The organism is Streptomyces sp. NPDC052064 (assembly GCF_055585925.1).
This window is the reverse complement of the sequence record NZ_JBVJJE010000001.1, coordinates 619,486-672,241: the sequence shown is the minus strand read 5'-3', so window position 1 is coordinate 672,241 and position 52,756 is coordinate 619,486. Positions and strand designations below refer to the sequence as shown.

The window sequence follows — 52,756 nt, the reverse complement described above, 5'->3', positions numbered from 1 at the left end:
TTTGTGCGGCTCGTCGTACGTCGCCGAAGTAGGTGAGCGGTCGGCCGGGCGTCCAGCGGTTGCTTCGGTAGCGGGGCATGACCGCCAGCAGGAGGGCGAACAGCGCGACGACCAAGGACACCGCCCCGGCCCACCACAGCAGAGCGGCGGGCATGGGGAGCTGAGCGGGACTCCACCCGCGGTCGGTCAGCAGCGCGGCCAGCACGCCCGCCGAGATGCCGAGCGCGCCGACCAGAACGGTGGCCTTCGCGTCGGCGCGGGCGATCTCGCCGCGGAGGTCGGCGAGCAGCTGGGCGCCCGCGCGCATCTCCGGATCGTCCGGTGGGTTCATGTGCCGGACTCCGGCTCGTCCTCGGGCGGGGTGGACGGGTCCGTGGTCCGCAGGATGGCCTTCATCCGCTCGGCGATGAGCTTGTGGGGCTCATCGAGCTGGTAGCCCTCCAGTTGCTTGTTCTCCAAGGCTTGGTTGATCAGGCTCACTTGGGTGTCCAGCAGCCGGTTCTGGCCTGCCTGGAGGTGGTCCAGGACGAGCTTTGTCTCGTCGGGGTGGTACGCCAGGTGCAGGGCGAGCGCGGCGGTGCCGCCCCTGGCCAAGGTGAGTTCGTAGAACCTGATCTGTTCGGCCCTGCGCTCGGCCTCGTACGACTCGCGAAGCAGGGCCGCCGCGTGCTCCGGTTTCGCGGCCTCCAGTTCGTGCCGAGCGGTGCGCAGGCGGGCCTGGTGGGAACGCTCGGTGGCGTCGTGGCGCAGGCGTACGGAGCAGGTGACGTGCAGGCCCTGGGCCTGGCCGAGCCAGGTCGCGTCCCGCACCGCCTGCTGTACGGCCTGCTCCGCCTCGGGCCCGGCCTCGATGGGATGGCGGCGGCCGGCGGCACGCATCAGCGGCAGCAGCTCACGTGTGAGCAGGCCGGGCACGTCCCGCTCCTGGCTGCGGACGAACAGCGCCGGATGGGCGACCCGCCAGCCCACGTCGGCGGTGACCTCGAACTCGAAGCTGTCCACCAGGCTGGGCAGGGGCACATTCAGCTGGAAGGCGTGCGGGTCCGTATCCACCTCGTACACAGCGATGTAGCGCCGCACGGATGTCGGACGGTCGGGCGGCCGGAAGGTCTCGTACGCCCCCTTTCGTGTCACGCAGACCAGGGCGTGGTCGATGCGCCCGGTGAAACGCCGGCCCCCGAGGTGGAAGCGCGGGAGCTGCCAGACGGTGCGGACGGGGTCCGCGTCGGTATGAGGGGCTGCGGGGGGCTGGGGCTGCTGCTGGAACCAGTCCAGTTGCTCTTGCTCGGGATGTTCCATGGTTGGCCTCCGAAAGCGGGTCAGTCGAGGGAGAGGCGCTTCAGCAGCCGATCCGCGGCCGGCGAGGAGGCTCCTCTGGAGTCGCGGACCGCGCGCAGCAGATGGCTGACCCGCTGTTGGTTGGTGGGAGTGGTGACGAGGACGCCGAGCAGCGCGGCGAGGGCCGACTCGGACTCCGGATCGTCGTCGGCCCTACGCACCCAGCCGCGAAGGACGCCGAGGGCCTGCGGGTTGTGCGTCCGGTCGGTGAGCAGCGCGTCCCAGAACACGGCCAGGTGCCGGGCGGCCGCCGGGTCCTCGGCCGCCGCGGCCCGCGCGTACCAGTCGAGGACGGGCGGGCGGTCGCTCTCGTCGTCCTTCGCCTGCTTGCAGGCCTGGAGGAAGGCGAGCAGGGCGTGCGGACGGACCGCGCGGTCGGTGCGCAGGAGTTCGGCCAGGGTTGCCAGTACGGGGTCCCGAACGGCGAGGAGCAGGAGTTCGAGGGCGTCGGCGAGCTGGCGGGCCTCCTCCGGCACCTCGTCCTTCTTCTGGCTGCTCTCGACTTCGGGGGACGGAGGCCGGTGCATGGCGTCCACGAGGGCCGCCAGGGTCTCCTTGTGGTGCACCGGCCCCAGAAGGCCGTAGGCGCGGATCGCCGTCCAGCGGCGGCTCTCGGCGTCCCCGGTGCACCAGTCGTGCAGGATCCGGGAGACGGTCGGCACGTTCAGCAACTGGGCCATGGTGAGGGCGTTGGCCGCGGTCAGCCACGCATGCGGCTTACGGCCGTCCGCCCACGGCTCGATGAGGTGGGCCATGGCGGACGACAGATCGGCGGTGGCGAGCAGGGCCGCCGCCGACGACGCGCGGGTCCGCACCAGAGGACGGCGGTCGTCGGCCAGGTTGCGGATCCACTCCGCGAAGGCCGGGCGGGCGGACGGGTGGAGGTTCCATACCTCCTCCAGCAACATCGGAGCCGTCCGTTCGTCCCGGAACCGGGCGCAGAACCTGCCCTCCAGAGGACCCCACTCGGTGACCTCCGCGGTCACGTACCCGTCGGCGTGCGCGAGCCGAAGCCGCTCCTCGCGGGAGCTGCCGAAGACGGGGATGGACGGCGGCAGACCGGGGTCCTGGATCTTATGCAGGCGTACGAAGAGGCCGTCCGCGAGCTCGGCGGTCACCGCGTACGGCGCCTTGTCGAACACGGCGAGCGAGACAAGGAACGCCTTGTCGCGCAGCTCGGGCTTCTCCTCCGTGAGCCAGCGGGACACCCGGCTCGCCACGGCCGTTTCGCCGAAGGCGGCCAGCTTCGGCTCGTCGATCTCGCCGCGATGGTGTGCGACGAGCGGCAGCGCGAACCGCCTGATGTCGTCCGGGCGGTGGTGACGGGCGAGGAACTCCTTCACCGCTGTCAGCCCGAACAGCTCCGGCCAGGCGGACTCACCGGTCCTGTGGGTGACGTGGGCGTGGAGCATGTCCTCGGCCGAGGGCGGCTCCCACCGCACGAAGGGCACGCCACCCAGTGCCGCCGAGGGCTCGACGGTGATCACCAGATGGGCTCGGGTGCGCTCCAGCTGTTCGCGAAGTGCCAGCAGCTGGGCTTCGCGCAGGGGGCGGTTCCGGCTGACGGCCAGGTCGCACAGGACGTATCCGGCCGAGGTGTCCACCTGGTCGGACAGCGCCGAGAACGACGCGGGGGGAACGAGGGAGCGCATCCGGTCGACGCCCAGCCGGCGCAGCAGCATCAGCGCGGCGGAACGGCGGCCCGTCTCGCGTCCGCCGGACAGGATGACCAGGCTGTCGTTCCTCAGCCGTGCGAGCGCCTTGTCGAAGCTGTCGCAGCCCCGGAAGACGTCCGCCAGTTCGTCGATCTCCGACTGGGGGATCGGCCCGGACAGCGTGCGGGGTGTCTCGGCCGGGCCACCGAAGTGGAAGTGCTGGTCGCCGTTGTGCGTGCCGCCCGTCTGGCCGAACTGGTCGCGGGTGACCAGGGTGGAGACGAAGTCCGGGCCGTGCGCGATCAGGTCCCGGCGCGCGGCCCACGCTTCCTGCCTCGGCTGTTCCCCGGCTGCCTCTTCCTGCTTCTTCTGATCGCCGTCCTGCGCGGTCTCGTCGGCTGGTTTCGCCGCGCCGACTGCCGCTTCCTCCTGGCTCATCGGCGCTCGTCCCGGGCACGGCCGGTGAAGTCGAAGTGCTGGTCTCCGTAGTGCGTGCCGCCCGCCTGACCGTACTGGTCGCCGCCGATGCGGATGTCGTCGTGCCGGGGGGCGGGTGCGTCCGGGCCCGTCGCGGCGGCCCCAGTGGAGGCCTCGGGGGAGCCCGGCGTGCCCGGCTCCCCGTGCACCCAAGCCACCGTGGGCCCCTCCTTCGTGCCCACGGTCACCCGGTGGAACTCCTCCGGGCGCACGCCCAGCGGCCCGTGCCGTACCACCCCCTGGTAGACGCTTTCCGACACACACAGCACGTAGTCGGACTCGCGTTGCTTCAGGGCGTCGCGCAGCGGGTCGGAGTTCAGGAGGCGGACCGCGTGGTTGAGGTCCGAGCCGACCCAGCCGTCGAGTTCGTCGACCGCGACGTAGCCGGAGGACAGGACGATGCGCAGGCGCATGCGGGCGCTGGTCGCCAGGAGGCGGTTCTTGTTGTGGAGCAGGGCGGGGGTCTCGGTCAGGAGTGTCTTGATCACGGCCGGTACGGGGACCGCGGTGTCGATGAGCTCCATGACGGAGTCGCCACGGTCGGCGCGCAGGCGGGCCGTCTCGTCGACGGCGGCGTCGAGCAGGGTCGCGTCCACGACGTCGTAGAGGACCCGGCGGAGGAACGCCTGTTCCACGTCGTCGCGTGAGCCGTATTGCTCGATGTCGAAGAGGAGGATCGTGCGGTACACGGGGTCGGTCATGGCTACCTCTCGCGCGTCGGTGTCCGTTGCCGAGCACGATGGCGGGCCGCGGGCGAGCCTCAGAGGACCGATGACATGGAGGGAGTGTGACCGTTTGCACAGACCGGAGGGCGCGGATGTGCGTCAGGCCGAGCTCTCGCCGGCTATGCGGCGCAGGACGTCGGGGCGGAGTACGACGATGCGGCGGCGCCGGGTGGCGACGACCTGCCGGTCCCGCAGCTCCTTGAGGAGCCGGGCCACCGCCTCGCGCGAGGAGCCGACCGAGCCGGCGAACTCCTGCTGACTGAGCCCGATGGTGAGTTCGATGCCCTCGTCGGTCCGGCTGCCGTGGGTGCGGAGCAGTTCCAGGAGCAGTACGGCCAGCCGCTCCCGCACGGTGAGTGCCGCCCACTCCAGCCGCCGACGGTCGGTCGATCGCTGCCGGTCCGTGGACAGGCTCAGCAGCTGCAACGCCACCGGGGGGTGGTCCGAGACGAAGACGGTGAAGCGGGCCTGGTCGATGACGACCGCCTCGACCGGCTCCAGAGCCGTCACGGTCGCCGAGCGGTGGCGGCCGGTCAGTGCCGCGCCCTCACCGATGATGTCGCCGGGACCGCGCAGGGCGAGCAGGGCCTCGTAGCCGTTGACCGCGATCGCGGTGACCTTGGTCCAGCCGTGCAGCAACAGCAGGACGTGGGACGAGGGCTCGTCCTGGTGCAGGATGACGCCGCGGGCCGGGTAGCGCAGGGGGCGGCCGATGGCGAGCAGGGCGGCGCGGTCCTCCTTCTCCAGCCGGGCGAGGAACGGGACGCCGTCGTCGTCCCACGCTCGTGCCTGCCCCCCGGTCATCCCGCCGCCCCCCGCGTTCACCAGTGCCGATGCCTGTCGCGTACAGGCAGTCAACGTACTTGAGATGACCATGGGAGGAACGGGCGACAATCAGCCGCCTGGCCGATGATCGCCATCCGGCCGTGGACGCACCGGTGCCGGAATCGCCGCTTCGGCGCATCATGGAAGGACTCCGGCTCCCGGGGAGGTGCTCCGTGTCGCAGCCGCCCTACCCGTCCTGGCAGCCCTGGCAGGGCCCCAGCGCCCCGTCCATGCTCGCCTCGCACGCCGATCGGGAGCGGGCCGTGGATGTGCTCAGAGCCGGGTACGGCGAGGGGCGGATGGAGCACGAGGAGTTCGAGAAGCGGGTGGCGCGGGCGTACGCGGCGCGGACCGTGGGGGAGCTGGCGATGCTCGTCGCCGATCTGCCTCAGGGGCCTCTGCCGCAGTCGGCCGGGGTCATGCCCGTGCCGCGGACGTTTCTGCCCGTGCCGCGGCCGCAGACGAACGGGAAGGCTGTGGCGGCCGGCGTGTGCGGGCTGCTGTGTCTGCCGACCATGGGGCTGACGGGGATCCCGGCCGTGGTGCTGGGACACGTGGCGCGGGCCGAGATCCGCAGCCGGGGGGAGCTGGGGGACGGGCTCGCGCTGACCGGTCTCGTACTCGGGTGGTTGTCCACGGCCGGCTGGGCACTCGTCCTGGTGTTGCTGACGGTGGTGTCCATCGCGGCCGGGTGACGCCCGGGCAGCGAGAAACGTGCGCAAATCGGACAGCCGTCATCGAATTGAAGATCGATAACGGCCGGGGGGCTTGACATGTCCCGCATGGCGATGTGGGCGGCACCCATTTGTTTTGACCGCAGCGAATGCGATAGGTACGCTCAGACCTTGTGCCTGGGGTGTGCCCTGGCTCTCGTGCGTGCCATGAACCGCACGTCGAGCTGATGGCGGCCACCGTGATCCGCGCTTAATTCTGCCTGGCGGCGGAAGTCCGCGGGATTCGACACACCCGACCGCGTGGGTCGGCGACGTTCCAGGTTAGCTTCACCTATCGGCACACAGAAACCGGAGAAGTAGTGCCTACGATCCAGCAGCTGGTCCGCAAGGGCCGGCAGGACAAGGTCGAGAAGAACAAGACGCCCGCACTCGAGGGTTCCCCTCAGCGTCGTGGCGTCTGCACGCGTGTGTTCACGACCACCCCGAAGAAGCCGAACTCGGCCCTGCGTAAGGTCGCGCGTGTGCGTCTGACCAGCGGGATCGAGGTCACCGCTTACATTCCGGGTGAGGGACACAACCTGCAGGAGCACTCCATCGTGCTCGTGCGCGGCGGCCGTGTGAAGGACCTGCCGGGTGTTCGCTACAAGATCATCCGCGGCTCGCTCGACACCCAGGGTGTCAAGAACCGCAAGCAGGCTCGCAGCCGTTACGGCGCCAAGAAGGAGAAGTAAGAATGCCTCGTAAGGGCCCCGCCCCGAAGCGCCCGGTCATCATCGACCCGGTCTACGGTTCTCCTCTGGTGACCTCCCTGATCAACAAGGTGCTGCTGAACGGCAAGCGCTCCACCGCCGAGCGCATCGTCTACGGCGCCATGGAGGGCCTGCGCGAGAAGACCGGCAACGACCCGGTCATCACGCTGAAGCGCGCTCTCGAGAACATCAAGCCGACCCTCGAGGTCAAGTCCCGCCGTGTCGGTGGCGCCACCTACCAGGTGCCGGTCGAGGTCAAGCCCGGCCGCGCCAACACCCTGGCGCTGCGCTGGCTGGTTGGTTACTCCCGCGCCCGTCGCGAGAAGACCATGACCGAGCGTCTCCTCAACGAGCTTCTCGATGCCTCCAACGGCCTCGGTGCGGCCGTGAAGAAGCGCGAGGACACCCACAAGATGGCCGAGTCCAACAAGGCCTTCGCGCACTACCGCTGGTAGTCGCTACCCACATCGAGACCGAGAGAAGACTGAAGCCTTATGGCTACCACTTCACTTGACCTGGCCAAGGTCCGCAACATCGGGATCATGGCCCACATCGACGCGGGCAAGACGACCACCACCGAGCGGATCCTGTTCTACACCGGCGTTTCGTACAAGATCGGTGAGGTCCACGACGGCGCTGCCACCATGGACTGGATGGAGCAGGAGCAGGAGCGTGGCATCACGATCACCTCTGCTGCCACCACCTGTCACTGGCCGCTCGAGGACAACGACTACACCATCAACATCATCGACACCCCGGGTCACGTCGACTTCACCGTCGAGGTGGAGCGCTCCCTGCGCGTGCTCGACGGTGCCGTGACGGTGTTCGACGGTGTTGCCGGCGTTGAGCCCCAGTCCGAGACGGTGTGGCGTCAGGCGGACCGCTACGGCGTCCCGCGTATCTGCTTCGTCAACAAGCTCGACCGCACCGGTGCCGAGTTCCACCGCTGCGTCGACATGATCAGCGACCGCCTGGGCGCGCAGCCGCTGGTCATGCAGCTGCCGATCGGTGCCGAGGCGGACTTCAAGGGCGTCATCGACCTCGTGACGATGAAGGCCCTGGTCTGGTCGGCCGAGGCGACCAAGGGCGAGATGTACGACACCGTCGACATCCCGGACACCCACGTCGAGGCTGCCGAGGAGTACCGCGGCAAGCTGCTCGAGGCCGTCGCCGAGAACGACGAAGAGCTGATGGAGCTGTACCTGGAGGGCACCGAGCCCACCGTGGAGCAGCTCTACGCCGCGATCCGTCGCATCACCATCGCGTCCGGCAAGGGCGACGGCACCACCGTCACCCCCGTGTTCTGCGGTACCGCGTTCAAGAACAAGGGCGTTCAGCCCCTGCTCGACGCGGTCGTGCGCTACCTGCCCACCCCGCTCGACGTCGAGGCCATCGAGGGCCACGACGTCAAGGACCCGGAGCAGGTCATCGCGCGCAAGCCGTCGGACGAGGAGCCCCTCGCCGCGCTCGCGTTCAAGATCATGAGCGACCCGCACCTCGGCAAGCTCACCTTCGTCCGGGTCTACTCGGGCCGCCTGCACTCCGGCACCCAGGTGCTGAACTCGGTGAAGGGCAAGAAGGAGCGCATCGGCAAGATCTACCGCATGCACGCGAACAAGCGTGAGGAGATCGAGTCGGTGGGCGCCGGCGACATCGTCGCCGTCATGGGCCTGAAGCAGACCACCACCGGTGAGACGCTGTCCGACGACAAGAACCCGGTCATCCTGGAGTCCATGGACTTCCCGGCGCCGGTCATCCAGGTCGCCATCGAGCCCAAGTCGAAGGGCGACCAGGAGAAGCTGGGCGTCGCGATCCAGCGCCTGGCCGAGGAGGACCCGTCCTTCCAGGTCCACACCAACGAGGAGACCGGCCAGACCATCATCGGTGGTATGGGCGAGCTGCACCTCGAGGTGCTGGTCGACCGTATGCGTCGTGAGTTCAAGGTCGAGGCCAACGTCGGCAAGCCGCAGGTCGCGTACCGCGAGACCATTCGCAAGGCCGTCGAGAAGGTCGAGTTCACCCACAAGAAGCAGACGGGTGGTACCGGCCAGTTCGCCCGCGTCATCATCGCGGTCGAGCCGATCGAGGGCGGCGACGCCTCGTACGAGTTCATCAACAAGGTGACCGGTGGCCGTGTGCCGAAGGAGTACATCCCTTCGGTGGACGCCGGTGCGCAGGAGGCCATGCAGTTCGGCATCCTCGCCGGGTACGAGATGACCGGTGTCCGCGTGACGCTGCTCGACGGTGCCTACCACGAGGTCGACTCCTCCGAGCTCGCGTTCAAGATCGCCGGTTCGCAGGCCTTCAAGGAGGCCGCGCGCAAGGCCAGCCCCGTACTGCTCGAGCCGATGATGGCCGTAGAGGTCACCACGCCCGAGGACTACATGGGTGAGGTCATCGGCGACATCAACTCCCGCCGTGGTCAGATCCAGGCCATGGAGGAGCGGGCCGGTGCCCGCGTCGTGAAGGGCCTCGTGCCCCTTTCGGAGATGTTCGGTTACGTCGGCGACCTGCGCAGCAAGACGTCCGGCCGTGCCAGCTACTCCATGCAGTTCGACTCCTACGCCGAGGTTCCCCGGAACGTCGCCGAGGAGATCATCGCGAAGGCCAAGGGCGAGTAACGCACCGCGTCTACACGCCGTAGGCTTGACTCCGGAGCCTTGAGGGGCATTCCGCCGCAATCGTGGTGAGAATGCCCCGGGGCCCGGGCTTTCCAGCAAAGATCACCTGGCGCCGATGAGTAAGGCGTACCAGAACCACTCCACAGGAGGACCCCAGTGGCGAAGGCGAAGTTCGAGCGGACTAAGCCGCACGTCAACATCGGCACCATCGGTCACATCGACCACGGTAAGACGACCCTCACGGCCGCCATTACCAAGGTGCTGCACGACGCGTACCCGGACCTGAACGAGGCCTCGGCCTTCGACCAGATCGACAAGGCTCCTGAGGAGCGCCAGCGCGGTATCACCATCTCCATCGCGCACGTCGAGTACCAGACCGAGACGCGTCACTACGCCCACGTCGACTGCCCCGGTCACGCGGACTACATCAAGAACATGATCACGGGTGCGGCGCAGATGGACGGCGCCATCCTCGTGGTCGCCGCCACCGACGGCCCGATGCCGCAGACCAAGGAGCACGTGCTCCTGGCCCGCCAGGTCGGCGTTCCGTACATCGTCGTCGCCCTGAACAAGGCCGACATGGTGGACGACGAGGAGATCCTGGAGCTCGTCGAGCTCGAGGTCCGTGAGCTCCTCTCCGAGTACGAGTTCCCGGGCGACGACGTTCCCGTCGTCAAGGTCTCCGCTCTGAAGGCCCTCGAGGGCGACAAGGAGTGGGGCAACTCCGTCCTCGAGCTCATGAACGCCGTCGACACCGCGATTCCGGAGCCGGAGCGCGACGTCGACAAGCCGTTCCTCATGCCGATCGAGGACGTCTTCACGATCACCGGTCGCGGTACGGTCGTCACCGGCCGTATCGAGCGTGGTGTCCTGAAGGTCAACGAGACCGTCGACATCATCGGCATCAAGCAGGAGAAGACCACCACCACGGTCACCGGCATCGAGATGTTCCGGAAGCTCCTCGACGAGGGCCAGGCCGGTGAGAACGTCGGTCTGCTCCTCCGTGGCATCAAGCGCGAGGACGTCGAGCGCGGCCAGGTCATCATCAAGCCGGGCTCGGTCACCCCGCACACCGAGTTCGAGGCGCAGGCCTACATCCTGTCCAAGGACGAGGGTGGCCGCCACACGCCGTTCTTCAACAACTACCGCCCGCAGTTCTACTTCCGTACGACGGACGTGACCGGCGTGGTGACCCTCCCCGAGGGCACCGAGATGGTCATGCCGGGTGACAACACCGAGATGAAGGTGGAGCTCATCCAGCCCGTCGCCATGGAGGAGGGCCTGAAGTTCGCCATCCGTGAGGGTGGCCGGACCGTGGGCGCCGGCCAGGTCACCAAGATCAACAAGTGAGTCTTCGGACTGGCTTGACGGTCGACTGACCTGAGTGGCTCGGAGGGGCCCGTACGACTTCGGTCGTGCGGGCCCCTTTGCTGTGCCCGATGCCCGTTCACGACGGCTGGGTAGCCGTCCTGGACGGTCCGAGGGCGAGGAGAACCAGGACCGTCACCCGCACGATGACGCCGCCGAGCAGGGCGGCGAGGAAGCCGTCGACGTGGAGGCCGTACTCCATGTCGGAGCCGAGCCAGGACACGAGCAGCCAGATCAGGGTGTCCTGAGCGATGCCGACCACCCCCAGGAGCAGCAGGAGGATCGGAGGAGCCGTCCTGATGTCGTGCGGGTAGCTGTAGATCAACTGGTTCACGATGAGGAAGACCGCGCCGGCGAGGACCACTTCCCACGGGGGTGAGTCGAGGATCGGGCTGATGCCGGGGAGGAGCACGGTGGCGAGTGTGACCCCGAGAAAGGTGCCGAGTACGCGTCTTCGCTTGTCCATGGGGCGAGATCATGACTTAGGGCATGTCTGGGGACAAGGTCCTGGCGTGTGCAGGTTCCGGCACCAGGATCGTGAGACGCGTTTCGCCCAGTTGGTCAGAAGCCCAGGTACGTGATCTGGACGACGTAGACCCGCTCGCTACGGACGACGACCTGATACGTGAACATGCCGCCGGGGACGATGATGTCGCCGCCCTTCGGGGCGACACCGTCATGGGCCTGTCTGTGGACATGGAAGGCCTCGGCCGCCCTGACCAATTCGTCCGCCTTGCTTTCCACCTCGGCGAGGAAGCTCGTGGGAGCGGTTCGTGCCGCTTCCTCCGCGCCGAAGGCGTACTCCCACTTCCAGCTCACCCGCGGACTGCCTTCATGGCTTCGTCGAGGACAGCGCTCAGTTCGCGCAGGGCCTCTTGGGCGATGGTGGGGTCATCGTGCTCCAAGTTGCCTTTCGCCCGGGCGTAGCGGGTGGACAGATCGGGGCGCCGGGCGATCTCGATGTCCCTGGCCCAGGTCAGCACCCAGCTCTGCACCGCGCTCAGCGACTGCCACTCGACCGCCTTGGCGAAGGCTTCGTCCTTGGTGCCCTGCATCTCTTCCAGGCGGGCCGGATCGACGGCGGCGAGGGCCGCGCGCAGGGCGTCCGGAGTTTGCTGAGGGCGGGGGATCAGCTCATGTCCGTGGTCGGCCTGAGTGCTCATCGTGTCCACCTCCAGGGAGTGCCTCGGCCAGGCTATCCCGCCCGTGTTGCCGGTGAGCGTGGCGACGTGTGCGGCAGTTGCTCTTCTCATGCGGCCTCCAGAAGCTCGGCCCGCTCGGCCCGCTCGGGTCGGCAATCGCGGCAGTGGCCGGGGGCCGGTGCGCGGAAGGCGCGGTCGCAGCCGTCGCAGGTCTGGAGCGGGTGACGGACGGCGGGTGTGGGTGCGGGTGCGGGTGCGCGGAACGGGGGTGGGGGTGGCGGCTGGGCCGTGAGGCGGTGTGCCAGGAGGGCGGCCGGGCGGCGGAGGGCCTCGGGTGGGAGGTCGGTGGTCAGGGCGTGGCGTACGGCGGTGGGGGAGACGTCGCGTTCCAGCCAGGCGGCGACGCCAGGGGTGAGGTGGGCGACGTCGGGGGTGGAGAGGAGGAGGCGGGTGTCCTCACGGTGGAGGCCTGTGAGGAGGTCCGTGGCCTGTTGGAGGAGGGCGGGTGCGGGGTAGGCCGGGTGCGGTACGGCCGGGAGGAGTTTGCTGCCGGGCGGCCTCGTCCGCTTCCTCGGGGCTGGGCGAGGGGCGTCCGTACCGCTGTGACCTGGCTGGTTGCAGGAGATCGTGCGGGTGACGATCCGGCCGCCGGGGACACGTTCTCGTACGCGTCGTAGGTAGCTGTGGGCCTCCAGCTCGCGCAGGGCGGCGGCGATCCGGGTCGTTCCTTCCGGGAAGCGGGCGGCGAGGGACTTGATGTCGACTCGGGCGCCCGCTGGGAGCGACTGGATGTGCACGGCCAGCCCGATTGCGAGGAGCGACAGCTCCGCGTGCTGGGCGAGATGGTTGCCGATCACCGTGAAGCGGGCGGTGTGGCGGGCGTTGTCGTGAACCAGGCCGGCTTGGGGGTGCCGCCGGTTCGGGTGCTTCTTCCCGGTTACGGGGGTGTGGGCGTGCGGGGGCACGTTAGGGTTCTGCGTATCCATCGGGAAGCTCTTTCTTCCTCGGTGGTCAGGCCCTCGCACTGGGATTGCCGTCCCGGCGAGGGCCGTCGCATGTCTGCGGTTGTTGCGCTGAGCGTAGGGCAGGCAATGGCTCCCGAATCCAGCTGAGTTGGCGATGTTCACTCGCCTGAGTGAGGCGGCGGCCTGGGCGGAAGGTGGGCGGGAGGGGTGGGGCTTGGTGGGGTTCTTTCCTCGTCGTGTCCTTGAGGGAGACCGCCTGCGGCACCGGAGCGCGAGGTGTTGGGCCCCGGTGTTTCGGGGGTCAGAGGGTGAGTTCGGCCCAGACGGTCTTGCGTGGTGGCAGGCCCGGGGTGACGCCCCAGCGGTCGGCGAGTGCGTCGACGAGGAGCAGGCCGCGGCCGGACTCGGACTCCGGGGTGGGCAGTTGGGGTGTCGGTAGTCGGTCGTCGCGGGTGTCCGTGACCTCGATGCGGAGGGTGTCGGCCACGACGTAGAGGAGCAGGCGGAAGTCGCGGCCGGGGATGCGGCCGTGGGTCGCCGCGTTGGTCGCCAACTCCGCGACGATCTGCGCCGCCGGGTGCAGTGGCAGTCCCCAGGAGCGGAGCTGCTCGGTGGCCAGGAGGCGCGCGAGACGGGCTCCGCGTGGGGTGGGGGACAGCTGGAGGCTGAAGCTGCGGACGGGGGTGGCGAGTTCGGGGGATTTCTGCGTCACGTCACTCAGCGTGGCGGTCCGTGCTTACTGTGAACAGTGACTCAGCGGGTGCGTACGGTAACTGTCCGGAGCTTGTCCGGTCGTGTCCGGGCTGTCGGAGCCGGGCGTACGGGTAGGGCGCTGGGCACGGTCGTACGACGGAAGGGTGCGGGATGGCGGCGGTCGAGGCGGACGCGGGTCGGCTCAAGGGCGAGGCGGACGAGCCGGGTTGGGAGGTGGATCCGGACGACGAGTGGGGTGTCGCCGTGATCGCGACCGTCGGGCGGCAGCTGAAGCTGCGGCGGGAGGCGGTGGGGATGCGGGCCGCCGAGTTCGGGACGGCCGTCGGGTACGGCGAGGACATGGTCTACAAGATCGAGGGCGGGAAGCGGATTCCTCGGCAGGACTATCTCGTCAGGGCGGATGAGGTGTTGGGGGCGGGTGGGCTGATTGCGGCGACGTGGGAGGACGTGAAGAGGGTTCGGTATCCCAGGAGCGTGCGGGCGCTTGCCGAGCTGGAGGGCAAGGCGGTTGAGCTGGGGGTGTACGTCGGGTTGAGCATCCATGGGCTGTTGCAGACGCCGGAGCATGCGCGCGCCTTGTTCGAGGCGTGGCAGCCGCCGTACTCGGAGGAGGAAGTGGAGCACCTGGTCGCCGCACGCATGGCCCGGAAGTCGATCTTCGAGCGCTCTCCTGCTCCGGCGCTCAGCTTCGTCCTGGAAGAGGCGACGCTGCGTCGGCGGGTTGGAGGCACAATGGTGTGGCGTCAGCAGCTCGAACACCTGCTGGGGGTGGCTCGATTGCGTAACGTCACGCTTCAGGTGATGCCATTGAGTTCGGGAGCCCACCCTGGGCTGGATGGCAGGATCGAGGTGCTGAAGTTCGCCGACGGCACGGCCGTGGGGCGCTCCGATGGCGCGTTCAGCGGCCGGCCGACCTCTGATCCGAAGCACCTGCGGATCCTTGAGCTGCGGTATGGCACCATCCGGGCGCAGGCTCTTACGCCGGGAGAGTCGCTGGCCTTCATCGAGCAAGTGCTGGGAGAAACATGATCCGCAAGGCTTCTGCCGAGGACGTCTCTGAACTGGTGTGGTTCAAGAGCAGTTACAGCGACGGCCCCGATGGCAACTCCTGCGTCGAAATCGCGATAGTGCCCCGCACCGTGCACGTCCGCGACTCCAAGCACACCGCAGGCCCCCGACTCGCCCTCGCGCCGGAGGCCTGGTCGGACTTCGTGGCGTCCGTCTAGGCCGTGTGCCGGGGCTGAGGTCCGCGCAGTGCTGCTTCGTACGCCTCGCGGATGGGTCCAGGGATACGACCGTGGTCATTGACGAGGTAGCCGTTCGCACGGGCCCAGAGGCGTATCGCCTCCTCCTCCGGACCGCGAGGGGGCATACGGCGCTGGGCGGTCGCCTCTGCGTTGTCCGAGGAGACCCCTTCCAGCTGGTCCGCCACATCCTGGAAGAAGGAGAACAGTGAGGTGTATTCGCCATCCGCGGGGGAGGACCCTTCCGACCAAGACCCGATGCTTCCCGTGCGCGTGTTCAGGAACGTCCCGTAGAAGCCGTCTGCTTCCGCGGCGATCGGCACCCATTCCCGGCGCCAGGACGGGTGGTCAGGGTCTTCGGACGGTTCCATCTCCTCCATGGCCGTCTTGTAGAGGTAGACACGCACTATGTCCTTGAGACCGAGGAGGAGTCCCCTGCTGGGGATGACTCCCGGGCACCCGGCATCGATGTCGTTCGTCAGAAGCCACTGCCGCAACTCCCTCGGTAGTTCGAGGCCCATGCGCGTTTCAGCCTCACTGATGGCTGTCGGGCTACCCGGCCCGCCGAGGGCAGCGAAAGCGTCAGGGGCGTGCTGCTCAAGCCACGCGGTCACCCGGCCCCAGGCCTGTCGTACATCGCCTTCCTCGTGCATCGGAGGAAGCGGCGACTGCTGATCATCCATGGACGGACCGTACGCGGGGCCACTGACAACTTGCCGTAACAATGGAGCATGACTTCAGAACCGGCTCACCAGGACCTCGACCTGGAGGCGATCGAGGAACTGTGTGCGGCCACGACCCCGGACGCCGTTTTCGCCACCGAGGCCAGGGAAGCGGTGCCGCGACTCGTGGCGGAGGTCAGGCGCTTGCGCTGGCTCGTCGAGTACGGGGCGTGTCCCACGGCAGGCACTACGGGCACGGAGTTCGTGCTTGCGCTCGACGAGGAGATGCTCGCGTACTTCCGTGAGATGGCGGACGTGCTGGTGGAGCGGGTCGGTATCTCCCGGGCGGAGGCGGTTGCGAGGATCAACGCGTTGTACGGGACGCGGGAGTCGGCCGCCTGGGGCTTGGAGTTGATGGGCCACGAACTGCCGGAGTACTGGGCGTACGGGACCTACTACAGCCCGGATCACCGACACCGCCTTCCGGTCGGAGACCCACTCGCCGACGCGGACATCGACTTCAGCACGCTCCCCGTGCGACCGGCACCTCCGAAGGACTCACCGTTCTGGACGCTGGAGGAGTAGTGGCACGATGTGTGCACGAGTGATCGAGCGAACGGGGAGGCCGGCGCCATGGCCCGCCACATGGAGGCACTGACCGTCGAGAGGGGCGGTTTCCGGATCAAGGTGCCGGAGTCGTGGTGGGAGTTCGACGTACGGCCGGAGTCGCGGGGCGACTCGATCCGGCGGATGGTGAACGAACGGGTGAGGCAGCGCCCGGAGTTGGAGCAGTACCGCGACACGTACGTCGACTTCCTCAAGAAGGCCGCCGCGGACGCGTGGAATTCGGGCGCGATGTACTGCGGCTGCATGGCGGAGAACTTCGGCGGGGACACGCCGATCACGGGGTCGGTGACCGTCTCCCTGGTGGGCGGGCGCAACGAGCGCGGTGAGCCGCTGTCGAACGACCCGGCCGTCATCGCGAGTCAGCTCGCGGTCAAGGAGGCGAAGCGGGAGGGGGATTCCTGGCGGAAGGTGACGACCGTCGACATCCCCGGAGTCGGTCCGGCGGCACGGACGTTCGGCATCGAGGACATCGCCGTACCCGGCGACGCGCTCAACCGCACCATCCGGGCTGTGCTGATGCAGACGTACATTCCCGTGCCGGGCCAGGAGGGCAAGGTGGCCCTGGTCGCCGGCAGCAGTCAGGTCCTCGACCTCGCGGACTCCTTCTTCGACATCTTCGACGCGATCACGTCGACGTTCCGGTTCACGGGCTGACCCTCTGGTGAACCGTTCGCCGAACGGCTGTGCCTTCGCCCAGTCCTGTCTCTTCTCGGCGGACTCGTGGATGAGCCGGCCGGGCACGGACGGCGTCACCGTGCTGGAGCAGACGGACTTCACCTGGGACGGCACCGCTCTCGCCGAACAGCTCACGACCGGTCCCGACCACCCGCACGACGTGGCGGTGACCTGGGACTACGACGGAGCACGCCCCCTCACGCAGACGGAACGGCTCCTCACGGCGTCCCGCGAAGAAATCGACACACGATTCTTCACCATCGTCACGGACCTGGCCGGAGCGCCTACCGAACTGGTCGGCGAGGACGGCCACCTGGCCTGGCAGGCGAGAAGCACGCTGTGGGGCGTCACTGCCTGGACGAGCGAGAGCAGCGCGTACACGCCGTTGCGTTTTCCCGGTCAGTACTACGACCCGGAAAGCGGCCTGCACTACAACTTCCATCGCTACTACGACCCCGAGACGGCCCGCTACACAACCCCTGATCCGCTCGGACTGGGCCCCTCCCCCAATCCCTTCCTCTACTTCCTCGATCCCCTGCTCTCGGCGGACCCGTTCGGGCTCTACGAGGTCGGAAAGCCGGACGCCGCGAGCCAGGCAGGCGATCTGCCGATGATCGCGGACAAGGTCGCCGCGCACGGTGACATCAAGAAGCGCGGCATTCCAGGTGTCGACGATCTGGACGTGCCGGAATATCTGGAAGACATGATGACCGGCTCGCAAGGCCTTCGGATGCGCAGCACCCCGTCCGGCATCCCTCGCTTCGCGTGGTGGGACGACGCCACCGGGACGATGCTGATCCGCGAAGGCGACAATGGGACCTTCATGCAGCCCGACGGTGGCTACGAGTACTTCCTCAAGCAGCTGAAGGAGCGAGCAGTTGACAGGGGCAGCGGAGAACGGTCGGTCTCGGCGGGGCAGAGAGCGGCCACCGCGCGACGTGTTCTGGGGCGCTCCGGAGAGCAAGGCAGTGTGGGGCGAGTTGCCGCAGCCTGTCCTGGAAGCGATCGCTCGGTGCGATGCGGAGCGGCTGGAGGTGGAGAGGTCGCGAGTCGCACCCCACATCCGGGAAAAGATCACGGCCCCCGTGTACTCGGTGGCGGACCGGTTCGCCTCCTGGGAACGTCTGGTACGCCGGATGGAGCCCGGCTGGTCGCGCGACGACTTCTACCCCATCAGCGCGTACGCCAACGACCTCGACTCCAGGGACGCACTGGACGAGGTGATGCGCGCACTGCCCGCGGAGGCGGGTAACGGTGCGCTAGGGCGGCTACTCGCACGGCTGGACGCACGTTTTCATGCCACCACCGTCCCGGACCCGGAGCGATCGCTCCGCCCTTGGGTGCGTCCGACGAACGAGAAGCCGGAAGCGGAACTCGGCGAGTGGTGGAAGCGCAAGCCGGTACGCGTTCCCCGGGCCGACTGATTTTGTCGGCTCGGGGGCGTGGTGGAGACCGGTGCGGAGAATGCCACCGGCACGGAGGCTCACCGACGTGTCCGTGGGCGCCTTCGCGGCCGGTGTTGTGTTGTGAGTGACGGCCGCACACGGGGCTGGTCCTCACAGACGGAAGAGGTGCTGCGCGGCGCAGGCTGGCGTCCCGGCCGTTCGGTATCGGTCGGCACCTGGGAGCAGGCCCTGCGTGAGCGTGGGTCCTTCGTGGCCCACGACACCGCGCGCCGGTTCCTCTCCGAATTCGGCGCTCTGGTGACATACGGCTGGCCCGCCGACTCGATCACCACGTCGTCGGCAATCCGTTTCGACCCCCTCAAGGCCGGTTGGCAGGACGAGCGGTTCGCGTGGGCAAGCCGGGAAGCGGGGGCGCCCCTCTACCCCGTGGGCACGGCCGACGAAGGTGCCAGCTTCCTCGGCATCACCGAGGAGGGAGCACTCCACCTCGTCAGGGACCGCGTGGAATTGCTGGCCACAACCACCGACCAGGCGCTGGACCGCCTGGTCGAGGCGCAGGCGGCCCGGGCTGATCTCTGGACGCCCGGCGCGCCGGCGGCCGAGCACGCCTTCTGGCGCCGGCTTCACACCGTGGAGACCGGCCCGGACGCCGGGCCGCGCTGGTCCGAGGAGACGGACCGGGTGCTGCGGGCCGGCGGCTGGTTCCCGGGCCGGTCGGTTCCCACGCAGACCTGGGAGAGCATCCTTCTGCAGACCGGCGAGTTCGAGATCCACGACGCGGCACGGCGCTTCCTGGCGGAGTTCGGCGCCGTGGGCGTGTCCTACCGCGAGCCGTGGGACTCGATGCCGTGGATGGAGTTCTTGCTGGACCCCCTGCTCGCTATCTGGGACGCGGAGATCATCGACGACCTCGCCGAGCAGGCGGGCGTCGATCTGTACCCCATCGGTATGCGCGACCGCGGGAACCAGCACCTGGCCATGGCGGAGGACGGATCGGTCTACGCCGGCATGGACGACGTCTGGCTGCTCGCCCCGACACCCGACGAGGCATTGCAGAAGCTCACCAGCAGGATCCGGCCGACGGCTTCCTATTGATCAACTTGATCAACGGCGGCAGGAGCGCGCGGCCCCGGTTTGACCTACGTCACCCCCGGGGTATTCTCTCCGGCTCGATTGGCGTCCGCCATGCCCCGTATGGCAGACTGTCCGAGTTGCTCGGTCGAGTGTTGATGCTGCGCGCCTCCCGCCGGGAGGACCGAAAGCGAGTCCCACAGTACTCGTCGTCCCAACTGCCACACGGCAGCGCTGGGGCGGACGTACGGGAATCTTTCGGGAAGTGTCAGTGCGGCGCCGGCCAGGCACCCGGTGGGCTTTCGCCTCCGGCTCGCGGTACCGGAAGGGCCGTGTGCAATCCCGCAGGGATGTTCGAACAAGGGGCATCTGTGTCAGCGGGAGCGCGACACGCCCGACCGCGTGGGTCGGAGAGGGAAGAGAAATGGAACACCGGGTTCCAGAGCGTTACGAGAGACAGGACTACTGAGTAGCCATGGCGGGACAGAAGATCCGCATCCGGCTCAAGGCCTACGACCACGAGGTCATCGACAGCTCGGCGAAGAAGATCGTCGAGACGGTGACGCGTACTGGTGCGTCGGTCGCGGGCCCGGTGCCGCTGCCCACTGAGAAGAACGTGTACTGCGTCATCAAGTCGCCGCACAAGTACAAGGACTCGCGCGAGCACTTCGAGATGCGCACCCACAAGCGCCTGATCGACATCCTCGACCCGACCCCCAAGACCGTTGACTCTCTGATGCGACTCGACCTCCCGGCCGGTGTCGACATCGAGATCAAGCTCTGAGGCCGGTGATCTGAGAGATGGCTAAGCAGATCAAGGGCATCCTGGGCGAGAAGCTCGGCATGACGCAGGTGTGGGACGCGAACAACCGCGTCGTCCCGGTCACCGTCGTCAAGGCCGGCCCCAATGTCGTCACCCAGGTCCGTACGAACGATGTCGACGGCTACGAGTCCGTCCAGATCGCTTTCGGCGAGATCGACCCGCGCAAGGTGAACAAGCCCCTCAAGGGCCACTTCGCCAAGGCCGACGTCACCCCCCGTCGCCACCTCGTCGAGATCCGCACCGCGGACGCCTCCGAGTACACGCTGGGCCAGGAGATCACCGCTGAGGTGTTCGAGGCCGGCGTGAAGGTCGACGTGACCGGCAAGAGCAAGGGCAAGGGCTTCGCCGGTGTCATGAAGCGCCACAACTTCCGTGGCCTCGGCGCCGGACACGGCACCCAGCGCAAGCACCGCTCTCCCGGTTCCATCGGTGGCTGCGCCACCCCGGGCCGTGTGTTCAAGGGCCTCCGCATGGCGGGTCGCATGGGCAACGAGCGGGTCACCACCCAGAACCTGACCGTCCACGCCGTTGACGCGGAGAAGGGTCTGCTGCTCATCAAGGGCGCGGTTCCCGGTCCGAACGGCGGCCTCGTCCTGGTCCGCACCGCGGCCAAGGGGGCCTGAGGTAATGAGCACTGTTGACATCCTTTCGCCGGCGGGCGACAAGGCCGGTTCCGTCGAGCTCCCCGCGGAGATCTTCGACGTCGAGAAGGTCAGCATTCCGCTGATCCACCAGGTCGTCGTCGCACAGCTGGCCGCTGCCCGCCAGGGCACGCACAAGACCAAGACCCGTGGCGAGGTCCGTGGTGGCGGCAAGAAGCCGTACCGCCAGAAGGGCACCGGTCGCGCCCGTCAGGGTTCGACCCGCGCGCCGCAGTTCGCCGGTGGTGGCGTCGTGCACGGTCCCGTGCCGCGCGACTACTCGCAGCGGACGCCCAAGAAGATGAAGGCTGCCGCGCTGCGTCACGCCCTCACCGACCGGGCCCGTCACAACCGCATCCACGTCGTCTCCGGCGTGATCGAGGGCGAGACCCCCTCCACCAAGGCCGCCAAGAGCCTGTTCGGCAAGATCAGCGAGCGCAAGAACCTGCTCCTGGTCGTCGACCGCTCCGACGAGGCCGCGTGGCTGTCCGCCCGCAACCTGCCCCAGGTCCACATCCTGGAGCCGGGCCAGCTGAACACGTACGACGTTCTCGTCTCGGACGACGTGGTCTTCACCAAGGCCGCTTTCGAGTCCTTCGTCGCCGGCCCGAAGGCCAACGACACCGAAGGGAGCGAGGTCTGATGGCCATCCGTCACCCCGCTATCGCCTCGAAGGCCGCGAAGAAGGCCAAGGAGGCCCGCGTCAAGAAGGCGCGTCGCCACGCCACCGAGGGCAAGAACACCGTCGAGACCCCGCTGAGCAAGTCCTTCACGGACCCCCGTGACGTGCTGCTCAAGCCGGTCGTCTCGGAGAAGAGCTACGCGCTTCTCGACGAGGGCAAGTACACGTTCATCGTCGACCCGAGCGCCAACAAGACCCAGATCAAGCAGGCCGTTCAGTCGGTCTTCTCGGTCAAGGTCACCGGGGTCAACACGATCAACCGCCAGGGCAAGCGCAAGCGGACCCGCACGGGCTTCGGCCAGCGCGCGTCCACCAAGCGCGCGATCGTGACCCTCGCCGAGGGCGACCGTATCGACATCTTCGGCGGTCCGACCGCGTAAGCGGGTCGGATCGTCCGATATCGGACGAGGACTGAGAAATGGGAATCCGCAAGTACAAGCCGACTACGCCGGGCCGCCGTGGCTCCAGCGTCGCCGACTTCGTCGAGGTCACGCGGTCCACGCCGGAGAAGTCGTTGGTCCGCCCCCTGCACAGCAAGGGTGGCCGTAACAACTCCGGTCGTGTGACCGTCCGTCACCAGGGTGGTGGCCACAAGCGCGCCTACCGCGTGATCGACTTCCGTCGTCACGACAAGGACGGCGTGCCGGCGAAGGTCGCGCACATCGAGTACGACCCCAACCGCACCGCGCGCATCGCGCTCCTGCACTACGCGGACGGCGAGAAGCGCTACATCCTCGCGCCGCGTGGCCTGTCGCAGGGCGACCGCGTCGAGAACGGTCCCGGGGCCGACATCAAGCCGGGCAACAACCTGGCCCTGCGCAACATCCCGGTCGGTACCACGCTGCACGCCATCGAGCTGCGTCCGGGCGGCGGCGCGAAGTTCGCCCGCTCCGCCGGTGCCTCCGTGCAGCTGCTCGCGAAGGAGGGCTCCATGGCCCACCTCCGCATGCCGTCCGGTGAGATCCGCCTGGTCGACGTCCGCTGCCGCGCCACTGTGGGCGAGGTCGGCAACGCCGAGCAGAGCAACATCAACTGGGGCAAGGCCGGTCGTAAGCGCTGGCTGGGCGTCCGCCCGACCGTGCGTGGTGTGGTCATGAACCCGGTTGACCACCCGCACGGTGGTGGTGAGGGCCGTACCTCCGGTGGTCGCCACCCGGTGTCCCCGTGGGGCAAGAAGGAAGGCCGTACTCGTTCGCCCAAGAAGGCGTCGAACAAGTACATCGTCCGCCGCCGCAAGACGAACAAGAAGCGCTAGGAGCGGGTTTAGATGCCGCGCAGTCTCAAGAAGGGGCCCTTCGTCGACGACCACCTGATCAAGAAGGTGGACGCCCAGAACGAAGCAGGCACCAAGAACGTCATCAAGACCTGGTCCCGTCGCTCCATGATCGTGCCGGCCATGCTCGGCCACACGCTCGCGGTGCACAACGGCAAGACCCACATTCCGGTGTTTGTCACCGAGTCGATGGTCGGCCACAAGCTCGGCGAGTTCTCGCCGACGCGCACCTTCCGGGGTCACGTCAAGGACGACCGGAAGTCGAAGCGCCGCTAAGCGCGGGGTGGAATGACCATGACAGACACTGGAAGGACAACCATGGAAGCCAGGGCCCAGGCGCGGTACATCCGCGTCACGCCCATGAAGGCCCGCCGAGTGGTGGACCTCATCCGTGGCCTGAACGCCACGGAGGCTCAGGCGGTCCTGCGTTTCGCCCCGCAGGCCGCGAGCGTGCCGGTCGGCAAGGTGCTGGACAGCGCCATTGCCAACGCCGCGCACAACTACGACCACACCGATGTCGACAGCCTCTACATCTCCGAGGCCTACGTCGACGAGGGCCCGACCCTGAAGCGGTTCCGTCCGCGCGCCCAGGGCCGTGCCTACCGGATCCGCAAGCGGACCAGCCACATCACCGTGGTCGTCAGCAGCAAGGAAGGAACCCGGTAATGGGCCAGAAGGTAAACCCGCACGGGTTCCGGCTCGGCGTTACGACCGACTTCAAGTCGCGCTGGTACGCCGACAAGCTGTACAAGGACTACGTCAAGGAAGACGTCGCCATCCGTCGGATGATGACGTCCGGCATGGAGCGCGCCGGCATCTCCAAGGTCGAGATCGAGCGCACCCGTGACCGTGTGCGTGTGGACATCCACACCGCTCGTCCGGGCATCGTCATCGGCCGCCGCGGCGCCGAGGCCGACCGCATCCGCGGTGACCTCGAGAAGCTCACCGGCAAGCAGGTCCAGCTGAACATCCTCGAGGTCAAGAACCCCGAGACCGACGCTCAGCTGGTTGCCCAGGCCGTCGCCGAGCAGCTCTCCTCCCGCGTCTCCTTCCGTCGGGCCATGCGTAAGAGCATGCAGTCCGCCATGAAGGCCGGCGCCAAGGGCATCAAGATCCAGTGCGGTGGCCGCCTCGGTGGCGCCGAGATGTCCCGCTCGGAGTTCTACCGCGAGGGCCGTGTGCCCCTGCACACGCTCCGCGCGAACGTGGACTACGGCTTCTTCGAGGCCAAGACGACCTTCGGCCGCATCGGTGTGAAGGTCTGGATCTACAAGGGCGACGTCAAGAACATCGCCGAGGTCCGCGCCGAGAACGCCGCTGCCCGTGCGGGTAACCGCCCGGCCCGCGGCGGTGCCGACCGCCCGGCCCGTGGTGGCCGTGGTGGCGAGCGGCGCGGTCGCAAGCCGCAGCAGGCTGCCGGCGCCGAGGCCCCCAAGGCCGAGGCTCCCGCGTCCGCCGCTCCGGCTGAGAGCACCGGAACGGAGGCCTGACCGAAATGCTGATCCCCCGTAGGGTCAAGCACCGCAAGCAGCACCACCCCAAGCGCAACGGCATGTCCAAGGGTGGCACGCAGGTTGCGTTCGGCGAGTACGGCATCCAGGCGCTGACCCCGGCGTACGTGACGAACCGTCAGATCGAGGCCGCTCGTATCGCCATGACGCGTCACATCAAGCGTGGTGGCAAGGTCTGGATCAACATCTACCCGGACCGCCCCCTCACCAAGAAGCCGGCCGAGACCCGCATGGGTTCCGGTAAGGGCTCGCCGGAGTGGTGGGTGGCCAACGTCAAGCCCGGACGCGTGATGTTCGAGCTGTCGTACCCCAACGAGAAGATCGCGCGCGAGGCCCTGACCCGTGCGGCTCACAAGCTGCCGATGAAGTGCAAGATCGTCAAGCGCGAGGCAGGTGAAGCGTGATGTCGGCCGGTACCAAGGCGTCGGAGCTGCGCGAGCTGGGCAACGAGGAGCTTCTGGCGAAGCTCCGCGAGGCCAAGGAAGAGCTGTTCAACCTCCGCTTCCAGGCGGCGACGGGCCAGCTCGAGAACCACGGTCGGCTCAAGGCCGTCCGCAAGGACATCGCGCGGATCTACACCCTGATGCGTGAGCGCGAGCTGGGCATCGAGACGGTGGAGAGCGCCTGATGAGCGAGAGCAACGTGACTGAAGAGACCAAGACGGACCGCGGTTTCCGCAAGACCCGTGAGGGTCTGGTCGTCAGCGACAAGATGGACAAGACCGTCGTCGTCGCCGTCGAGGACCGCGTCAAGCACGCGCTGTACGGCAAGGTCATCCGCCGTACGAACAAGCTCAAGGCGCACGACGAGCAGAACGCCGCCGGCGTTGGCGACCGGGTTCTCCTGATGGAGACCCGCCCGCTCTCGGCGACGAAGCGCTGGCGCGTCGTGGAGATCCTCGAGAAGGCGAAGTAATCAAGCGGGGGCGGAGCCCCCTGCTGACCCCCGCCGGGGGCGGCCATGCGGCCCCCGGCGTGGGTTTTCGCCCGCAGAGGCCTAAGTAATTCCTTCGGGGGCTACCCCGCAGGACAGTTCCGCCAGGCTCGCAGGTGTGTCCCGGAAGGGCCCTGCGGGAACCGGCAGACAACCAGGAGATAGACGTGATCCAGCAGGAGTCGCGACTGCGTGTCGCCGACAACACGGGTGCGAAGGAGATCCTCTGCATCCGTGTGCTCGGCGGCTCCGGTCGCCGCTACGCGGGTATCGGTGACGTCATCGTCGCCACCGTCAAGGACGCGATCCCCGGTGGCAACGTGAAGAAGGGTGACGTCGTCAAGGCGGTCATCGTTCGCACCGTCAAGGAGCGCCGCCGTCCGGACGGCTCGTACATCCGCTTCGACGAGAACGCCGCCGTCATTCTGAAGAACGACGGCGACCCTCGTGGCACCCGTATCTTCGGCCCGGTGGGCCGTGAGCTGCGCGAGAAGAAGTTCATGAAGATCATCTCCCTCGCGCCGGAGGTGCTGTGAGCATGAAGATCAAGAAGGGCGACCTGGTCCAGGTCATCACCGGTAAGGACAAGGGCAAGCAGGGCAAGGTCATCGCGGCCTTCCCCCGCGAGGACCGTGTCCTGGTCGAGGGTGTCAACCGGGTCAAGAAGCACACCAAGGCCGGTCCGACGGCTCGCGGTTCGCAGGCCGGCGGCATCGTCACCACCGAGGCGCCGATCCACGTCTCCAACGTCCAGCTGGTCGTGGAGAAGGACGGCAACAAGGTCGTGACCCGCGTCGGTTACCGCTTCGACGACGAAGGCAACAAGATCCGCGTTGCCAAGCGGACGGGTGAGGACATCTGATGACGACCACCACCAGCCCGCGTCTGAAGCAGAAGTACCGTGAGGAGATCACGGGCAAGCTGCGTGACGAGTTCAAGTACGAGAACGTCATGCAGATCCCCGGTCTCGTGAAGATCGTGGTCAACATGGGTGTGGGCGACGCCGCCCGCGACTCCAAGCTGATCGAGGGCGCCATCAAGGACCTCACCACGATCACCGGTCAGAAGCCGGCCGTCACCAAGGCCCGCAAGTCCATCGCGCAGTTCAAGCTGCGTGAGGGTCAGCCGATCGGTGCCCACGTCACGCTCCGTGGCGACCGCATGTGGGAGTTCCTGGACCGCACCCTGTCGCTCGCGCTGCCGCGCATCCGCGACTTCCGCGGCCTGTCCCCCAAGCAGTTCGACGGCCGTGGCAACTACACCTTCGGTCTCACGGAGCAGGTCATGTTCCACGAGATCGACCAGGACAAGATCGACCGCGTCCGGGGTATGGACATCACCGTGGTCACCACGGCGACCAACGACGCTGAGGGCCGCGCGCTCCTTCGTCACCTCGGCTTCCCCTTCAAGGAGGCGTGAGCGAGATGGCGAAGAAGGCTCTGATTGCCAAGGCTGCTCGCAAGCCCAAGTTCGGTGTGCGTGGCTACACCCGCTGCCAGCGCTGCGGCCGCCCGCACTCCGTGTACCGCAAGTTCGGCCTGTGCCGCGTGTGCCTTCGTGAGATGGCTCACCGTGGCGAGCTGCCGGGCGTGACCAAGAGCTCCTGGTAATCCCCCTAAACAGGGATTAGCAGGGCTCTCGGTAAGCATCTGGGGCGGCCGGACGTCCAGCTCACATGCCTTAGGCTTGTGGGGTTGGGCGTCTGCCGCCGCCCTTACGACTTACTACGCCGTAGGTCCACCGCGCCGCACCCGTCCCGTCTCGGATCGGGGAGAGGGATGGCGCACCAGGAAACCCCGGCGAGAGAGGCCGAAGGCCAATTCATGACCATGACTGATCCGATCGCAGACATGCTGACGCGTCTGCGGAACGCGAACTCGGCGTACCACGACTCCGTGGCGATGCCGCACTCGAAGATCAAGTCGCACATCGCGGAGATCCTCCAGCAGGAGGGCTTCATCACGGGCTGGAAGGTCGAGGACGCCGAGGTCGGCAAGAACCTCGTCCTGGAGCTGAAGTTCGGCCCCAACCGTGAGCGCTCCATCGCGGGCATCAAGCGGATCTCCAAGCCCGGTCTCCGGGTGTACGCGAAGTCCACCAACCTGCCGAAGGTTCTGGGCGGCCTGGGCGTGGCCATCATCTCCACGTCCCACGGTCTCCTGACCGACAAGCAGGCGCAGAAGAAGGGCGTGGGTGGGGAAGTCCTCGCCTACGTCTGGTAGTTCGGGAACGGAGGAGAGACAAAATGTCGCGTATCGGCAAGCTCCCCATCCCGGTTCCCGCCGGCGTGGACGTCACCATCGACGGCCGTACGGTCGCGGTCAAGGGCCCCAAGGGCGAACTGACCCACACCGTCATCGCGCCGATCGACATCGCCAAGGCCGAGGACGGCACCCTTCAGGTGCTGCGGCCCAACGACGAGCGGCAGAGCAAGGCCCTGCACGGCCTGTCCCGCACGCTGGTGGCGAACATGATCACCGGTGTGACCCAGGGATACGTCAAGAAGCTCGAAATCAGCGGTGTCGGTTACCGCGTCGTGGCGAAGGGCTCCAACCTGGAGTTCTCCCTCGGCTACAGCCACCCGATCCTGGTCGAGGCCCCCGAGGGCATCACCTTCAAGGTGGAGTCCCCGACCCGTTTCTCGGTCGAGGGCATCGACAAGCAGAAGGTCGGCGAGGTTGCGGCCAACATCCGCAAGCTGCGCAGGCCCGACCCGTACAAGGCCAAGGGCGTCAAGTACGAGGGCGAAGTCATCCGCCGCAAGGTCGGAAAGGCGGGTAAGTAAGCCATGGCATACGGACAGAAGATCCTTAAGGGCGACGCCTACAAGCGCGCCGCGATCAAGCGCCGCCACATCCGGATCCGTAAGCACATCAACGGTACGGCGGAGCGTCCGCGTCTGGTCGTTACCCGCTCGAACCGCCACATCGTGGCCCAGGTGATCGACGACATCAAGGGTCACACCCTGGCGTCGGCGTCCACCCTGGACAGCTCGATCCGCGGTGGCGAGGGCGACAAGTCCGCGCAGGCCAAGCAGGTCGGCGCCCTGGTCGCCGAGCGCGCCAAGGCCGCCGGTGTCGAGGCCGTCGTGTTCGACCGTGGTGGTAACCAGTACGCGGGGCGCATCGCCGCCCTGGCGGACGCCGCCCGCGAGGCCGGACTCAAGTTCTGAGTCCTGGTTCCGTAGCTAGCGGAGACAGAGAGAGGTAATTCCAATGGCTGGACCCCAGCGCCGCGGTGGCGGTGCCGGTGGCGGCGAGCGGCGGGACCGGAAGGGCCGTGACGGCGGCGCAGCTGCCGCCGAGAAGACCGCGTACGTTGAGCGCGTTGTCGCGATCAACCGCGTCGCCAAGGTTGTGAAGGGTGGTCGTCGCTTCAGCTTCACCGCGCTGGTCGTGGTGGGCGACGGTGACGGCACCGTGGGTGTCGGATACGGCAAGGCCAAGGAGGTGCCGGCCGCCATCGCCAAGGGCGTTGAGGAGGCCAAGAAGCACTTCTTCAAGGTCCCCCGGATCCAGGGCACCATCCCGCACCCCATTCAGGGTGAGAAGGCTGCCGGCGTCGTCCTGCTCAAGCCCGCGTCGCCCGGTACCGGTGTTATCGCCGGTGGTCCGGTGCGTGCCGTGCTCGAGTGCGCCGGTATCCACGACGTGCTGTCGAAGTCGCTCGGCTCCGACAACGCGATCAACATCGTGCACGCCACCGTGGAGGCCCTGAAGGGCCTGCAGCGTCCCGAGGAGATCGCGGCCCGCCGTGGTCTGCCCCTCGAGGACGTCGCTCCCGCGGCTCTCCTGCGTGCGCGTGCCGGGGCGGGTGCGTAATCATGGCGCAGCTCAAGATCACGCAGGTCAAGTCCTACATCGGCAGCAAGCAGAACCACCGTGACACCCTGCGCTCCCTTGGTCTCAAGGGCATCAACACGCAGGTCGTCAAGGAGGACCGCCCCGAGTTCCGCGGCATGGTGCACACCGTCCGCCACCTCGTGACGGTCGAGGAGGTCGACTGATCATGGCGGAGAACAACCCGCTCAAGATCCACAACCTCCGTCCCGCCCCGGGCGCCAAGACCGCCAAGACCCGTGTCGGTCGTGGTGAGGCGTCGAAGGGTAAGACGGCCGGTCGTGGTACCAAGGGCACGAAGGCCCGCTACCAGGTTCCGGAGCGCTTCGAGGGTGGGCAGATGCCCCTCCACATGCGCCTTCCGAAGCTGAAGGGCTTCAAGAACCCGTTCAAGACCGAGTACCAGGTCGTGAACCTCGACAAGCTGGCCGCCCTCTACCCCGAGGGTGGCGAGGTCACCGTCGAGTCGCTGGTGGCCAAGGGCGCCGTTCGCAAGAACAGCCTCGTCAAGGTCCTCGGCCAGGGCGAGATCTCCGTGGCGCTGCAGGTGACGGTCGACGCCGTCTCCGGCTCCGCCAAGGAGAAGATCACCGCCGCCGGCGGTTCCGTCACCGAGCTCGTCTGAACACCACAGGCGTCTCGATGACCTGAGCGATCCCGACCGGGGATACCCCAATAAATGGGGTATCCCCGGTTGGTCGTTCCTAGGGCGGCAGTCTCGCCGGTAAGGTGGCCTGCACTGCCCTCTTTTCACAGGGTGCTTCACTTCGGGCACTCTGAGCGGCAGTTGACCGTTACTTATTCGTCGAACCTCAAGACCGTCACCCTTGACGCAGTTGCGCGGGGGTCGCAGGAGGCACCGTGCTCACCGCGTTCGCCCGGGCGTTCAAGACGCCCGACCTGCGCAAGAAGCTGCTCTTCACGCTCGGCATCATCGTGGTCTACCGGGTCGGTACGCACATCCCGATCCCAGGTGTCGACTACCGGAACGTCCAGACCTGTATCGACAATGCCCAGGCCAACCAGGGCCTCTTCGGTCTGGTCAACATGTTCAGCGGCGGCGCGCTGCTCCAGATCACGATCTTCGCGCTGGGCATCATGCCGTACATCACGGCGAGCATCATTCTGCAGCTGCTGACCGTGGTGATCCCGCGCCTGGAAGCCCTGAAGAAGGAGGGCCAGGCCGGTACGGCGAAGATCACGCAGTACACCCGTTACCTGACGGTGGCCCTCGCCATCCTTCAGGGCACCGGCCTCGTCGCCACCGCCCGCAGCGGCGCTCTGTTCCAGGGCTGCCCGGTGGCCAGCCAGATCGTCCCGGACCAGTCGATCTTCGTCACCATCACCATGGTCATCACCATGACCGCCGGTACGGCGTTCGTGATGTGGCTCGGCGAGCTCATCACCGACCGCGGCATCGGCAACGGCATGTCGATCCTGATGTTCATCTCGATCGCCGCCACCTTCCCGTCCGCCCTGTGGGCCATCAAGGAGCAGGGCTCCCTGGCCGACGGCTGGATCGAGTTCGGCACCGTCATCGCGGTCGGCCTCGTCATGGTCGGCCTGGTCGTCTTCGTCGAGCAGGCCCAGCGCCGCATCCCGGTTCAGTACGCCAAGCGCATGATCGGCCGCCGTTCCTACGGTGGTACGTCCACGTACATCCCGCTGAAGGTGAACCAGGCGGGTGTGATCCCCGTCATCTTCGCTTCGTCGTTGCTCTACATCCCGGCGCTGATCGCCCAGTTCGCCGGAGGCACCTCGGGCTGGAAGACCTGGATCGAGCAACACTTCGTCAAGGGCGACCACCCGTACTACATCATTTCGTACTTCCTGCTGATCGTTTTCTTCGCATTCTTCTACGTCGCGATCTCCTTCAACCCCGAGGAAGTCGCCGACAACATGAAGAAGTATGGTGGCTTCATCCCGGGCATCCGGGCTGGCCGACCGACCGCTGAGTACCTGAGCTACGTACTCAACCGGATCACCTGGCCGGGTTCGCTGTACCTGGGTCTGATCGCTCTCGTACCGACGATGGCGTTGGTTGGTTTCGGGGCAAACCAGAACTTCCCGTTCGGCGGCACCAGCATCCTGATCATCGTGGGTGTCGGTCTCGAGACGGTGAAGCAGATCGAGAGCCAGCTCCAGCAGCGCAATTACGAAGGGTTCCTCCGCTGATGCGTATCGTCCTCGTCGGGCCGCCGGGTGCCGGTAAGGGAACGCAGGCCGCGTTCCTGGCCAAGAACCTGTCGATCCCGCACATCTCCACGGGCGACCTGTTCCGGGCCAACATCAGCCAGCAGACGGAACTCGGCAAACTGGCGAAGTCCTACATGGACGCGGGCAATCTCGTGCCCGACGAGGTCACTATCGCGATGGCGAAGGACCGCATGGAGCAGCCGGACGCCGAGAACGGCTTCCTGCTGGACGGCTTCCCCCGCAACGTCTCGCAGGCCGAGGCGCTCGACGAGCTGCTCGAGACCGAGAGCATGCAGCTCGACGCGGTGCTGGACCTGGAGGTCCCCGAGGACGAGGTGGTCAAGCGGATCGCCGGCCGTCGCGTCTGCCGCAACGAGTCGGCGCACGTCTTCCACGTGACGTACAAGCCGCCGGCCAAGGAAGGCGTCTGCGACGTCTGCGGCGGCGAGCTCTACCAGCGGGACGACGACTCCGAGGAGACCGTCCGCAAGCGGCTGGAGGTCTACCACACGCAGACCGAGCCGATCATCGACTACTACAAGGCACAGGGCCTGGTGGTCACGATCTCCGCGCTCGGCAAGGTGGAGGACGTCACGACGCGCGCCATGGAGGCGCTCAAGCGTGGCGAGGACGGCAAGTAGTCGTTCGTGCGCAGCTACGGCCGCGGTTCCCCCCGGGGGAGCCGCGGCTGCTGTGTGGGCGGGGCCCGTCGCGCGGCCCCGTATCGTTGAAGGCGTTCGTACCCCCGATGGTCCAGAAAGGCCGTAGCCCCCATGGTGCAGATCAAGACCCCCGAGCAGATCGCCAAGATGCGTGAGGCGGGGCTGGTCGTGGCCGCCATCCACGCGGCGACGCGTGAGGCGGCCGTGCCCGGTGCCACGACCAGGGATCTGGACCAGGTCGCGCGCAAGGTGCTCACCGAGCACAACGCCAAGCCGAACTTCCTCGGGTACGGCGGCTTCCCGGCGACGATCTGCACGTCCGTGAACGAGGTCGTCGTGCATGGCATCCCGTCCGACGACGTCGTCCTCAAGGACGGGGACGTGATCTCCATCGACTGCGGCGCGATCATCGACGGCTGGCACGGTGACGCGGCCTACACGGCCTTCGTGGGCTCCGGTCACGCTCCGGAGCTGGTCGAGCTCTCCCGGGTGACCGAGGAGTCGATGTGGGCCGGCATCGCGGCCATGAAGCAGGGCAACCGGCTGGTCGACGTCTCCCGGGCGATCGAGACGTACATCCGCCGCCAGCCCAAGCCCGGCGGCGGCCGCTACGGGATCATCGAGGACTACGGCGGCCACGGCATCGGCACCGAGATGCACATGGACCCGCACCTGCTGAACTACGTCGACCGCCGGCGCGGCAAGGGCCCGAAGCTGGTGCCGGGCTTCTGCCTCGCGATCGAGCCCATGGTGTCCCTCGGCACGCCGAAGACCGAGGTCCTCCAGGACGACTGGACGGTCGTCACCACGGACGGCACGTGGTCGTCCCACTGGGAGCACTCGGTGGCGCTGACGGAGGAGGGGCCGCTCGTGCTCACGGCTCCCGACGGGGGCAAGGCGAAGCTCGCCGAGCTCGGGATCGTCGCCGCGCCGGATCCGCTGGGCTGAACGCCTTCCGGGGAGGGCGGTGCGGTCGTGCGGCGGCTGAGGCTTCGTCGTGGTTGTTCGCGCAGTTCCCCGCGCCCCTTTGGGCGCGCTTAATGATCTCCCTGCCGGGGCAAGCTCCCTCGATTCGTGTTTCCGAGGGCCCTGACGTAGACTGACTCGTCGGCTCTTGTGCATCCGCATGTCTGCATGCGCTCGCACTGAGTCGATCAAGGTAGTCGATTCGAAGGGCGAAGCGTGGCCAAGAAGCAAGGTGCCATCGAGATCGAGGGCACTGTCGTCGAGTCTCTTCCGAACGCCATGTTCAAGGTCGAGCTCCAGAACGGCCACCAGGTCCTGGCACACATCAGCGGCAAGATGCGCATGCACTACATCCGCATCCTCCCTGACGACCGGGTCGTGGTGGAGCTGTCTCCGTACGACCTGACGCGTGGCCGGATCGTCTACCGCTACAAGTAGATCTTGCCCGCGCCCCGGCTTCCGGGGTGGTGGCACTGACCCGGAGAACCTCACCCATGAAGGTCAAGCCGAGCGTCAAGAAGATCTGCGACAAGTGCAGGGTGATCCGCCGTCACGGCCGGGTCATGGTCATCTGCGAGAACCCGCGCCACAAGCAGCGCCAGGGCTGACGCACGACCGCACCTCTGCATCCGCAGAACTTCGCGCGACGCAAGCTGAATATGTTCATACGCAGGACCCAGACCTCCGGGTCTGACACCCCCGGTCGGAGGCCGGGGACCCAGTTCGTACCTCGTACGGCGGCTGGGAGTCGGTTCTGTGGAAGACCTCCGTCAAGTAACTGGAGCCATTGAATGGCACGCGTTTCCGGTGTTGACATCCCGCGCGAAAAGCGCGTGGAGATCGCCCTCACCTATGTGTTCGGCATCGGCCGGACCCTCTCGCAGCAGACGCTGGCCGCCACCGGCGTCGACCCGAACACCCGCGTTCGCGACCTCTCCGAGGAGCAGCTCGTCGCGATCCGCGAGTACGTCGACAACAACATCAAGACCGAGGGTGACCTCCGTCGCGAGATCCAGGCCGACATCCGCCGCAAGGTCGAGATCGGTACCTACCAGGGTCTGCGTCACCGCCGCGGTCTGCCCGTCCGCGGTCAGCGCACCAGCACGAACGCTCGTACCCGCAAGGGCCCGCGTCGCGCCATCGCCGGCAAGAAGAAGCCGGGCAAGAAGTAGTCCGCAGCGGACTCGCCGTCCAGCGGTCTTCGCTGTAGGACCGACCACCTCCCGTAGGAGTTATAGATGCCCCCCAAGGGTCGTCAGGGCGCTGCCAAGAAGGTGCGCCGCAAGGAAAAGAAGAACGTCGCTCACGGCCACGCGCACATCAAGAGCACGTTCAACAACACGATCGTCTCGATCACGGACCCGTCCGGCAACGTGATCTCCTGGGCCTCCGCCGGCCACGTCGGCTTCAAGGGCTCCCGGAAGTCCACGCCGTTCGCCGCGCAGATGGCCGCCGAGTCGGCTGCCCGCCGCGCCCAGGAGCACGGCATGCGCAAGGTCGACGTGTTCGTGAAGGGCCCGGGTTCCGGTCGTGAGACCGCGATCCGCTCCCTGCAGGCCACGGGCCTCGAGGTCGGCTCCATCCAGGACGTCACCCCGACCCCGCACAACGGTTGCCGTCCGCCGAAGCGCCGCCGCGTCTGACGCGAGGCTGCTTCGCGCAGACTGAGGTTTTCGGGCGGTACGGCTCCGTAAAAGGGCCGTATCGCCCGTACCCTTGCAGTACCCGCCTCTTTTTGTCGGGGGCGGTTCAAGTCGGGCGTCAAATAGCGGGCGCCCACGACTGAAGGATCTGATCCACACATGCTGATCGCTCAGCGTCCCTCGTTGACCGAAGAGGTCGTCGACGAATTCCGCTCCCGGTTCGTGATCGAGCCGCTGGAGCCGGGCTTCGGTTACACCCTCGGCAACTCCCTCCGCCGGACCCTCCTCTCCTCGATCCCGGGTGCGGCGGTCACGTCCATCCGCATCGACGGCGTGCTGCACGAGTTCACCACCGTGCCGGGCGTCAAGGAGGACGTCACCGACCTGATCCTCAACATCAAGCAACTGGTCGTCTCCTCGGAGCACGACGAGCCGGTCGTGATGTACCTGCGCAAGCAGGGCCCGGGTCTGGTCACCGCCGCCGACATCGCGCCCCCGGCCGGTGTCGAGGTGCACAACCCCGACCTCGTCCTCGCCACGCTCAACGGCAAGGGCAAGCTGGAGATGGAGCTGACGGTCGAGCGTGGCCGTGGCTACGTGTCCGCCGTGCAGAACAAGCAGGTCGGCCAGGAGATCGGCCGGATCCCGGTCGACTCGATCTACTCGCCGGTGCTCAAGGTCACGTACAAGGTCGAGGCCACGCGTGTCGAGCAGCGGACCGACTTCGACAAGCTGATCGTCGACGTCGAGACCAAGCAGGCCATGCGTCCCCGTGACGCCATGGCGTCGGCCGGTAAGACCCTGGTCGAGCTGTTCGGTCTGGCCCGCGAGCTCAACATCGACGCCGAGGGCATCGACATGGGTCCGTCCCCGACGGACGCCGCGCTCGCCGCGGACCTGGCGCTGCCGATCGAGGAGCTGGAGCTCACGGTCCGCTCCTACAACTGCCTCAAGCGTGAGGGCATCCACTCCGTGGGTGAGCTCGTCGCCCGCTCCGAGGCCGACCTCCTCGACATTCGCAACTTCGGTGCGAAGTCGATCGACGAGGTCAAGGCGAAGCTGGCCGGCATGGGCCTCGCGCTCAAGGACAGCCCGCCCGGATTCGACCCGACCGCTGCGGCCGACGCCTTCGGCGCGGACGACGACGCGGACGCGGGCTTCGTGGAGACCGAGCAGTACTGAGTCTCTGCTTCCGGGGTTCGCGTCAGCGGACCCCGGATCTCCGACAGGCAAACCCGCCTGCTCGGATACTGACTCCGGTACCTGATACGGCCGGGGCAGACACCTAGGAGAAACACCATGCCGAAGCCCACCAAGGGTGCCCGTATGGGCGGCAGCGCCGCGCACGAGAAGCTCCTCCTCGCGAACCTCGCGAAGGCGCTGTTCGAGCACGGTCGCATCACCACCACCGAGGCGAAGGCGCGCAAGCTGCGCCCGTACGCCGAGCGCCTGGTCACCAAGGCGAAGAAGGGCGACCTTCACAACCGCCGTCAGGTGCTCCAGGTCATCACGGACAAGAGCATCGTGCACACGCTCTTCACCGAGATCGGCCCGCGCTACGAGAACCGTCCGGGTGGCTACACCCGTATCACCAAGATCGGTAACCGCCGTGGCGACAACGCGCCCATGGCTGTCATCGAGCTGGTCGAGGGGCTGACGGTGGCGCAGGAGGCGACCGGCGAGGCCGAGGCCGCGACGAAGCGTGCCGCCAAGGACGCCGAGGCTGCCGAGGCTCAGGTCGACACGACCAAGGCCGAGGACGCCGAGGAGTCCAAGGACGCCTAAGCGTCCGCCGGGACTGTTCGTTGGCGGCTGCGGATTCGTTGTGGCTTGTCGCGCAGTTCCCCGCGCCCCTTTGAGGGCGTTGGCGGGTCCGTTCCTTTTTGGGAACGGGCCCGCTTTTTGTTGCTGAGAGGATCTGTACGTGAGTGATGAAGCAGCAGCCGGTTACGTTCGTGTGCGGCTCGATCTGTCGTACGACGGGAGCGAGTTCTCCGGGTGGGCCAAGCAGGCCGGGGGGCGGCGGACCGTGCAGGGGGAGATCGAGGACGCTCTGCGGACCGTGACGCGGTCGGGGGAGACGTACGAGCTGACCGTGGCGGGACGTACCGATGCCGGGGTGCATGCCCGGGGGCAGGTGGCGCATGTCGATCTGCCGCGTGAGGTCTGGGCCGAGCACCACCAGAAGCTGCTGAAGCGGCTTGCCGGGCGGCTGCCCAGGGACGTACGGGTCTGGGCCCTCAGGGAGGCGCCCAGTGGCTTCAACGCGCGGTTCTCGGCGATCTGGAGGCGGTACGCGTACCGGGTCACCGACAACCCCGGGGGCGTCGATCCGCTGCTGCGCAACCATGTGCTCTGGCATGACTGGCCCCTGGACGTCGACGCCATGAACGAGGCCGCGCGGCGGCTGCTCGGGGAGCACGACTTCGCCGCGTACTGCAAGAAGCGGGAGGGCGCGACGACGATCCGCACGCTCCAGGAGCTGAGTCTCGTGAAGGGCGACGACGGGATCATCACCGCGACCGTGCGGGCCGACGCCTTCTGCCACAACATGGTGCGGTCGCTGATCGGGGCGCTGCTGTTCGTGGGCGACGGGCACCGGCCGCCGGACTGGCCCGCGAAGGTGCTGGCGGCCGGCGTACGGGACTCGGCCGTGCACGTCGTACGGCCGCACGGGCTGACGCTGGAGGAGGTCGGCTACCCGGCCGACGAACTGCTCGCCGCGCGCAGCAAGGAGGCGCGGAACAAGCGGTCGTTGCCGTCGGCGGGGTGCTGCTGACCGGCTTCCGCTGTTCGTCACCGGTGGGCGGAGTTCCAGGTGGTGAGCAGGCCCGAGAGGGCCGTGGCGGCGGCGGCGGCGTCGCTGCCGTCGCCACGGGCCTTGGGGGAGAGCTCCACGTGGAGGAACTTGGCGTGGTGGCGCTCAGCGGCCTTGCCCTGGACGTTCGTGGTGCCTTCCAGGGGGCAGCGGGCCGACCAGCTCCGGCAGACCCGCAGCCCGTCGGCCTGCATGGCGTCGGCCAGGGCGGCGGCCTCGGTGAGGGTGCTCCGCGCGGCTCCGGTGGACAGGACCGCCTCGTACGGGCGGTCCGAGTCCTTGGCGAAGCCGTGCAGTTGTACGCCCGGGACGTCGCGTTTCTGGAGCTCCACGACGATGGCGTGGAAGACGCTGTCCGCCCTGTGGGCGACGTCGGCGGCGTCGCCCCGGCCCGCCTCGCGGTGCGCGCCGGCGAGGACCAGCGAGCCGCCGGGGTTGTCCTCCAGGAGCCGCACGCCGAGGCGTTCGGTGTCCCGGTCGGAGACCGGGTGCGGTACCTGAGCGTTCCAGCGGACGTCGGAGTCGGCGGTCAGGTAGAGGCGCCCCCAGCGTTCGGTCCGGCCCGGGCGGGCGGCGGCGATCTCGTCGTACCGGCGGCCGGACTCGGTGTCGGTGAGGCGGGTGAGCTTGAGGCCGAGGGGGGCGAGCAGTCGTTCGGCTTTCGTGGCGTCGCCGTCCAGGAGGTGGCCGACGCTCTCGGTGACGCGCTCGCGCTGCGTGTCGTCCGGTGGGGAGTACGCGGCGTCGGGCTCCAAGTCGGCCGTGTAGGTGAGGATCCTGCTGCGGAGGTCCACCAACTCCCGGGCGTGCGGAGTGGAGTCGTCCGTTGACCGGTCCGGGGCCGATTGACAGCCGAACAAGGCGAGGACAAGTCCGATTTGGACCAGAATACGAGCCAAATGTGACTGTCTTGTGATGGTAACTTCCGTGGTGGTTGTGTGCTCCATGTGAATATGATGCGGTGACACTTCGTAATCCTCTCCGGATCGCTCGGGCAGCAACCGCTTTCGCGGCCACCGTTGCCGTGACGACCGCGTGCACCGCCGCGGCCTCCACACCGCAGGTGAAGCCGGGCGGGCGCTCGTTCACCGTCGCCGCCGCCGGTGACGTGCTGATCCACCCCGAGCTGGTCGACCAGGCTGCCAAGGATGCCAAGAAGACCGGCGAGGGAGAGGCCGGGCTGGACTTCGGGCCGCTGCTCGCCGGGGTCAAGCCGGTCATCAGCAAGGCCGATCTGGCCATCTGCCACATGGAGACGCCCGTCGGAAATCCGCGGGGCCCCTTCGAGGGGTACCCGGAGTTCCTCGTCCCGCCCCAGATCCTGACGACGCTCAAGGGTGTGGGCTACGACACCTGCTCGACGGCCTCCAACCACACCTACGACCACGGTCTGGGCGCTGTACGGCGCACCCTGAACGCCATGGACAAGGCCGGCCTCGGGCACACCGGCTCCGCCCGCACGCCCGAGGAAGCGGAACGGATCAACATCCGTGACGTCAAGGGCGTCAAGGTCGCCCACCTCTCGTTCTCCTGGATGTCGTTCCGCCACCCGACGCCGGAGAAGGAGAAATGGGCGTTCAACGAGCTCGACGCGGACGCGATCAAGGACGCCGAGGCCCGGGCCCGCGAGAAGGGCGCCGAGGTGGTCATCCTCTCGGTTCACTGGGGAGCCGAGCACTACAACGAACCGAGCGTCGCCCAGCTGCGGTTGGCGGAGCGGCTCAGCGAGGAGACCGGGATCGACCTGGTGATCGGGCACCACTCCCACGCCGTGCAGCCGATCCAGAAGGTGAACGGCACCTGGGTCGCCTACAGCCTGGGCAACCAGGTCGCCCGCCACTCCTCGCCCACCGGGGTCACGGAGGAGGGCGCGATCGGCTGGTTCGAGTTCCGCGAGACGACCGACGGCTGGGACGTCTCCGCCCGCTACGCCACGACGCTCGTGGACATCCCACCCGAGGTGGAGGCCGATGAGAAGCCGCCCGCCGACGCGGTCGAGGCCCACCGGCTGGTGGACGTGCGGCGGGCGCTCGAAAGCCCGGGCGACCTCTCCGAGGAGCGGCTGGCCCGCTACCGGCTGGCGGCCGACCGCACGCGCGGCTTCCTGTACAACCGCGGGGCGCCGGGCGGCGACGGTCTGAAGGAACTCACGCTGGAGCGTGAGTAGCGCCACAGCGGGGGCGAGCGACACAACCTCGCCCCGCCCCAACAGTCTTGTAAACGGCGGTCCGTTGCCTCTCCCGCGGGAGCGGTGTTCTGTGCGGCCGTCCTTCACCCAGAGAGGCCGGAGGAGACCACCGGTGACACCCACCCGCGCCGTGCGCCCCGTGAAGGGGGGACGGCGGCGCAGCCGGAGACGCGCGGACATGCCGCTGCTGGGCGGCATCCGTCCGCCGATCGCGCTGCTGTGCGTGCTGGTGCTCGCCCTCGCGGGCCTGACCGCCCAGGTGCTCGGCCCGGCCGGTGAGCCGGCCGTACCGCAGGCGGTGCTCTCCTCGCAGCAGCACTTCGCGGAAGATGGCGCCATCGCCCTGCGTGCCTCGATCGACGAGCGGGTCACCGACCTGAACCGCACCGCCGCCGCGCTGAACGCGGGGCCGCCGGTCAAGCCCGAGCGCGTCCTGTCCGACCTGGGCAAGACCTACCAGAAGTGGACGGGCACCACGGTCCTGGACCTGGAGAGCGGCAAGGTGCTGGCCGCCAGGGGTGAAACGATTCCCCTCGGCTGGCTGGACAAGGACGTCCTCACCGGGGACACGGCCCTCAAGCCCCGTATGGTGCGGCTGGAGACCGGCGACGTCCGCCTGATGACCATGGCGGTCCTGGACTTCGAGGACGGGCCGCAGCAGCTGCTGCTCGCCTCCAACAGCCTGTCCGTGCCCGCCATCAACCTGGGCCAGTTCCGCTCCATGGCCGTCGTCGCCACCGGCGGGGAGATCCTCGCCACGGCAGGCTTCGAGCAGTCCGAGGCGCTCAACACCGACCAGGAGCGCCAGGAGCTGGCCTTCCTCCAGAAGCAGATGAGCGGGCTGTCCGCCGAGGCGGCGCGGGAGACCGAGCAGGACCCGGTCAGTGCCAGGGAGCCGGGCTCCCGCGGCTACCCCGGCGTCAGCGGGACCCTGGTCGGCGGGAGCTACAACGGCCGTGTCGCCACGGCCGGTTACGCCTCCCTCTCCTCCTCGGACCCGGAGGACAAGAAGAGCGTCGGCGCGGGCCTGGGGCTCACCGTCGTCGCCCTGCTGCCCGTGGTCCAGCAGCAGGCCGCCGGTCCGGACCGCGAGCTGTACGGACTGCTGGCGGCCGGAGCCCTGGTGGTGCTCGGACTGCTCGCCGCGGCCGTGCTGTGGGCGAGCGTGCAGCGGCCGTTGCTGCGGCTGTTCCTCGAGTCCCGCCGACTGGCGCGGGGCGACCTGACGCGCCCGGTGGACGTGCCCCGCTGGGGTGAGGCCGCGCGCGTCGGCTCCGCCCTGGAGAGGCTGCGCGCGCAGCTGGGTGGCCAGGCCGGTGATCCCGGCGGGCGCCAGCGCGTCAAGGGGCGCTTCGGGGTGCGCGGGCCGCTCGCGCTGACCGCCCTACTGCTGTTGCTGTGGTGCCTGCCCGTCGGCCTCCTGCTGAACCGCACCGACGACTCCGTCAGCATCCCGGCCAGCATGGTCGCGGACCAGCGTGACCGTACCGACCTGGTCGCCGACCGGGTGCGCCGGGCGCTCAACGAGGCGCAGGCGGACCTGGTCTCCACGTCCCGGCTGATCGACCCGGACGACGCCGACGCCGGCCGCGCTCTGCTCGAGGAAACCCTGCGCGAGCACACCCGTTACCAGGCGCTGTACCTCCTCGACGAGGACGGCGAGGTCGTCGCCCGCGCGGGCAAGGAGCCGCACGCCGGTTTCGCCGACGCGGACGACCTGCCGCTGGTCCGGGTGACCGGCAAGGGCGGGAAGAAGCCGGTCGTCCAGGCCGGAGCGCCCCTGCCCGACCACAAGGACATGACCCTGGTCGGCGAGGTCCGGGTCGAGTTCCTCAGCTCGTTGCTGAAGCGGCCCGGGCTCGGCGAGGTCCGCGTGGTGGACTCCAAGGCGGAGACCATCGCCGCCAGCGACGGCTTCCTGGCCTTCGAGGAACTCCCGCGCGACGCGCTCGCCGACCTCGTCCGGGCCGGCCGTGTCCACGCCGGCGCCGGTCCCGTCGAGAACGGCCTGCTGATCCGCGAAGGACGCGGGACCACGGTCGCCGCGGCCGCCCCGTTCTCCGGCGGTGGCGTGGCGGCCGACATCGGCTGGACCGTGGTCAGCTGGCAGAACGCCAAGGACTTCCAGATCACCCCGTACCAGCGCGAGGACCGCAGCGTCCTGGCCGGACTGCTCGGTCTGGCCCTGATCGTCGTCTGCCTCGGCTGGGTGTACCTGGTCGTGGCGCGGCCGATGCGGGCCCTGGCGGCCAGTGCGGAGAAGCTGGCCGACGGCGACCTCAAGTCCGTGCTGTACCCCCGCTACCAGGACGAGGTCGGCGCCGTCGTGCGCAGCCTCGAACTGCTGCGCCAGCAACTCCAGGCCCGTAAGCAGACCCAGGCGCGCCGGCTCGCGGAGCCGGAAGCCGGCGTTCGGGGAAGGTGACCCAGCCGTGCTCTATCTGTACTTCGTCCTGCTCACCGGCAGTGTGCTGCTGCTGGTGGCGGGCATCGTGGAACAGCGCCGGCACTACGCCAGCCTGCACAGCATCCCGTCGCGCGTGCTCGTGAACGGCATCCGCGGCAAGTCCTCCATCACCCGGCTGTGCGCCGGGGCGCTGCGTGGCGGCGACCTGGTCACCGTGGCGAAGACCACGGGTACGGCGGCCCGGTTCATCCACCCGGACGCCACCGAGGAGCCGGTCTACCGCAAGTTCGGCATCGCCAACGTGGTGGAGCAGATCGGCATCGTGCGCCGGGCCGCCACGTACCGGCCCGACGCCCTCGTCATCGAGTGCATGGCCGTCATGCCGGCCCTGCAGGAGGTGAACCAGAGCAAGCTGATCCGCTCCACGATCGGCGTGCTGTGCAACGTCCGTGAGGACCACCTCGCCGAGATGGGACCCACCCTCGACGACGTGGCGCGGTCGCTGTGCCGCTCCATGCCGGAGGACGGCATCTGCGTCACCGCCGAGAAGGAACGCTTCCACATCCTCCAGGAGGAGGCCGACGCCCGTAACTGCCAGTTGATCTACGCCGACCCGGAGACCGTCACCGACGAGGAGCTGCGCGGCTTCAGCTGGTTCACCTTCAAGGAGAACGTCGCGATCGCCCTCGTCGTGGCCGAACTGCTCGGCGTGGAACGGCAGGTCGCCCTGCAGGGCATGTACGACGCCCCGCCGGACCCGGGCGTGCTGTCCGTCGAGCGCTACGCGACGCCCGAGGGCAAGCGGCTCGCCTTCGCCAACGTCTTCGCGGCCAACGACCCCGAGTCGACGCTGATGAACATCAACCAGCTGCTCGACCTCGGAGCCATCCACCGGCCGCTGAACGTCGTGATCAACTGCCGGCCCGACCGCGTGGAGCGCAACGGGCAGATGGGCGAGATCATCCCCGACCTCCAGCCGGACCACGTCTTCGTCATCGGGCACCCCGCCAAGAGCGCGATCGACGCCATCCCCGCCGAGTGGCGCGACCGCGCGATCGACCTCGGGGGCGAACGGCGGTCGGCCGAGGAGTTCATGCCCGCCCTGCTGGAGCGCCTGTCCGCCGACTCCTCCCTGGTCGCCATCGGCAACATCCACGGCCAGGGCGAGGAACTGCTGGAGTACCTGGCCGAACTCCCGGCGGACGAGTCCGCCCCCGACGACGCCGCCCGGCCCTCGGCTGCGGCCGCACCGGCCCAGCCGGCCCGCCTGGACCCCTACGCCTCGTACCCCATGGCCTACGAGGAGCGCTACCAGGCCTCGCAGACCCAGGAGATCCCGGTGGTCCGCATCCCCGCCCAGCCGTCGGGCCCGTACGCCGACGCCGGGCACCCCGGCCCGGCTCCCTACCAGCACGGGCCGTACGCCGATCCGGCCCAGCAGACATGGCAGTACGCCGACGAGCCCTACGGGTACGTCCCGGCTGACGACGGAGGACACCCTCCCCGTTCCTGACGTCCACGGGCGGGGTGAGCGCCGCCCGCAGGACCGCCGATCGCCCCGTACCGAACCCGTACCCGTACCCCGTGCCCGGAGACCCCGTTGACCACCGCCGCCCTGACCCCCGAGATGGCCGCCCTCGGCATCGCCATCGGCCTGTTCTTCTCGTTGCTGTGCTACCTGACCACCAACCTGTCGCCCGGCGGCATGATCACGCCGGGCTGGCTCGCCCTGACCCTCATCGAGGACCTCCAGCGGGCGGCCATGGTGGTCGGCGTCACCGCCCTCACCTACGCGGGCACCAAGGTCATGCAGCGGCTGGTGATCCTCTACGGCAAGCGGCTGTTCGCCGCGGTGGTCCTGCTGGGCGTGCTGCTCCAGGCCACCGTGATGATCGTGCTCTCGATCGAGTTCCCGCTGCTGTACGGCAACCAGACCCTCGGCTTCATCGTGCCCGGCCTGATCGCGTACCAGATGGTCCGCCAGCCCAAGGGGGCGACGCTGCTGGCGACCGGCACCGTCTCGCTCATGGCCTACATCGTCGTCGCCGCCGGACTGCTGCTCGGCATCATGCCCACCGTCTGAGACCGGCGTCCCGGCGACCGATAACCCAGGAGAGAACACATGGCAGGGAAGAAGAAATCGAGGCCGGTCCTCTCCGGCCTCGTGGTGCTGGGGCTCGTCGCGACCTCCGGCTACCTCACCGTGGAGCTTCGCAAGCAGGAGGACAAAGGCGTCCCGGAGATCACGAACGTCGGAGTGCTGGACGGCTCGGATCGGGCCGACGGCGCGACGAAGGCCCGCGACAAGGGCGGGAAGAGCTGGTCCCGGCTGGAGAACCCCGCCCGCTCCGTGCTGCGCGGGTCCGACGGCCAGGTCAAGGCGGTGTTCACCGACGGGGCGCGCACCGCGACCCTGACCGGACCGGCCCGCACCTTCGCCGAGCCCTCGTCGACGAGCTCCAAGGTCTCCACGACGGACTGGGTCCGCCTCATGCCCGAGCCCTGGAAGAAGGGCGCGGACCAGCAGAAGTGGTTCAAGGACTGGTACGCCCAGTACGAGTCCAGCAAGGAGGACGACCTCCTGGCCATCGCCTTCCAATACGTAGCGGGCGCCAAGCAGAAGAAGGACGAGCAGGGCACCGTCTACGCCGGTGACGCCAACTTCGGGCCCCTCAACACGGGCGGGGCGGAAGGCGGGGACCTGCGCCTGGAGCAGTCCGACTTCTACGACTACCTCGGCGTCCAGTACCCCTTCCGGGACGGCGTGATCGGGCAGCCGGAGACCGCGCGCGCCCGGTCGATCGACTGCTCGGGCTACATGCGGATGGTGTTCGGCTACCGCGGCCGCTTCCCGCTCATGTCCTCGGACGAGTCGGGCGACGGCCTGCCGCGCACCGCCAACGGCATGGCCCGCTCCAAGCAGGGTGCCGACATCCTGCCGCTCGCCGGGATCTCGCCCAAGGACCGGCCCACTGGCATCGACCAGCTCCAGCCCGGGGACCTCGTCTTCTTCAAGCTCGACACCCGGACGAAGCAGCGCCTGGACCACGTCGGCATGGTCCTCGGCTACGACACCGAGGGCCACCTGCTCTTCGTCTCCAGCCGCGAGGAGGTCAACGGACCGACCATCGGCGATGTCGGCGGAGTGTCCCGGCTGGACGGCAACGGCTACTACGCCAAGACGCTGCGCAGCGCGAAGAGGCTGTGACCGGGCGCGCCGCGGCGGCCGGTCACCCGTTGGCCGCGGCCGACGCCTGGGCCTGGCCGCGGCGGTGGATCTGCCGGAACGTGAACAGCTGGAGGTTGTCGCCCGTGGCGAACACCTCGGTGTCCTTCGTCGTCACGTCCTTGCCGCTGGTGAAGCCGGCGTTGGTGAAGTAGGCGTAGCGGCCGTAGGAGTTGCTGGTGGTGCGGCAGAACCCGGCCTCGCAGAAGCCCTTCACGCCGCCGCCGGAGAGCGACTTGACGAAGCTCTTCTTGTTGGTCTGGCCCTTGGTCTTGGCGGCCTGCGCCTCGGTGTCGAAGACCGCCACGCCGACCGTCACCGCGATGCCGTCCGCGGAGTAGGTGACGCGTATCAGGCGTGTGCAGTCGTTCGCGGTGAGGATCTTCGGGAGCGTGCCTCCCGAGGCCGAGGCGCAGTTCTTGGTGTCGGCCGTGGGGCCCTTCTTGTACGTCGTCTCGCCCATGGTCAGCTGGGTGCCGGGGAAGAGGGTGTCCGGGCTGAGCGGAGCCTTGTCCTTCTTCGCGCTGGCGATGAAGTCCTTCGGGTCCAGCGGGGGCGGGGCGCTGGTCGGGGCGAACGACGGGGCCGAGGCGGACTCGCTCGGGATGTCGGCCGAGGGCACCTGGGAGGTCGGGCTGTTCGCCTGGTTGTCGCCGTTGGCCGAGACCACGGCCACCGCGACCGCGGCGCCGATCGCGACGGTGGCGAGCGCGCCGCCGCCGACCAGGAACAGCCGACGTCGTTTGTTACGGGTCTCGGACGCCTCGGCGAGCGCGGCCCAGTCCGGAGACTGGCCGCCCCCGCTGTTCCAGGGCTGCTGCGACTGCGGTTTCCAGGGATCCCACTGGGACTGAGGTCCCCCCTGCCCAAAGCTCATGGGGCGCATCTTAGACGGGACATGGGGTGTGCTGGTCCGCATGGATGGGCCCTGGAACCCCTAGCGTTCCTCCTATGCGGACGGGCAAAGGCGACATCTGCGGGTGGTTGGGGCGACTGCTGCCGGCCGGGGTGCTGCTGGTGTGCCTGTGGTCCTGGCCGTCGGTCGCGGTCGGGGTGTGGCCGTCGGTCGCGGTCGGGGGGCTGCGGGCGCTGCGTCGTCCGCGCGGTGGCGGCTCCCTGCCGCGGTGGTGCGTCGCCGTGGTCGTCGATGTGCTGCTGTCGTCGGTGTTCCCGTACGTGCGGCCGGTGCGGCGACGGACGCTGAGGAGGGCCGTTACCCTGTGTGCCGGCCTGTGCGTCTCCGTGGCCGGCCGTCGGCGGTGATCCCGCGTTTTGACCCTCGTGGTGAGCCCCGGTATTCTGCTCTTTCGTTGTGTATTGGCTTGCTCATTCTCACGGGACGGGCCCTTACACCGGTCCACCGGGCCGATGACCAGCGACCAGCACGCGGTTTGCGTCACCGCAGTGCGGTCAAGGCTGTCGTGATCGTTTCGGTGACCTGTTCAGGACCATTCACTCGAAGCGAAGGCTACGAACCGTGCGTACGTACAGCCCCAAGCCCGGCGATGTGACGCGCCAGTGGCACGTCATTGACGCTCAGGACGTTGTCCTGGGTCGTCTCGCCACCACCGCAGCGACCCTCCTCCGGGGCAAGCACAAGCCGATCTACGCCCCCCACGTCGACGCTGGTGACTTCGTCATCATCATCAACGCGGACAAGGTGCACCTGTCCGGCAACAAGCGGACCCAGAAGATGGCGTACCGCCACTCCGGCTACCCGGGTGGTCTGCGCTCCGTCCGTTACGACGAGCTGCTCGACAAGAACCCCGAGAAGGCCATCGAGAAGGCCGTCAAGGGCATGCTCCCCAAGAACACTCTGGGCCGTCAGATGCTCTCGAAGCTGAAGGTCTACAAGGGTGACCAGCACCCGCACGGCGCGCAGCAGCCGCAGCCGTACGAGATCACCCAGGTCGCGCAGTAAGTCCGGCCACCCCCTAAGACTGAAGAGAATCTGAGGAGAATCGTGGCCGAGACCACTGCCGAGCAGCCGCTCGAAGAGCTTGACATCGACAGCTACACCACCGAGTCCGAGGTCCCCGTCGAGGGCGAGTACACCTCGGAGTCCATGGCCTCCCGCTTCGGCGAGCCCCAGCCGGCCGCCGGCCTGGGCCGTCGCAAGAACGCCATCGCCCGCGTCCGGATCGTCCCGGGCACCGGCAAGTGGAAGATCAACGGGCGCACCCTCGAGGACTACTTCCCGAACAAGGTGCACCAGCAGGAAGTCAACGAGCCCTTCAAGGTGCTCGAGCTCGAGGGCCGTTACGACGTCATCGCCCGCATCGCCGGTGGCGGTGTCTCCGGTCAGGCCGGTGCGCTCCGTCTCGGTGTCGCCCGCGCGCTGAACGAGGCCGACGTCGACAACAACCGCGGCGCGCTCAAGAAGGCCGGCTTCCTCCGCCGCGACGACCGTGCGGTCGAGCGCAAGAAGGCCGGTCTGAAGAAGGCCCGCAAGGCCCCGCAGTACAGCAAGCGCTAATCGCGTCGCTGTCCTTGCGACTGTCTTCGCAACGATCGCCCCGGCGGCACGTTCAGTGCCGCCGGGGCGTTCCCGTACACAACCCCTGCGGATGCCGGACAGTCTTGGGGGATGTACTGGAGCCGCACTCTCTCGCAATTCGGAGGACACCACAGTGGGACGACTCTTCGGCACGGACGGCGTGCGCGGTGTCGCCAACGCGGACCTGACGGCGGAGATGGCCCTCGGCCTCTCCGTAGCCGCGGCGCACGTACTGGCCGAGGCGGGCACGTTCGAGGGGCACCGGCCGACCGCGGTGGTCGGGCGTGACCCGCGCGCGTCCGGGGAGTTCCTGGAGGCCGCCGTGGTCGCGGGCCTCGCCAGCGCCGGCGTGGACGTCCTGCGGGTCGGCGTGCTGCCGACGCCGGCGGTGGCGTACCTGACCGGAGAGCTCGGCGCCGACCTCGGTGTGATGCTCTCCGCGAGTCACAACGCCATGCCCGACAACGGCATCAAGTTCTTCGCCCGTGGCGGGCACAAGCTCGCCGACGAGCTGGAGGACCGGATCGAGTCCGTCTACGAGGAGCACCGCACCGGCGCCCCGTGGGACCGGCCGACCGGGGCCGGAGTGGGCCGTGTGCGCGACTCCGAGGAGGGCGCCGACCGGTACGTCGAGCATCTGCTGCGTGTCCTGCCGAACCGGCTCGACGGGCTGAAGGTCGTCCTCGACGAGGCGCACGGCGCCGCCTCCCGGGTCTCGCCCGAGGTGTTCCAGCGGGCCGGTGCCGAGGTCGTCACGATCGGGGCCGAGCCGGACGGGCTCAACATCAACGACGGGTGCGGATCCACGCACCTGGACAAGATCAAGGCCGCTGTCGTCGAGCACGGGGCCGACCTGGGCATCGCGCACGACGGTGACGCCGACCGGTGCCTCGCCGTGGACCACACCGGCGAGGAGGTGGACGGCGACCAGATCCTGGCCGTGCTCGCCCTGGCCATGCGGGAGGCCGCCACGCTGCGGGCCGAGACGGTCGTGGCGACGGTGATGTCCAACCTGGGCTTCAAGCTCGCCATGGAGCGTGAGGGCATCCGGCTCGTGCAGACCGCCGTGGGTGACCGGTACGTGCTGGAGGAGATGAAGGAGCACGGGTTCGCGCTCGGGGGCGAGCAGTCCGGGCACGTGATCATTCTCGACCATGCGACGACGGGCGACGGCACGCTGACCGGTCTGCTGCTGGCGGCGCGGGTCGCGCAGAGCGGGCGTCCGTTGCGGGAGCTGGCGTCTGTGATGCAGCGGCTGCCGCAGGTGCTGATCAATGTGCCGGATGTCGACAAGTCCCGGGTGGCGACGTCGGCCGAGCTGTCCACGGCGGTTGCCGATGCGGAGCGGGAGCTGGGGGCGACCGGGCGGGTGCTGCTGCGGTCCTCGGGGACCGAGCCGTTGGTGCGGGTGATGGTGGAGGCGGCTGATATCGAGCAGGCTCGGTCTGTTGCGGGGCGGCTTGCCGATGCGGTGAAGTCAGCGCTGGGGTAGTTGGCCTTTGCGGGTAGCAGGTGGGGGCTGCGGTAGCTCGCGGGCCGGCCGTTCGTTGTGGCTTGTCGCGCAGTTCCCCGCGCCCCTCAAAGCCCGCTGTCCTGCCGGCGTTGCGTGGACCAGAGCCATTTCTGGGCCAGCAGGGTCAGCGTGCCGGCGACGATGATGCCCAGCAGGTTCAGCAGGAGTTGTTCCGTGGAGCCCCAGGTCTGTTTCGTGTTGCCGTAGCTCAGGGCCACGGCGGCGTTCGCCGCGGCCGGGACCGTGGTCACCGAGATGGCCACGCCCACCAGGGCGCCCGACTTGGCGGAGGTCAGGGAGAGCGTGCCGGCGATGCCGGCCAGGACCGCCACGACGAAGGAGAACCGGTCGGGGGCGTAGATGAAGCCCGTGTTGGGGCGGTCCGCCCTGAGCTGTCGTTCGCTGAACAGGTCGACCGCGTCCATGAAGAGGCTGAAGCCGACCGTCACCGCCATCGCCACCGCGAAGCCCACCAGGAGGGCGATCAGCGAGCGCAGGGCCAGACGTGCTCTGCGGCGGACGATCGCGGTGCAGAGGCCGGCGAGAGGGCCGAACTCCGGGCCCACCGCCATGGCGCCCACGATCAGGATCGCGTTGTCCAGGACGACGCCGCAGGCCGCGATCATCGTGGCGAGGGTGATGAACGCGAGGTACGTGACGGAGAGGGTCGACTCCTCGTGCGTCGCGTCGCTGAGGTGCTCCCACAGAACCGCGTCCGCGCCCTCGCCGGGTGCGTCGGCCGCGGCCTGGTCGGCCCGCTCGGACAGCGACAGGTCGATGGCCTCTACGGCGATGGAACCGCTGGTGTCGATGCCGAGCTCCCGCAGGCCGGTGAGCAGTTCGTCGCCCGCCTCGCGTGCGACGTCGCACATCACGACGTCCCCGGCGGGGTCGCGGGCGGTGTCCGGCAGCACGACGAGGTGGGCGGTGCCGACCGTCTTCTCGATCAGCCGCACCACGTCGTCGGTCTTCTCGGACGGCGTGATCAGGCGCAGGTGGAGCATGACGACTATCTAACCGGCCTTTCCCCGTGGTGCGTCACAGCTTGCGCAGGCTGAGCCGCTGCACCTTGTGGTCCGGGCCCTTGCGCAGGACGAGGGCGGCGCGGCCACGGGTGGGGGCGATGTTCTCGACCAGGTTGGGCTGGTTGATCGTGCGCCACATCGTCCGGGCGTAGTCGAGGGCCTCCTCCTCCGAGACCTGGGTGTACTTGCGGAAGTACGAGGACGGGTTCTGGAACGCGGTCGCGCGCAGCTTGCGGAAGCGGTTGAGGTACCAGTGCTCGATGTCCTCGACGCGGGCGTCGACGTAGACGCTGAAGTCGAAGTAGTCGGCGAGGCCGACCCGGGTACGGCCGTCCTTGCCGGGGAGGGCGGGCTGGAGGACGTTCAGGCCCTCGACGATCAGGATGTCGGGGCGGCGGACCGTGAGCTTCTTGTCGGGGACGATGTCGTAGATCAGGTGGGAGTAGACGGGGGCCGTGACCTCGTCCTTGCCGGCCTTGATGTCGGCGACGAAGCGGGTCAGCGCGCGGCGGTCGTAGGACTCGGGGAATCCCTTCCGCGACATCAGGCCGCGGTCCTGGAGCTCCTTGGTGGGCAGCAGGAAGCCGTCCGTGGTGACCAGTTCGACGCGCGGGTGCTCCGGCCAGCGTGAGAGCAGGGCCTGGAGGAGCCGGGCGACCGTCGACTTGCCCACGGCGACCGAGCCGGCGACCCCTATGACGAACGGGGTGCCGGACTGGGAGCCCTGCTCGCCCAGGAAGGTGTTGAGCGCGCCTCTGAGGCCGTCCGTGGCACCGACGTAGAGATTGAGGAGTCTGGACAGCGGGAGGTAGATGTCCCGCACCTCGTCGAGGTCGATGACATCACCGAGACCGCGCAGCTTCTCGACCTCCTCGGCCGTCAGCGGCAGCGGCGTCTTGTCACGCAACGCGCTCCACTCGGCTCGGGTGAGGTCGACGTAGGGAGTCGCCTCCGGCCGCTGCCGGTGGGCGCTCCGGGGTATCGAGGAGACCGGAGAGATCACAGTCCATTGTTACGGGCGTACGAACGGACCGTGAGGTGGGATCCGTCACGCGGGCCGGCGACTGTCTCCATTCGGGAGAAAACCGACCAAGGGGAGGAATGTCAGTGGCGTGCGTCACAGTTGTGGGAGAGGTGGGCCCAGGCCTGGGTCCAGGAACGCCGAGGGGTGACCCATGACGTATGCGATAGAGGCGGAAGGCCTGGTCAAACGGTTCAAGGAGACCGAGGCGCTGGCCGGTGTCGATCTGGCGGCCCGCAAGGGCACGGTGCTCGGGCTGCTGGGCCCCAACGGTGCGGGGAAGACGACCGCGGTGCGGATCTTCGCGACGCTGCTGCGCCCGGACGCGGGCAGGGCTCGGGTGGCCGGTCACGACGTGGTCCGGGAGGCCGGGGTCGTGCGGTCCATGGTCGGGCTGACCGGGCAGTACGCGGCGGTCGACGAGAACCTGACCGGCACGGAGAACCTGCTGCTCATCGGCCGCCTGCTGGGTCTGCCGAGGCGGGAGGCGAAGGCGCGGGCGGGGGAGCTGCTGGAGCGTTTTCAGCTGACGCACGCGGCCGGCCGGGCCGCGAAGACCTTCTCGGGCGGCATGCGCCGGCGCCTGGACCTCGCGGCCAGCCTGGTGGGGCGGCCTCGCATCCTCTTCCTCGACGAGCCGACCACGGGCCTCGACCCGCACAGCCGTGGTGAGCTGTGGGACCTGCTGCGCGGCCTGGTCGCGGACGGTGCGACCGCTCTGCTGACCACGCAGTATCTGAACGAGGCCGATGTGCTCGCCGACGACATCGTGGTGATCGACAAGGGCCGGGTGATCGCCGAGGGCACGCCGGACCGGCTGAAGGCCCAGGTCGGCGGCCAGGTGCTGGAGCTCCGGCCGATCCTCGGGCAGGACCTCGCGCGGGCACACGCCCTGGTGGCCGGGGCCGCCGGCCCGGAGGCCCGGATCGAGGGCGAGATGGTCACCGCGCCGGTGAAGGACCCCGAGCTGATGCCGGCCGTCGTGCGCGCGCTGGACCGGGAGGGGATCGCGGTGGGCGAGCTGGCCCTGCGCCGCTCCTCGCTCGACGAGGTCTTCCTCGCCCTGACCGGCCACCGCGCCGAACCGGGCGAGCCCGGGCAGGACGGCGGCGCGGCCGTCCGGGAGGACGACGAGCTGGAGGAGGCGGTCCGGTCATGACCGCCACCACCATCACCGCGCCGGTCACCACGTCGGGCCGCGTACCGCCCCTCGCCGGGGTGCGGCAGACCTTCACGATGGCCTGGCGGAGCCTGGTCGCCGTCAAGCACAACCCGCTCGAACTGGTCGACTACAGCATCACGCCGATCATGTTCGTGTTCCTGTTCACCTACGTGCTGGGCGGGCAGATGGCCGGATCGCCCGACGCGTACCTGAAGTACGCGCTGCCGGGGATCATCGTGCAGAACACCCTGTTCATGACGATGTACACGGCGATGGCGCTCAACACCGACCTCACCAAGGGTGTCTTCGACCGGCTGCGCAGCCTGCCCATCGCACGCTCCGCCCCGCTGATCGGGCGGATCACCGCCGACCTCGCGAAGCACGTGTGGGCGCTGCTGCTGATGATCGGCCTCGGACTGGCCCTCGGCTTCCGCATCACCGGCGGGTTGGGCGGGTTCCTGCTCGGCACGCTGCTGGTGGTGGTGTTCGCCGCGGCCGTGTCGTGGAGCGCGGTGCTGATCGGGATGCTGGCCGGTGACGCGGAGAAGGTGCAGGCGTTCGCCTTCACCCTCATCTTCCCGATCACCTTCACCAGCAGCGCCTTCGTCGTCGTCGACACCATGCCGGGCTGGCTCCAGGCGTGGAGCGACGTCAACCCGGTCACGCATCTGTCCGACGCCTTCCGCGGGTTGCTGCTCGGCGGGGCGGTGGCGGAGCCGGTGTTGTGGTCGCTGGTGTGGGCGGCGGGGATCGCGCTGGTGTTCTATCCGTTGGCGATGAGGGCTTATCGGG

At 68.3% G+C, this 52,756-nt stretch carries 68 protein-coding genes (2 of these 68 running past the window's edge); 53 read left to right on the top strand and 15 right to left on the bottom strand.

The window, feature by feature from the left end; genetic code table 11:
- From ACZ6TU_RS03180 to ACZ6TU_RS03160, 5 genes are all read right to left on the bottom strand, one after another.
- Positions 1-331, bottom strand: the 5' portion of a protein-coding gene (locus tag ACZ6TU_RS03180; RefSeq protein ID WP_467672084.1) for a Pycsar system effector family protein. It extends 176 nt beyond the left edge of the window; only the first 331 of its 507 coding nucleotides appear in the window; it begins with the start codon at positions 329-331; its stop codon lies beyond the left edge, outside the window.
- A complete protein-coding gene (locus ACZ6TU_RS03175; protein WP_467672082.1) occupies positions 328-1,299 on the bottom strand; it encodes a hypothetical protein in 972 nt (323 codons plus the stop codon). Before ACZ6TU_RS03175 ends, ACZ6TU_RS03180 begins: the two co-directional genes overlap by 4 nt.
- Positions 1,300-1,319: 20 nt before the next feature.
- Positions 1,320-3,431 (bottom strand): hypothetical protein, encoded by a 2,112-nt coding sequence (locus tag ACZ6TU_RS03170; protein WP_467672080.1) that lies wholly within the window; start codon positions 3,429-3,431, stop codon positions 1,320-1,322.
- The gene (locus ACZ6TU_RS03165; RefSeq protein ID WP_467672078.1) at positions 3,428-4,171 is read right to left on the bottom strand and encodes a hypothetical protein; all 744 of its coding nucleotides are present in this window, start codon (positions 4,169-4,171) and stop codon (positions 3,428-3,430) included. The genes ACZ6TU_RS03170 and ACZ6TU_RS03165 overlap by 4 nt, the downstream gene beginning before the upstream one ends.
- Positions 4,172-4,294: 123 nt before the next feature.
- Positions 4,295-4,999 (bottom strand): Crp/Fnr family transcriptional regulator, encoded by a 705-nt coding sequence (locus ACZ6TU_RS03160; protein WP_467672076.1) that lies wholly within the window; start codon positions 4,997-4,999, stop codon positions 4,295-4,297.
- A gap of 194 nt (positions 5,000-5,193) precedes the next feature.
- On the opposite strand from ACZ6TU_RS03160, the gene ACZ6TU_RS03155 reads away from it, so the two are divergent.
- From ACZ6TU_RS03155 to tuf, 5 genes are all read left to right on the top strand, one after another.
- Positions 5,194-5,715: a DUF1707 and DUF4190 domain-containing protein gene (locus tag ACZ6TU_RS03155; RefSeq protein ID WP_467672074.1), complete on the top strand. Its 522-nt coding sequence runs from the start codon at positions 5,194-5,196 to the stop codon at positions 5,713-5,715.
- A gap of 338 nt (positions 5,716-6,053) precedes the next feature.
- Entirely contained in the window at positions 6,054-6,425 is a 372-nt protein-coding gene (gene rpsL, locus ACZ6TU_RS03150) for a 30S ribosomal protein S12 (protein WP_003948652.1), read from the top strand.
- A gap of 2 nt (positions 6,426-6,427) precedes the next feature.
- Positions 6,428-6,898, top strand: a complete 471-nt coding sequence (rpsG, locus tag ACZ6TU_RS03145) for a 30S ribosomal protein S7 (RefSeq protein WP_003998848.1) — start codon at positions 6,428-6,430, stop codon at positions 6,896-6,898.
- Positions 6,899-6,937: 39 nt separating this feature from the next.
- Complete coding sequence (fusA, locus tag ACZ6TU_RS03140; RefSeq protein WP_467672072.1) at positions 6,938-9,064, top strand: elongation factor G; 2,127 nt, start codon at positions 6,938-6,940, stop codon at positions 9,062-9,064.
- Between the two features lie 156 nt (positions 9,065-9,220).
- A complete protein-coding gene (gene tuf, locus ACZ6TU_RS03135) occupies positions 9,221-10,414 on the top strand; it encodes an elongation factor Tu (protein ID WP_030233924.1) in 1,194 nt (397 codons plus the stop codon).
- Positions 10,415-10,511: 97 nt separating this feature from the next.
- On the opposite strand, the gene ACZ6TU_RS03130 is transcribed toward tuf, so the two are convergent.
- The 5 genes from ACZ6TU_RS03130 to ACZ6TU_RS03110 all read right to left on the bottom strand — a co-directional run bounded on the left by ACZ6TU_RS03130 (position 10,512) and on the right by ACZ6TU_RS03110 (position 13,251).
- Positions 10,512-10,898, bottom strand: a complete 387-nt coding sequence (locus ACZ6TU_RS03130) for a phage holin family protein (RefSeq protein WP_467672070.1) — start codon at positions 10,896-10,898, stop codon at positions 10,512-10,514.
- Between the two features lie 95 nt (positions 10,899-10,993).
- Entirely contained in the window at positions 10,994-11,251 is a 258-nt protein-coding gene (locus ACZ6TU_RS03125; protein WP_467672068.1) for a hypothetical protein, read from the bottom strand.
- A complete protein-coding gene (locus ACZ6TU_RS03120) occupies positions 11,248-11,685 on the bottom strand; it encodes a hypothetical protein (protein WP_467672066.1) in 438 nt (145 codons plus the stop codon). Before ACZ6TU_RS03120 ends, ACZ6TU_RS03125 begins: the two co-directional genes overlap by 4 nt.
- Positions 11,682-12,560 (bottom strand): helix-turn-helix domain-containing protein, encoded by an 879-nt coding sequence (locus tag ACZ6TU_RS03115; protein WP_469546242.1) that lies wholly within the window; start codon positions 12,558-12,560, stop codon positions 11,682-11,684. The genes ACZ6TU_RS03120 and ACZ6TU_RS03115 overlap by 4 nt, the downstream gene beginning before the upstream one ends.
- A 280-nt stretch (positions 12,561-12,840) precedes the next feature.
- The gene (locus tag ACZ6TU_RS03110; protein WP_467672063.1) at positions 12,841-13,251 is read right to left on the bottom strand and encodes an ATP-binding protein; all 411 of its coding nucleotides are present in this window, start codon (positions 13,249-13,251) and stop codon (positions 12,841-12,843) included.
- Positions 13,252-13,403: 152 nt separating this feature from the next.
- On the opposite strand from ACZ6TU_RS03110, the gene ACZ6TU_RS03105 reads away from it, so the two are divergent.
- Together ACZ6TU_RS03105 and ACZ6TU_RS03100 are read left to right on the top strand one after the other, a co-directional pair.
- Positions 13,404-14,282, top strand: a complete 879-nt coding sequence (locus tag ACZ6TU_RS03105) for a helix-turn-helix domain-containing protein (RefSeq protein ID WP_469546239.1) — start codon at positions 13,404-13,406, stop codon at positions 14,280-14,282.
- Entirely contained in the window at positions 14,279-14,479 is a 201-nt protein-coding gene (locus ACZ6TU_RS03100; protein WP_469546237.1) for a DUF397 domain-containing protein, read from the top strand. Before ACZ6TU_RS03105 ends, ACZ6TU_RS03100 begins: the two co-directional genes overlap by 4 nt.
- Here the strand turns inward: ACZ6TU_RS03100 and ACZ6TU_RS03095 are convergent.
- Positions 14,476-15,180, bottom strand: a complete 705-nt coding sequence (locus ACZ6TU_RS03095; RefSeq protein ID WP_469546234.1) for an Lsr2 family DNA-binding protein — start codon at positions 15,178-15,180, stop codon at positions 14,476-14,478. The genes ACZ6TU_RS03100 and ACZ6TU_RS03095 overlap by 4 nt on opposite strands.
- A 48-nt stretch (positions 15,181-15,228) precedes the next feature.
- Here ACZ6TU_RS03095 and ACZ6TU_RS03090 point away from each other — a divergent pair, with 48 nt between their 5' ends.
- The 35 genes from ACZ6TU_RS03090 (at position 15,229) to truA (ending at position 36,886) form a co-directional block, all read left to right on the top strand.
- Complete coding sequence (locus ACZ6TU_RS03090; protein WP_467672057.1) at positions 15,229-15,744, top strand: hypothetical protein; 516 nt, start codon at positions 15,229-15,231, stop codon at positions 15,742-15,744.
- A 48-nt stretch (positions 15,745-15,792) separates the two neighbouring features.
- On the top strand, positions 15,793-16,440 hold the full coding sequence (locus ACZ6TU_RS03085; RefSeq protein WP_467672056.1) for a hypothetical protein: 648 nt from the start codon (positions 15,793-15,795) through the stop codon (positions 16,438-16,440).
- Positions 16,441-16,510: 70 nt separating this feature from the next.
- Entirely contained in the window at positions 16,511-17,713 is a 1,203-nt protein-coding gene (locus ACZ6TU_RS03080; RefSeq protein ID WP_469546229.1) for an RHS repeat-associated core domain-containing protein, read from the top strand.
- 274 nt (positions 17,714-17,987) lie between these two features.
- Positions 17,988-18,962, top strand: a complete 975-nt coding sequence (locus tag ACZ6TU_RS03075) for an SUKH-3 domain-containing protein (RefSeq protein ID WP_467672053.1) — start codon at positions 17,988-17,990, stop codon at positions 18,960-18,962.
- A 451-nt stretch (positions 18,963-19,413) separates the two neighbouring features.
- Positions 19,414-19,722 carry a 30S ribosomal protein S10 gene (gene rpsJ, locus ACZ6TU_RS03070; protein WP_003948644.1) on the top strand — a complete coding sequence of 103 codons (309 nt, stop codon included), beginning with the start codon at positions 19,414-19,416 and terminating at the stop codon, positions 19,720-19,722.
- A gap of 17 nt (positions 19,723-19,739) precedes the next feature.
- Positions 19,740-20,384 carry a 50S ribosomal protein L3 gene (gene rplC, locus ACZ6TU_RS03065; RefSeq protein WP_010036739.1) on the top strand — a complete coding sequence of 215 codons (645 nt, stop codon included), beginning with the start codon at positions 19,740-19,742 and terminating at the stop codon, positions 20,382-20,384.
- A gap of 4 nt (positions 20,385-20,388) precedes the next feature.
- Positions 20,389-21,045 (top strand): 50S ribosomal protein L4, encoded by a 657-nt coding sequence (rplD, locus tag ACZ6TU_RS03060; RefSeq protein WP_306964750.1) that lies wholly within the window; start codon positions 20,389-20,391, stop codon positions 21,043-21,045.
- Positions 21,045-21,464 carry a 50S ribosomal protein L23 gene (rplW, locus tag ACZ6TU_RS03055; protein ID WP_338782539.1) on the top strand — a complete coding sequence of 140 codons (420 nt, stop codon included), beginning with the start codon at positions 21,045-21,047 and terminating at the stop codon, positions 21,462-21,464. The genes rplD and rplW overlap by 1 nt, the downstream gene beginning before the upstream one ends.
- A 38-nt stretch (positions 21,465-21,502) precedes the next feature.
- Positions 21,503-22,339, top strand: a complete 837-nt coding sequence (gene rplB, locus ACZ6TU_RS03050) for a 50S ribosomal protein L2 (protein WP_010036731.1) — start codon at positions 21,503-21,505, stop codon at positions 22,337-22,339.
- A gap of 12 nt (positions 22,340-22,351) precedes the next feature.
- A complete protein-coding gene (rpsS, locus tag ACZ6TU_RS03045; protein ID WP_003992359.1) occupies positions 22,352-22,633 on the top strand; it encodes a 30S ribosomal protein S19 in 282 nt (93 codons plus the stop codon).
- A 42-nt stretch (positions 22,634-22,675) separates the two neighbouring features.
- A complete protein-coding gene (rplV, locus tag ACZ6TU_RS03040; RefSeq protein WP_010036727.1) occupies positions 22,676-23,023 on the top strand; it encodes a 50S ribosomal protein L22 in 348 nt (115 codons plus the stop codon).
- On the top strand, positions 23,023-23,847 hold the full coding sequence (rpsC, locus tag ACZ6TU_RS03035; RefSeq protein ID WP_086560684.1) for a 30S ribosomal protein S3: 825 nt from the start codon (positions 23,023-23,025) through the stop codon (positions 23,845-23,847). Before rplV ends, rpsC begins: the two co-directional genes overlap by 1 nt.
- Positions 23,848-23,852: 5 nt before the next feature.
- Positions 23,853-24,272 carry a 50S ribosomal protein L16 gene (gene rplP / locus ACZ6TU_RS03030; RefSeq protein WP_004984526.1) on the top strand — a complete coding sequence of 140 codons (420 nt, stop codon included), beginning with the start codon at positions 23,853-23,855 and terminating at the stop codon, positions 24,270-24,272.
- Positions 24,272-24,496: a 50S ribosomal protein L29 gene (rpmC, locus tag ACZ6TU_RS03025; RefSeq protein ID WP_003974259.1), complete on the top strand. Its 225-nt coding sequence runs from the start codon at positions 24,272-24,274 to the stop codon at positions 24,494-24,496. The genes rplP and rpmC overlap by 1 nt, the downstream gene beginning before the upstream one ends.
- The gene (gene rpsQ / locus ACZ6TU_RS03020) at positions 24,496-24,783 is read left to right on the top strand and encodes a 30S ribosomal protein S17 (protein WP_010036717.1); all 288 of its coding nucleotides are present in this window, start codon (positions 24,496-24,498) and stop codon (positions 24,781-24,783) included. The genes rpmC and rpsQ overlap by 1 nt, the downstream gene beginning before the upstream one ends.
- 185 nt (positions 24,784-24,968) lie before the next feature.
- Complete coding sequence (gene rplN, locus ACZ6TU_RS03015) at positions 24,969-25,337, top strand: 50S ribosomal protein L14 (protein ID WP_003998823.1); 369 nt, start codon at positions 24,969-24,971, stop codon at positions 25,335-25,337.
- Positions 25,338-25,339: 2 nt separating this feature from the next.
- Positions 25,340-25,663, top strand: coding sequence for a 50S ribosomal protein L24 (gene rplX, locus ACZ6TU_RS03010; protein ID WP_003992365.1), 324 nt, complete (start codon positions 25,340-25,342; stop codon positions 25,661-25,663).
- Positions 25,663-26,220 carry a 50S ribosomal protein L5 gene (gene rplE, locus ACZ6TU_RS03005; protein ID WP_399163065.1) on the top strand — a complete coding sequence of 186 codons (558 nt, stop codon included), beginning with the start codon at positions 25,663-25,665 and terminating at the stop codon, positions 26,218-26,220. The genes rplX and rplE overlap by 1 nt, the downstream gene beginning before the upstream one ends.
- A gap of 5 nt (positions 26,221-26,225) precedes the next feature.
- Positions 26,226-26,411 (top strand): type Z 30S ribosomal protein S14, encoded by a 186-nt coding sequence (locus ACZ6TU_RS03000; protein ID WP_003948630.1) that lies wholly within the window; start codon positions 26,226-26,228, stop codon positions 26,409-26,411.
- Between the two features lie 213 nt (positions 26,412-26,624).
- The gene (gene rpsH / locus ACZ6TU_RS02995) at positions 26,625-27,023 is read left to right on the top strand and encodes a 30S ribosomal protein S8 (protein WP_003992367.1); all 399 of its coding nucleotides are present in this window, start codon (positions 26,625-26,627) and stop codon (positions 27,021-27,023) included.
- A 23-nt stretch (positions 27,024-27,046) separates the two neighbouring features.
- Positions 27,047-27,586, top strand: a complete 540-nt coding sequence (gene rplF, locus ACZ6TU_RS02990; RefSeq protein WP_010036705.1) for a 50S ribosomal protein L6 — start codon at positions 27,047-27,049, stop codon at positions 27,584-27,586.
- 3 nt (positions 27,587-27,589) lie between these two features.
- Positions 27,590-27,973 (top strand): 50S ribosomal protein L18, encoded by a 384-nt coding sequence (gene rplR, locus ACZ6TU_RS02985; protein ID WP_003992369.1) that lies wholly within the window; start codon positions 27,590-27,592, stop codon positions 27,971-27,973.
- Between the two features lie 43 nt (positions 27,974-28,016).
- Positions 28,017-28,622 carry a 30S ribosomal protein S5 gene (rpsE, locus tag ACZ6TU_RS02980; RefSeq protein WP_009190144.1) on the top strand — a complete coding sequence of 202 codons (606 nt, stop codon included), beginning with the start codon at positions 28,017-28,019 and terminating at the stop codon, positions 28,620-28,622.
- Between the two features lie 2 nt (positions 28,623-28,624).
- A complete protein-coding gene (gene rpmD / locus ACZ6TU_RS02975) occupies positions 28,625-28,807 on the top strand; it encodes a 50S ribosomal protein L30 (protein WP_003974250.1) in 183 nt (60 codons plus the stop codon).
- A 2-nt stretch (positions 28,808-28,809) separates the two neighbouring features.
- Positions 28,810-29,265, top strand: a complete 456-nt coding sequence (rplO, locus tag ACZ6TU_RS02970) for a 50S ribosomal protein L15 (protein WP_338782542.1) — start codon at positions 28,810-28,812, stop codon at positions 29,263-29,265.
- A 236-nt stretch (positions 29,266-29,501) separates the two neighbouring features.
- A complete protein-coding gene (gene secY, locus ACZ6TU_RS02965; protein ID WP_307176973.1) occupies positions 29,502-30,815 on the top strand; it encodes a preprotein translocase subunit SecY in 1,314 nt (437 codons plus the stop codon).
- On the top strand, positions 30,815-31,477 hold the full coding sequence (locus tag ACZ6TU_RS02960; protein WP_467672046.1) for an adenylate kinase: 663 nt from the start codon (positions 30,815-30,817) through the stop codon (positions 31,475-31,477). The genes secY and ACZ6TU_RS02960 overlap by 1 nt, the downstream gene beginning before the upstream one ends.
- Positions 31,478-31,609: 132 nt before the next feature.
- A complete protein-coding gene (map, locus tag ACZ6TU_RS02955; protein WP_467672044.1) occupies positions 31,610-32,446 on the top strand; it encodes a type I methionyl aminopeptidase in 837 nt (278 codons plus the stop codon).
- Between the two features lie 234 nt (positions 32,447-32,680).
- The gene (gene infA / locus ACZ6TU_RS02950; protein ID WP_003948620.1) at positions 32,681-32,902 is read left to right on the top strand and encodes a translation initiation factor IF-1; all 222 of its coding nucleotides are present in this window, start codon (positions 32,681-32,683) and stop codon (positions 32,900-32,902) included.
- 56 nt (positions 32,903-32,958) lie between these two features.
- Complete coding sequence (gene rpmJ, locus ACZ6TU_RS02945; RefSeq protein WP_003998809.1) at positions 32,959-33,072, top strand: 50S ribosomal protein L36; 114 nt, start codon at positions 32,959-32,961, stop codon at positions 33,070-33,072.
- 183 nt (positions 33,073-33,255) lie between these two features.
- A complete protein-coding gene (rpsM, locus tag ACZ6TU_RS02940; protein ID WP_004984507.1) occupies positions 33,256-33,636 on the top strand; it encodes a 30S ribosomal protein S13 in 381 nt (126 codons plus the stop codon).
- Between the two features lie 66 nt (positions 33,637-33,702).
- Entirely contained in the window at positions 33,703-34,107 is a 405-nt protein-coding gene (rpsK, locus tag ACZ6TU_RS02935) for a 30S ribosomal protein S11 (protein WP_003956432.1), read from the top strand.
- 159 nt (positions 34,108-34,266) lie between these two features.
- A complete protein-coding gene (locus ACZ6TU_RS02930) occupies positions 34,267-35,289 on the top strand; it encodes a DNA-directed RNA polymerase subunit alpha (RefSeq protein ID WP_003966937.1) in 1,023 nt (340 codons plus the stop codon).
- Between the two features lie 117 nt (positions 35,290-35,406).
- The gene (gene rplQ, locus ACZ6TU_RS02925; RefSeq protein WP_467672042.1) at positions 35,407-35,892 is read left to right on the top strand and encodes a 50S ribosomal protein L17; all 486 of its coding nucleotides are present in this window, start codon (positions 35,407-35,409) and stop codon (positions 35,890-35,892) included.
- A gap of 139 nt (positions 35,893-36,031) precedes the next feature.
- Positions 36,032-36,886, top strand: coding sequence for a tRNA pseudouridine(38-40) synthase TruA (truA, locus tag ACZ6TU_RS02920; RefSeq protein ID WP_467672040.1), 855 nt, complete (start codon positions 36,032-36,034; stop codon positions 36,884-36,886).
- A gap of 17 nt (positions 36,887-36,903) precedes the next feature.
- Here truA and ACZ6TU_RS02915 read toward each other — a convergent pair whose 3' ends face one another.
- Positions 36,904-37,719, bottom strand: a complete 816-nt coding sequence (locus tag ACZ6TU_RS02915) for a hypothetical protein (protein ID WP_469546211.1) — start codon at positions 37,717-37,719, stop codon at positions 36,904-36,906.
- Positions 37,720-37,949: 230 nt separating this feature from the next.
- Between ACZ6TU_RS02915 and ACZ6TU_RS02910 the strand changes: the two genes are divergently transcribed.
- From ACZ6TU_RS02910 to ACZ6TU_RS02890, 5 genes are all read left to right on the top strand, one after another.
- Positions 37,950-39,092: a CapA family protein gene (locus ACZ6TU_RS02910; protein WP_469546208.1), complete on the top strand. Its 1,143-nt coding sequence runs from the start codon at positions 37,950-37,952 to the stop codon at positions 39,090-39,092.
- Between the two features lie 199 nt (positions 39,093-39,291).
- Positions 39,292-41,538, top strand: coding sequence for a HAMP domain-containing protein (locus ACZ6TU_RS02905; protein ID WP_469546583.1), 2,247 nt, complete (start codon positions 39,292-39,294; stop codon positions 41,536-41,538).
- Positions 41,539-41,545: 7 nt separating this feature from the next.
- The gene (pgsB, locus tag ACZ6TU_RS02900) at positions 41,546-43,033 is read left to right on the top strand and encodes a poly-gamma-glutamate synthase PgsB (RefSeq protein WP_467672034.1); all 1,488 of its coding nucleotides are present in this window, start codon (positions 41,546-41,548) and stop codon (positions 43,031-43,033) included.
- 87 nt (positions 43,034-43,120) lie between these two features.
- On the top strand, positions 43,121-43,603 hold the full coding sequence (locus ACZ6TU_RS02895; RefSeq protein ID WP_020276280.1) for a poly-gamma-glutamate biosynthesis protein PgsC/CapC: 483 nt from the start codon (positions 43,121-43,123) through the stop codon (positions 43,601-43,603).
- 39 nt (positions 43,604-43,642) lie between these two features.
- A complete protein-coding gene (locus tag ACZ6TU_RS02890; protein WP_467672032.1) occupies positions 43,643-44,728 on the top strand; it encodes an NlpC/P60 family protein in 1,086 nt (361 codons plus the stop codon).
- 22 nt (positions 44,729-44,750) lie between these two features.
- On the opposite strand, the gene ACZ6TU_RS02885 is transcribed toward ACZ6TU_RS02890, so the two are convergent.
- Positions 44,751-45,623: a hypothetical protein gene (locus tag ACZ6TU_RS02885; RefSeq protein WP_467672030.1), complete on the bottom strand. Its 873-nt coding sequence runs from the start codon at positions 45,621-45,623 to the stop codon at positions 44,751-44,753.
- 74 nt (positions 45,624-45,697) lie between these two features.
- Here ACZ6TU_RS02885 and ACZ6TU_RS02880 point away from each other — a divergent pair, with 74 nt between their 5' ends.
- The 4 genes from ACZ6TU_RS02880 to glmM all read left to right on the top strand — a co-directional run bounded on the left by ACZ6TU_RS02880 (position 45,698) and on the right by glmM (position 48,735).
- The gene (locus ACZ6TU_RS02880) at positions 45,698-46,009 is read left to right on the top strand and encodes a hypothetical protein (RefSeq protein ID WP_467672028.1); all 312 of its coding nucleotides are present in this window, start codon (positions 45,698-45,700) and stop codon (positions 46,007-46,009) included.
- Between the two features lie 214 nt (positions 46,010-46,223).
- Positions 46,224-46,667, top strand: coding sequence for a 50S ribosomal protein L13 (rplM, locus tag ACZ6TU_RS02875; protein WP_010036634.1), 444 nt, complete (start codon positions 46,224-46,226; stop codon positions 46,665-46,667).
- A 42-nt stretch (positions 46,668-46,709) separates the two neighbouring features.
- Positions 46,710-47,222 (top strand): 30S ribosomal protein S9, encoded by a 513-nt coding sequence (gene rpsI, locus ACZ6TU_RS02870; protein WP_010036632.1) that lies wholly within the window; start codon positions 46,710-46,712, stop codon positions 47,220-47,222.
- 154 nt (positions 47,223-47,376) lie between these two features.
- Entirely contained in the window at positions 47,377-48,735 is a 1,359-nt protein-coding gene (gene glmM, locus ACZ6TU_RS02865) for a phosphoglucosamine mutase (RefSeq protein WP_469546200.1), read from the top strand.
- 86 nt (positions 48,736-48,821) lie between these two features.
- On the opposite strand, the gene ACZ6TU_RS02860 is transcribed toward glmM, so the two are convergent.
- Both ACZ6TU_RS02860 and coaA read right to left on the bottom strand, forming a co-directional pair.
- Entirely contained in the window at positions 48,822-49,760 is a 939-nt protein-coding gene (locus ACZ6TU_RS02860) for a DUF389 domain-containing protein (RefSeq protein WP_467672024.1), read from the bottom strand.
- 34 nt (positions 49,761-49,794) lie between these two features.
- Positions 49,795-50,784 carry a type I pantothenate kinase gene (gene coaA, locus ACZ6TU_RS02855; RefSeq protein ID WP_467672023.1) on the bottom strand — a complete coding sequence of 330 codons (990 nt, stop codon included), beginning with the start codon at positions 50,782-50,784 and terminating at the stop codon, positions 49,795-49,797.
- 172 nt (positions 50,785-50,956) lie between these two features.
- On the opposite strand from coaA, the gene ACZ6TU_RS02850 reads away from it, so the two are divergent.
- Positions 50,957-51,961 carry an ATP-binding cassette domain-containing protein gene (locus ACZ6TU_RS02850; protein WP_467672021.1) on the top strand — a complete coding sequence of 335 codons (1,005 nt, stop codon included), beginning with the start codon at positions 50,957-50,959 and terminating at the stop codon, positions 51,959-51,961.
- A protein-coding gene (locus ACZ6TU_RS02845) for an ABC transporter permease (RefSeq protein ID WP_467672019.1) crosses the window boundary here: on the top strand, positions 51,958-52,756 show its 5' portion. It continues 11 nt past the right edge of the window; 799 of the gene's 810 nt are visible here — the first part of the coding sequence; it begins with the start codon at positions 51,958-51,960; its stop codon lies beyond the right edge, outside the window. Before ACZ6TU_RS02850 ends, ACZ6TU_RS02845 begins: the two co-directional genes overlap by 4 nt.

Excerpts from the sequence above, each read along its gene's own strand:
- rplQ (WP_467672042.1), top strand. The coding sequence starts at position 35,407 with ATGCCGAAGCCCACCAAGGGTGCCCGTATGGGCGGCAGCGCCGCGCAC.
- rpsM (WP_004984507.1), top strand. The coding sequence starts at position 33,256 with ATGGCACGCGTTTCCGGTGTTGACATCCCGCGCGAAAAGCGCGTGGAG.
- ACZ6TU_RS03080 (WP_469546229.1), top strand. The coding sequence starts at position 16,511 with ATGAGCCGGCCGGGCACGGACGGCGTCACCGTGCTGGAGCAGACGGAC.
- rpsG (WP_003998848.1), top strand. The coding sequence starts at position 6,428 with ATGCCTCGTAAGGGCCCCGCCCCGAAGCGCCCGGTCATCATCGACCCG.
- rplE (WP_399163065.1), top strand. The coding sequence starts at position 25,663 with ATGACGACCACCACCAGCCCGCGTCTGAAGCAGAAGTACCGTGAGGAG.
- rpsE (WP_009190144.1), top strand. The coding sequence starts at position 28,017 with ATGGCTGGACCCCAGCGCCGCGGTGGCGGTGCCGGTGGCGGCGAGCGG.
- ACZ6TU_RS03160 (WP_467672076.1), bottom strand. The coding sequence starts at position 4,999 with ATGACCGGGGGGCAGGCACGAGCGTGGGACGACGACGGCGTCCCGTTC.
- rpsS (WP_003992359.1), top strand. The coding sequence starts at position 22,352 with ATGCCGCGCAGTCTCAAGAAGGGGCCCTTCGTCGACGACCACCTGATC.
- rpsC (WP_086560684.1), top strand. The coding sequence starts at position 23,023 with ATGGGCCAGAAGGTAAACCCGCACGGGTTCCGGCTCGGCGTTACGACC.
- ACZ6TU_RS03000 (WP_003948630.1), top strand. The coding sequence starts at position 26,226 with ATGGCGAAGAAGGCTCTGATTGCCAAGGCTGCTCGCAAGCCCAAGTTC.
- ACZ6TU_RS02885 (WP_467672030.1), bottom strand. The coding sequence starts at position 45,623 with ATGAGCTTTGGGCAGGGGGGACCTCAGTCCCAGTGGGATCCCTGGAAA.
- ACZ6TU_RS02930 (WP_003966937.1), top strand. The coding sequence starts at position 34,267 with ATGCTGATCGCTCAGCGTCCCTCGTTGACCGAAGAGGTCGTCGACGAA.
- ACZ6TU_RS02905 (WP_469546583.1), top strand. The coding sequence starts at position 39,292 with ATGCCGCTGCTGGGCGGCATCCGTCCGCCGATCGCGCTGCTGTGCGTG.
- rpsQ (WP_010036717.1), top strand. The coding sequence starts at position 24,496 with ATGAGCGAGAGCAACGTGACTGAAGAGACCAAGACGGACCGCGGTTTC.
- rplC (WP_010036739.1), top strand. The coding sequence starts at position 19,740 with ATGGCTAAGCAGATCAAGGGCATCCTGGGCGAGAAGCTCGGCATGACG.
- ACZ6TU_RS02850 (WP_467672021.1), top strand. The coding sequence starts at position 50,957 with ATGACGTATGCGATAGAGGCGGAAGGCCTGGTCAAACGGTTCAAGGAG.
- rplV (WP_010036727.1), top strand. The coding sequence starts at position 22,676 with ATGGAAGCCAGGGCCCAGGCGCGGTACATCCGCGTCACGCCCATGAAG.
- ACZ6TU_RS03100 (WP_469546237.1), top strand. The coding sequence starts at position 14,279 with ATGATCCGCAAGGCTTCTGCCGAGGACGTCTCTGAACTGGTGTGGTTC.
- ACZ6TU_RS03130 (WP_467672070.1), bottom strand. The coding sequence starts at position 10,898 with ATGGACAAGCGAAGACGCGTACTCGGCACCTTTCTCGGGGTCACACTC.
- rpsH (WP_003992367.1), top strand. The coding sequence starts at position 26,625 with ATGACCATGACTGATCCGATCGCAGACATGCTGACGCGTCTGCGGAAC.
- rpmD (WP_003974250.1), top strand. The coding sequence starts at position 28,625 with ATGGCGCAGCTCAAGATCACGCAGGTCAAGTCCTACATCGGCAGCAAG.
- ACZ6TU_RS03090 (WP_467672057.1), top strand. The coding sequence starts at position 15,229 with ATGACTTCAGAACCGGCTCACCAGGACCTCGACCTGGAGGCGATCGAG.
- ACZ6TU_RS03105 (WP_469546239.1), top strand. The coding sequence starts at position 13,404 with ATGGCGGCGGTCGAGGCGGACGCGGGTCGGCTCAAGGGCGAGGCGGAC.
- ACZ6TU_RS03115 (WP_469546242.1), bottom strand. The coding sequence starts at position 12,560 with ATGGATACGCAGAACCCTAACGTGCCCCCGCACGCCCACACCCCCGTA.
- ACZ6TU_RS03175 (WP_467672082.1), bottom strand. The coding sequence starts at position 1,299 with ATGGAACATCCCGAGCAAGAGCAACTGGACTGGTTCCAGCAGCAGCCC.
- map (WP_467672044.1), top strand. The coding sequence starts at position 31,610 with ATGGTGCAGATCAAGACCCCCGAGCAGATCGCCAAGATGCGTGAGGCG.
- ACZ6TU_RS03165 (WP_467672078.1), bottom strand. The coding sequence starts at position 4,171 with ATGACCGACCCCGTGTACCGCACGATCCTCCTCTTCGACATCGAGCAA.
- ACZ6TU_RS02890 (WP_467672032.1), top strand. The coding sequence starts at position 43,643 with ATGGCAGGGAAGAAGAAATCGAGGCCGGTCCTCTCCGGCCTCGTGGTG.
- rplR (WP_003992369.1), top strand. The coding sequence starts at position 27,590 with ATGGCATACGGACAGAAGATCCTTAAGGGCGACGCCTACAAGCGCGCC.
- rplP (WP_004984526.1), top strand. The coding sequence starts at position 23,853 with ATGCTGATCCCCCGTAGGGTCAAGCACCGCAAGCAGCACCACCCCAAG.
- rpsJ (WP_003948644.1), top strand. The coding sequence starts at position 19,414 with ATGGCGGGACAGAAGATCCGCATCCGGCTCAAGGCCTACGACCACGAG.
- ACZ6TU_RS02860 (WP_467672024.1), bottom strand. The coding sequence starts at position 49,760 with ATGCTCCACCTGCGCCTGATCACGCCGTCCGAGAAGACCGACGACGTG.
- rplF (WP_010036705.1), top strand. The coding sequence starts at position 27,047 with ATGTCGCGTATCGGCAAGCTCCCCATCCCGGTTCCCGCCGGCGTGGAC.
- fusA (WP_467672072.1), top strand. The coding sequence starts at position 6,938 with ATGGCTACCACTTCACTTGACCTGGCCAAGGTCCGCAACATCGGGATC.
- rplB (WP_010036731.1), top strand. The coding sequence starts at position 21,503 with ATGGGAATCCGCAAGTACAAGCCGACTACGCCGGGCCGCCGTGGCTCC.
- rpsK (WP_003956432.1), top strand. The coding sequence starts at position 33,703 with ATGCCCCCCAAGGGTCGTCAGGGCGCTGCCAAGAAGGTGCGCCGCAAG.
- rpmJ (WP_003998809.1), top strand. The coding sequence starts at position 32,959 with ATGAAGGTCAAGCCGAGCGTCAAGAAGATCTGCGACAAGTGCAGGGTG.
- rplO (WP_338782542.1), top strand. The coding sequence starts at position 28,810 with ATGGCGGAGAACAACCCGCTCAAGATCCACAACCTCCGTCCCGCCCCG.
- rplW (WP_338782539.1), top strand. The coding sequence starts at position 21,045 with ATGGCCATCCGTCACCCCGCTATCGCCTCGAAGGCCGCGAAGAAGGCC.
- ACZ6TU_RS03120 (WP_467672066.1), bottom strand. The coding sequence starts at position 11,685 with ATGAGAAGAGCAACTGCCGCACACGTCGCCACGCTCACCGGCAACACG.
- ACZ6TU_RS02960 (WP_467672046.1), top strand. The coding sequence starts at position 30,815 with ATGCGTATCGTCCTCGTCGGGCCGCCGGGTGCCGGTAAGGGAACGCAG.
- rplD (WP_306964750.1), top strand. The coding sequence starts at position 20,389 with ATGAGCACTGTTGACATCCTTTCGCCGGCGGGCGACAAGGCCGGTTCC.
- ACZ6TU_RS02880 (WP_467672028.1), top strand. The coding sequence starts at position 45,698 with ATGCGGACGGGCAAAGGCGACATCTGCGGGTGGTTGGGGCGACTGCTG.
- rpmC (WP_003974259.1), top strand. The coding sequence starts at position 24,272 with ATGTCGGCCGGTACCAAGGCGTCGGAGCTGCGCGAGCTGGGCAACGAG.
- ACZ6TU_RS03095 (WP_469546234.1), bottom strand. The coding sequence starts at position 15,180 with ATGGATGATCAGCAGTCGCCGCTTCCTCCGATGCACGAGGAAGGCGAT.
- ACZ6TU_RS03170 (WP_467672080.1), bottom strand. The coding sequence starts at position 3,431 with ATGAGCCAGGAGGAAGCGGCAGTCGGCGCGGCGAAACCAGCCGACGAG.
- rplX (WP_003992365.1), top strand. The coding sequence starts at position 25,340 with ATGAAGATCAAGAAGGGCGACCTGGTCCAGGTCATCACCGGTAAGGAC.
- ACZ6TU_RS03085 (WP_467672056.1), top strand. The coding sequence starts at position 15,793 with ATGGCCCGCCACATGGAGGCACTGACCGTCGAGAGGGGCGGTTTCCGG.